Consider the following 57,671-nt stretch of genomic DNA (forward strand, 5'->3'; position numbering starts at 1 on the left):
TTTGAATATAATGGGTAATTATTCTAATTACATTCAGACTATTATCCCTATAAACGATTATCCCGCCTGACAAAACAAGCGGCATTTAGAACAAAAAGCCTATAAATAATTTATTTCTTATATTTTCCGCTAAAATTAATATGTGAGTGAGCAAAATGGCTAATAAAGAGTTTTTTTACCAAGAACCTTATCCGCTATCTGAGGATAAAACCGAATATTACCAAGTCTCTGATAAATATGTTTCTGTAGAACAATTTGCTGGGAAGCAAATGTTAAAAATTGAGCCAGAGGCTTTAACCCTTCTTGCTGAACATGCAATTTATGAATCCCAGTTCTTTTTAAGACCTGCCCACCAAAAACAAGTCGCCGCGATTTTGCACGATCCAGAAGCCAGTGAAAACGACAAGTATGTCGCCCTGCAATTACTGCGTAACGCCGAGATTTCTGCGAAAGGTGTTCTGCCAAACTGTCAGGATACGGGAACCGTTGCCGTCGTCGGGAAAAAAGGCCAACAAGTTTGGACTGGCTGTGATGACGAAGAATACCTCTCTCGAGGCATTTATAACGTTTTCCAACACGAAAACCTGCGTTTTTCGCAAAATGCCCCGCTGGATATGTTCAACGAAGTCAATACAGGCACCAACTTGCCCGCACAATTTGATATTTTTGCCACCACGGGTGATGAATACCATTTCTTGTTTGTTAACAAAGGTGGCGGCTCTGCAAATAAATCTGCCCTTTATCAAGAAACTAAAGCAACACTGACCCCGGCTAAGTTGAAAAACTTCTTAGTTGAGAAAATGAGAAACTTAGGGACAACTGCTTGCCCACCGTATCATATCGCATTCGTTATAGGCGGTACTTCCGCAGAAACTACGCTGAAAACAGCCAAACTGGCTTCGGCAAAATACTATGATAACCTGCCAACGACAGGTAATGAGTATGGTCGTGCATTCCGTGATGTTGAGCTAGAAAATGAGTTATTAGAAGCGTCACGCCATCTCGGCTTTGGTGCGCAATTTGGTGGTAAATACTTTGCCCACGATGTGCGTGTTATTCGCTTGCCTCGCCATGGTGCTTCTTGCCCGATCGGTTTAGCCATTTCTTGCTCTGCTGATCGCAATATCAAAGCAAAAATCACCAAAGACGGCCTATGGCTGGAGAAAATGGAGCATAACCCAGCGCAATATATCCCTGAATCGATGCGACATCAGGCAGAAGGAACCGTAGTTCATATCGACCTCAACCGCCCAATGAAAGATATTTTGGCCGAGTTGAGTAAACACCCTGTATCGACCCGTGTATCCCTCAGTGGTCCACTGATCATCGCTCGCGATATCGCCCATACCAAACTCAAAGAGCGCTTAGATAATGGTGAAGACTTACCACAGTACTTTAAAGATCATATGGTTTATTACGCAGGCCCTGCGAAAAAACCTGAAGATATGGTGTCGGGTTCATTAGGTCCAACAACGGGTAACCGTATGGATCCATACGTTGACCTATTCCAATCCCATGGCGGTAGTATGTTAATGCTGGCAAAAGGTAACCGTACCCAAGCAGTAACTGACGCCTGTAAAAAACACGGCGGTTTTTACCTTGGTAGCATTGGCGGCTCCGCAGCTATTTTGGCGCAAGAATTCGTGAAAAGCTTAAATTGCCTCGAATACCCAGAGTTAGGTATGGAAGCGGTCTGGAAAATGGAAGTGGAAGGGTTGCCTGCCTTTATTCTGGTGGATGATAAAGGCAATAACTTCTTTGATATTGTGCAGAATGACACCTGCAAGAAATGCGTTAAATAAATAAAAAGCAGGGTGAACCATTTTTATTTGGTCCACCCTGCTTTATTGACCTGCCGCTATTTTCAGTTTTCTATTTATCAACGACAACGTTCTTATTCACCACATCCTGCTCGCTATTGCCTACCATCAAAGCAAATTTGCTAATCGGGTCAGTGCTGTAGGCATACAGGCGTTTTAGCGCATAAGGGTTATCACCGAGCTTGACCTTACCTTGGATGGTAGACACCGCAATATGTAAGCCCGCTTCTTTTGCCGCATCAATCGCCGTTTGGTTATAGGCGCCGAACGGGTAAGCTAAATAACGCTGGTCTCTTTCGAATTTTGCCAACGCTTTCATTGAACGTTTAAAATCCAGCATGATCGTGTGCTCTTTACGGCTAAAAATAATCGGGTTATTACGGTTATCTAAGCGATGTAAAAAGTGCGTATGGGATTGAATGTTGAAAACATCTTGGCTCTCTTTAATTTCTTGCTTACTCATAAATTGCAGAGAATCCGGATCCCATTTTTGTGGCTGAGTTTTGATACGCGAAGAGATGACAAACAGCGTCGCCTGTTGCTGGTTATCTCTTAAAATAGGCAATGCATAGCGATAAACGGATTTAAGCCCGTCATCAAACGTGAGTACCACGGCACGCCCGGGTAAATTTGCATTCTTATTTAAATAACCTTCCACATCTTCGAGCGATAATGTTTGATACCCCATCTCTTTGAGGTAATTCATTTGCTCACGAAAAGCATCAACCGAGGTTGTCGTCGAAGTATGGCGAAAGTTTTTATTTTCACTGTCCTCGAGAATATGGTGATAAGTCAAAATAGGAATGCCTTTATCAATCGCCACATCATTTAAGCGAACATAACCCAGACGATCCCCGAGGCGAATGGTTAACCATGAGGTTTTGTCCCCATCTTCATCCGTTTTGATCATTCGAGCTAACACTGGATAGCGTAGATTTTCCCATAAAGAGGCAATTTGCCGCGAATCTTCATCGGTTGCGCTGTATACCGGCGTTTTTTGGCTCGTAATCAAATAGTCATAAACCGGGTTTTTAAGATCGTTTAAACGGTCATCTTCAGGGATATTTCGAGGCTTCTTTTTGGATATCTGAGTGCTTTTAACATAAGCGAAATCATTACCAAACTGTAGGGCATTATAGTCACCATTTGGACTATAGGCGTAAAAGCCATTGTCAGGATTAATTTCTCCAACAACACGCATTTGACCGCCTACAATAGCAAAGATGTTTTCTGGCACTTTTGTCTGAATCAATTTGGGAGGTACATCCACAAGCTCCCAATTATCAAGATTGATCGCTTTTGAACCACTGATAATTAAATTATTATTTTTTATATCCGCAGCATGTGAAACAGAAAAAAGATTAACGAAAAAGGTCAAAAATAGAAAAAGTACTCGATTAGACATGTCCTTTCCACTCAGTATCACCAATACACCGCGCCAGTTTAAACCGACTTACAATTTAACCCTATACCCTGATAAAAATATTTTTGCATGGCAAAGCCACGATAATATTTCCGTGGCTGTTGTTATAGATAATTTGTTATGGATAATTGTATATGGCATTCAATAGACACTAAGCGAGTTAAAACCTTTCAATTAAATGAAAAATAAATTTATCAACTTATTAACAATAAAATGAATAGTCTTAAAATAACGTACTTAAAAAGAAATAAACTCTACTTTTGTCCGTAATATGCATTTTTCCCATGTTTACGTAAATAATGCTTATCCAGTAATTCTTGCTGCATATCGTCAATTTTAGGTGTCAATTGACGCGTAAATAAATTCATATACGCAATCTCTTCTAACACCACTGCATTGTGTACCGCATTATGAGCATCTTTGCCCCAAGCGAATGGACCGTGGCTATGGACTAATACCGCGGGAATATCCTTTGCAGAAATTCCGAGCTGTTTAAATGTTTCAATAATCACATGCCCAGTTTCTCTCTCATATTCACCCGCTATCTCACTTTCTGTCATTTTACGGGTACAAGGTATTTCACCATAAAAATAATCGGCATGTGTGGTGCCTAATGCACTTAGTGGTAAGCCAGCTTGTGCCCAAATGGTTGCATGGCGCGAATGGGTATGAACGATACCACCAATCTCGGGAAAGGCTTGATATAACGCTAAGTGGGTGTCGGTATCTGAAGAAGGCTTATATTTTCCTTCGACGACTTCACCAGTGGTTAATGAAACGACCACCATGTCATCCGCTTTCATGGTTTCATAATCCACCCCGGAAGGCTTAATCACCATCAAACCGGCTTCACGGTCTACTCCACTTACGTTACCCCACGTAAACGTCACTAGCTTATGTTTGGGTAATTCAAGATTCGCCTCAAATACTTGCTGTTTTAATGTCTCCAGCATGATTACCTCCCTAGGTGTAAAAAGATGGCGTGAATACGATATGAAAATAGCGAGTCATATCAACGACAAGGCTCTCTTTTATTCTCTATTTACTGTCGATGAATAGACGTTGTTCTGATTATTAAGGTAAACAGATTTAGCTGAATAAAAAAGTCCAACACTTTACAAATCATTAACAAAACAACATAAATCGGTCATACTCGGTCATAGTCGGTCTAACTAAAACAAAAATACGCCTAATAAAAATGCCCGAACGTGTGAAAGTTGATTAATGCTTCGTCTAGTTTCTGTCTATATACCGCCATATTTAGTGATCTAACTAACGATAAAAATGAAAAAAGAAATATATGTTTCATATAAACGTGACGAATAACTCTATAAATAGCTTTGTTTGTTTCTATCCGTTATTACATGAGTCGAGTCACGACAAAAAAAATCCATCACTGGCAGACTATTTATCGTGGAAAGAATGTTTATCGCGGAAAGAATATTTGTCACAGAAATAATAAATGCCATGGGCTGAATAGGAGTTTTGAGATGCTACAAGCTGAACGCCACCGATTAATTTGCTCCCATGTTTCTCAACATGGCTCAGCGTTAGTGCGCGATTTAGCCCAACTTTGTCACGTTTCTCAAGAAACTATTCGCCGAGATTTAACGGTATTAGAACGTGAAAAACGTTTAATTCGTAGTTTTGGTGGTGCGGTTGCCACTGAACAAGATGAAAGCCCGGTACTGAATGTGATGCCATCTTCGGTCAAACTCAGTCAAATGGTGGATGGTGCAGAATCCTTTCGTAAAAGAACGGAAGAAAACCCAGATGCAAAAATGAAAATCGCCAAAGCGGCGTTGAAGTTTATTCAGCCGGGCGACTGCATCATGATGGATAACAGCAGCACATGCTGGTTTCTGGCGAGGCAAATACCCGATATCGATATTACAGTGGTCACCAACTCCGTCAAAATCATTCAAGCATTAGCATGCCGAGATCGCGTTCGCGTCATTGGCATTGGTGGAGAATATTCAGAACGCCATGATGATTTTCATGGTCCCATTTCTGAAAGTATTATCCGTAGCTTTCAAATTAAAACGTTATTTTTATCATGCCAAGGATTCAATATTGAAACTGGCGTTCGAGATGGCAGTGAAGTTAATGCCAAATTAAAAAATATTATGATTCAGGTTTCTGAGAATTGTGTGTTATTAGCGGATAATAATAAATTAGACCAATATGCTTTTAGCCAAGTTTGTACCTTAAATGATATTAACGTGTTAATTACCAATAAACTTAATGATAAAAACTTCAAACAAGTATTTCCGAAGTTAAACATTATTGAATGTGATAAATAGTATTCAGTGTGCTCAAGAGTATTTATATCGATGATAGTCTCAGCGTAACTAAGTGAGTAAATTAAGCAATTTGTTTTTATTTTAAATAACCGAATTACACCAGGCAGCAAAGAAACCTATTAATTAAATTAACGATTAATAGAAATTAATTATATCTATCCGATTAAACAAAACATTAACCCTATGTTGATGAGCATGACTATATCTGCACATCATCTCTGAGGAATATAACGATGAATATGAAAAAATTAGTTTTACCTTGCTTAATGGGCGCCGCACTGTTTTCCAACATGGCGATGGCTGAATCACAGAAAGCACAAAAGCCATTTACCATGGGTGTTGTGGTGAAAGTGGGGGGGATTCCTTGGTTTAACGTCATGGAGCAAGGGATCACCGAAGAAGGTAAAAAACTCGGCGTTAATGCATTTCAAGTGGGTCCAACCACCGCTGACCCTGCGGAACAAGTTCGTGCAATTGAAGATTTAATCGCGAAGAAAGTCGATGTTATCGGCGTCGTTCCTAACGATGCAAAAGTCCTTGAGCCGGTATTAAAGCGCGCCCAAGAAGCAGGCATCAAAGTGATTACTCACGAATCCCCAGATCAAAAAAATGCGGATTGGGATTTCGAATTGCTGGATACCCAAAGCATGGGGGCTAACCATATGAAAGATATGGCAGCATGTATGGGTGAAGAAGGTAAATACGCCATGTTCGTGGGCAGCCTGACGGTACCACTCGTCAACGAATGGGCTGATGCAGCTATCGCTTACCAAAAAGCACACTATCCAAAAATGCAAATGGTCGATGACCGCTTTGGTGTAGCAGAATCCGTTGATGATTCTATGCGTACTGCAAACGACCTGCTGTCTAAGCATAAAGATCTGAAAGGTATCATGTCATTTGGTTCTCAAGGACCTATCGGTGCGGGTCGCGCTATCGACAAACGCCGTAAAAACGCTGAAACCTGTGTCTTCGGTACTTTCACACCGGGTCAAGGTATCAAATTGTTAGAAAAAGGCGCAATTGACGGCGGTTATATCTCTAACCCGAAAGTGGCTGGTCAAGTTTTCGTTCAAGTCGCGACGGCAATGATGAATGGCGAAGAGATCAAAACTGGCGTCAGTATCGGTGATATGGGTGAGATCAAGGTGAGTGGCAACACCATCCTCAGCGACAACCCAGTTAACCTGAATATTGAAAATACCAAAAAACTGGTTGAAGTCGGTCTGTAAGTTCGCACTACATAATAAAAATACGACAACAGTATTATTTTGTTCCACATAGTTTAAGTGACAACAGCACCCTATTTAGATCTGATAGCGGTGTCTGTTGTCACTCTGAATCTGACGACACAGTCAACACCAGGACTCCACTATGACAGCCGAAAAAAACTCCCCACTGATTACGTTACGGGATCTTTCCAAAAGCTTTGGTGGTCATCGTGCATTACGCAATATCGACTTGACGCTAAACAAAGGTGAAGTTCACTGTTTAGCGGGCACCAATGGCTGCGGAAAAAGTACGTTAATTAAAACCATTAGCGGCGTTTATGCTCCCGATGAAGGTAGTGAAATTGAAATAGATGGCAAACGATACTCTCGCCTGACCCCAGACAAAGCGCGAGAGCTTGGCGTTCAAGTTATCTACCAAGACTTATCCTTATTTCCTAACTTAACCGTGGCGGAAAATATCGCCTTTGAACTGAATTTAAACGGTTATTTTGGTTGGTTTCAGAAAGGAAAAGTAAGGGAAAAAGCGTTACAAATTCTCAAAGAACTTGAGTTCACCATTGATCCTGATACCCCCGTGCAGTTTCTGCCCATTGCCCAGCGCCAGCAAGTAGCCATTTGCCGCGCACTGGTTGCGGATGCACGCTTAGTTATCATGGATGAGCCAACGGCCTCGTTAACTCGCACCGAAGTTAATCAACTACTTTCTACCGTGAACTACTTAAAAGACAAAGGTATCACCGTTGTTTTTGTCAGCCATCGGTTAGAGGAAGTGAAAGAGATTTCTGACCGCATTACCGTTATTCGTGATGGGCAGAAAATGGGCACATGGCCAGCAGAAGACCTGACCACACGCAAAATCACTGAGCTGATGACAGGGCTTGATATTGTTCATGAGCGCAAATTACCCAATAACGCAGAAGAAACTCACACGGTCTTAGAACTGAAAAACCTCTGCCGTGCTGGGCAATACCAGAATATTTCCCTGTCATTAAAGCGCGGTGAAGTACTGGGACTTTGCGGATTATTAGGCTCTGGTCGTACCGAGCTTGCCCTTTCTTTGTTTGGGATAACCCGCCCTGACAGCGGCGAAATGATCGTCGAAGACAAGCCGATTATCTTCAAAAACAATGCCCAAGCTATCAAACATGGTATTGGTTACGTATCTGAAGACCGCCTGACTCTAGGGGCAATTTTGCAGCAGTCTATCGCTGACAATATGGTGATTTCGATTTTAGATCGCCTGAAAACCTCGCTGCATCTGATTGATGAGCAAAAATGCCAGCAAATCGTCCAAGAGTGGATCGCAGATTTGGATATTAAAGTGACCGACCCAAATAATGCTCTCTCCACTTTATCTGGCGGGAATCAGCAGAAAGTGGTACTCGCCAAATGGATCCTGACGCGCCCTAAAGTGCTGATCCTTGATGCTCCTACCGTAGGGGTCGATATCGGTGCTAAAGACAGTATTTACAAGCTGATCCATCGACTTTCTGGTGTTGGGATAGCCATTTTATTGATCACCGATGAAGCCTCTGAAGCTTTCTACAACTGCGATCGCATTTTACATATGAAGCAAGGATCTATCGTCAAAGAAATTGTGACGGATTCCATGACTGAGCAACAATTGGAGGAAATCATCAATGGCTAATTGGCAAAAACTTCGTCCGCAGTCTGTTGAAGGCTGGCTAATCTGGGTGATCCTCATCATGGTGGTGTTTTTCACCTTAATGAGCCCACAATTTCTCACTATTCAAAACTTGCTCGACTTAAGCGAAAGCTATGCGGTCACCGGTATTTTTGCACTGGGATTATTTGTGGTACTCGTCACTGGTGGTATTGATATCTCTTTCGCCGCCGTTGCCTCGGTTGTCCAATATGTGATTGCCACTTTCTTACTGCAAGGATTACTCGAAAGCCCAACCCTCAGTATCGCCCTTGCGATTGTCATCGGGATCACCTTTGGGTTGATCAACGCAATTCTGATTTACTCCCTCAATGTGGTGTCGATCATTATCACCATTAGTATGCAATCTTTGCTGTTCGGCATGCTGATGTGGCTAACCAACGGACACAGTATCTACGACTTACCGGATTGGTGGGTGGATCCTGTCACTATCCTGCCTTTTGAAGTGGATGGTGAATATTATCAAATTGGTTTGCCATTGATCGTGATGTTAGGGATCGCGTTTTTAACGTGGATCTTAATGAACAAAACCCACATTGGTCGCCAACTGTATGCGGTAGGCGGCAGTCAAGAATCAGCTTCACGTATTGGTATTCGCGTCTGGGTGATTTATCTGTTTGCTTACGGTTATCTCGGTGCGATGGCCGCTATCGGCGGCATGCTGCAAACCTATCGCATGAGTGAAGTGGTGCCTAGCGCCTTAGTGGGTGGAGAGCTTGATGTTCTCGCAGCCGCGGTATTAGGTGGCGCGAGTTTATCCGGCGGTCGCGGTAGCGTTATCGGTACGCTTATGGGGGTTTTCCTCATCGGTATCTTGAAAAACGGTCTGAACTTGATCGGGGTGTCTAACTACTTCGTCAATATCGTCATCGGTATGGTCATTCTTATCGCCATTTGTATTACTCACTACAAAAAGCGTAAAGAAACGGATGTAGGCTTTGTTTAACAGGAATATCACCATGAAAAAACAAGATTTTTTTAAAATTGATGGCTCTGTTATCGGACTGCTTTCAATCTTTTTGGTCGCCATTGCGGCTTTCAGTATCGCCATGCCAGGGCACTTTTTTACCCAGAATACCTTTTTAAGTATTACCTTTCAGTTGCCAGAGCTGGGTCTTCTGACCTTCGCCATGTTTGTTCCGATGTTGAGTGGCGGGCTTAATCTCGCCATTATCAGCACCGCTAACTTGACTGGCTTGTTTATGGCTTGGGTGTTTATCAATTACCTGCCGGTTGATGCAGGAACGGGCACGCAGCTAATGTGGTTGGTCTTTGCGTTAATCGGTGCCACCGTTATCGCCGTTATTATTGGCTGCTTAACGGGGCTGATGATTTCCCATATTGGTGCTCACCCGATTCTAGTTACCCTTGGTTCCATGACCATTATCAGCGGTATTGGCGTTTACCTTACCAAAGGTGCCGCACTCAGTGGGATGCCGCCAGTGGTTCGTGCCATTGGCTCTGACACCGTTTTCGGTATGCCGATTGCCATGATTATTTTCATTGTGACCGCGATTGTTTTGGCTCTGTTTTTAGGTCGCACCCGCCTTGGTAAAAATATCTACATGAGTGGCAGCAACATCAATGCGACGTGGTTTAGCGGCGTGCGTACCGACCGCGTGATGATCGCAATTTACACCATTTCAAGCCTGCTGTGTGTGTTGGCAGGGCTGATTATGATGGCGCGCTTTAACTCAGCCCGCATGGGATATGGGGATTCTTACTTACTGCTGACCATTTTAGCCATCGTATTGGGAGGCACCAACCCATTTGGCGGCGTCGGTAAAGTCAGCCGTGTCTTCTGCGCCTTGCTCGTTCTGCAAGTCATCGCAACTGGTCTTAGCCTGTTAGGCGTCAGCCTGCACTTCAATCTCGCGGTTTGGGGCATTACGTTGATCCTCGCTCTCGCCTTCAAATTCTTTAAAGAAAAATGGAGCGCTAAGCGTGCAATGACACGCAATCAACGCCTCAATAAAGCATCCGTACAAAATTAACTTACAGGGAATAAAGATGACTATTTCACGAAAAAATCCGATTGGTATCTATGAAAAAGCCCTTCCAAAGCACAGTAGCTGGAGCGAAAAATTAGCTATCGCAAAAGCGGCAGGATTTGATTTTGTCGAGATGTCGGTTGATGAAACGGACGAGCGTTTAGCCCGTCTAGATTGGAGTTTGGAACAACGCTTGGAGTTAGTGGCTGCCATCCAAAAAACCCAGGTACGCATTCCAACAATGTGTCTATCGGGTCACCGTCGTTTTCCATTTGGTAGCCATGATGAAAATACGCGTCAAAAAGCCCGTGAATTAATGACAAAAGCCATTAAATTGGCTCAAGATCTGGGTATCCGTACCATTCAATTGGCGGGTTATGATGTGTATTACGAAGAACAAGATGAAGGCACTATTGCCCGCTTTGAAGAAGGCATGAAATGGGTGGCAGAAATTGCCGCGGCTTCTCAGGTGATGTGCGCCGTCGAAATCATGGATACACCATTTATGAATTCGATCACGAAATGGCAAGCGCTTGCCGATAAAATTCGCTCACCGTGGTTCCAAGTTTATCCTGATGTCGGTAACTTAACGGCTTGGGGCAGTGATGTGGCTGCCGAACTAACCAAAGGCATTGAAAATATTGTTGCTCTGCATCTGAAAGATACCTACGCCGTAACAGATAGTTGCAAAGGTCAATTCCGTGATGTGCCATTCGGCGAAGGGTGCGTGGATTTTGTGGCACTGTTCAAACAGCTTAAGCAGCTCAATTATCGTGGCACCTTCTTAATTGAAATGTGGACGGAAAAAGCCGATGAACCGCTGATTGAAATCATCAAAGCGCGCCATTGGATTGAAGATAAAATGCAGCAAGCGGGCTGGGAAAACTAAGGAGCCAACAATGAGCACATTTTTCATGGGTGTCGACCTTGGAGGCACCGTGATCAAAGCGGGGATCTACAGCCCTGAAGGCCAAGAGCTGGTAGTTGCTGAGCACCCTTTTCCCACTGAAAGTCCGCAAGCTGGGTTTAGTGAACGTAATATGGAAACCCTGTGGCAAGTCGCCTGCGGTGTGATCCGTGAAGCTATCGCTAAGAGCCAGTTATCATCATCACAAATCGCAGGGGTCAGCTTTTCCTCCCACGGCAAAGGGCTATATTTACTGGATAAACACGGAAAACCCGTCAGAAACGGCATTGTTTCTTCGGATTCCCGCGCACAAACAATTGTCGATCAATGGCACCAAAATGGTACCGCAGAGCAAGCATATCCCCTAAGCTTGCAGCAACTTTGGGCATCACACCCCGTTGCCCTGCTAAATTGGTTAAAACAATATGAGCCAGACAGCTATCGCGATGGTCGTTATGTTTTAATGGTTCACGACTATATTCGTTATCGATTAACTGACCAGCTCACATGCGAAGAGACCAATATTTCGGGCAGCCAACTCTATAACCCAACAACCTCCAGTTACGACCCTAAACTCTGTGAATTGTTTGGTATTGAAGAGGCTAACGACAAACTCGCCCCCGTGATTAACTCCGCACAGTCAGCGGGCTGCGTCACGACTCATGCCGCAAAAGAGTGTGGTCTTAAAGAAGGAACGCCAGTATTTGGTGGGTTCTTCGATGTGGTGGGAGCCGCGCTGTCATCAGGTGTCAGCCAAAAAGATAAACTCAGTGCCGTCGCTGGAACCTGGACTATCTCCACGCGGGTTTTCGACAAAATCATGCCTGCCGATTACCCTTATGTGTGGGGCAAATACTGTATTCCCGGCACCTATTTTGTTCATGAAGGCAGCCCAACCTCAGCCAGTAACCTCGCTTGGTTCACACGACACTTTTTCGACCAACGCTTGCAAGATTACAAAGTACTCAATACTTGCGTTGCAGAAGGAGCCACACGGCAAAACGATATTCTATTTTTCCCTTGGTTATATGGTTCTAACTACCACAGTAACTTGCATGGCGGGCTACTTGGATTAAGCTCCCATCATACTGAAGGGGATATTGCCTACGCCATTTATCAGGGAATTGTGTTCTCTCATTTGCTGCATCAAGACCGTATTGTTGGCATTGATGACTGCACTCAGGCTATCCGCTTTACTGGCGGTCCAACCAATTCGGCGTTATGGATGCAGATGTTCTGTGATGCCAGTAATTTGCCTCTTGAAGTGGTGGATGTTCAGCAGTCAGGCTGCCAAGCTGCCGCGCTGTGTGCCGCAGTCGGCTCTGGATATTATTCCGGGTTTGATACCGCGATTGCATCAAGCACACCGAAAATCACCGCGTATCAACCTAACCTTATAGCTCATCAGCAGCTACGGGATAAGTTCGCCCGCTTTAAAGCGGTGGCAGATGCGTTGAGTTTCTAACCATAATTGCCTCCCTTAACGTTCATCGAAAGGGAGGCATAACCTATACCCCTCACCAATTATCCCTCTCATTTTAGATATATTTATCTAATAACCAGACTTTAAATATTTATTTTTTAACATTTTATTAACTAGATTTTTTAGCTTAAAAACCAATCAAATGTTAAATTCTAAAATAAATGAAATTTTTCCCAATTAATTAATATGAGCAAATTATCAGCAAAATAAAAAAATACATTCGCTCTTAATATGAAAAATGAAAATGCAAAAAATCAGCATGAATAAAATCATTACACTTAGTAGTGTTAATAATCACATTTATACATGGATAATTAACAACCGAATACTCTCAAGAAGGATGTGGGATTTATTTAGATTAAGGATTGAAAGCAAAAAAATTATCAAATAAATAATTAACCCATTATGCCAAGAAAATCACAGTAAAAATAAAAAATCATATTTTTCATATTGATATAAAGAAAAATTCGTATAGAGCAAAAAAGAATCATCTATAACGCTATCAGTAAATATACGGTGCCACTAAACGTAAATTAATTGTATGCAAATCCATCAAGTGATTATAAAATAGCTAAAAAATTTAACTTAACTTTTATTTTTTACGATAAAAACGAAATCAAACTTAATCTAAATTCAGCATAATCAACTGATATTAATTATTTATCGCTTCCTTAATTTAGGCACTGAAATATTTAACTTATCTGAAATTTAGATATTTACACCTGTACACTTTTACTGACATTAACAATTAAAATTGTCTATTTCTGCTATTGATAAAATAATCCAAATTGCGACAAACCCCCAACAACACTGACCAGATCAAATAACCCACTCAAACTTTTCACTCAATTTTATTAACAAATACTTTCGATACTTAACAATTTCAAAATATATGATAAGATCATTATCTCAATTTGAAATTATTTACTATATAAAAAACAAGATTGTTATTGAGGTTATAGATGAAAATCTCGAGAAGAAAACTATTATTAGGGGTTGGTGCTGCTGGTGTTATTGCTGGGGGCGCTGCTGTTGTCCCTATGATCCGCAGAGAAGGTCGTTTTGAAGCTACGCCATCACGCGTACCAGCAGTCGCGGGTACCGAAGGTAAATTACCAGCATCTGCTGATGCGGTTGTTATCGGTGCTGGTCTGCAAGGTATCATGACTGCGATTAACCTGAAAGAGCGCGGCTTAAACGTTGTTATCTGTGAAAAAGGCGTTGTTGGCGGCGAGCAATCTGGTCGCGCATACAGCCAGATCATCAGCTATAAAACCTCCCCAGCTATTTTCCCATTACACCACTACGGAAAAATTCAATGGCTCGGCATGAACGAAAAAATCGGTGCTGATACCAGCTACCGTGTTCAAGGTCGTGTTGAAGTTCCTTCAAGCGAAGAAGATCTGGAAGTTGCAAGAGCGTGGATCAAATCTGCGTCTGAAAACCCAGGTTTCGATACCCCGCTGAGAACCCGTATGATCGAAGGTCAAGAACTGGCTAATCGTCTGGTTGGTGCTCAATCCCCATGGAAAATTGGTGGTTTTGAAGAAGATTCTGGTAGCCTTGATCCAGAAACTGTTACCCCAGCAATGGCTAACTACGCAAAATCAATTGGTATTCCAATTTATCTGAATTGCGCAGTTCGTGGCTTAGAAACCGCAGGCGGTAAAATTTCTGATGTTGTCACTGAAAAAGGTGCAATCAAAACCTCTCAAGTCGTTCTGACTGGTGGTATCTGGTCACGTCTGTTCATGGGTAACTTAGGTGTTGATGTCCCTACTCTGAACGTTTACCTGTCTCAGCAGCGTATTACTGGCGTTCCAGGCGCACCAAAAGGTAACGTCCACCTGCCAAACGGTATCCACTTCCGTGAACAAGCAGACGGTACTTACGCGGTTGCACCACGTATCTTCACCAGCTCTATCGTGAAAGACAGCTTCCTGTTAGGACCACGCTTCCTGCACGTATTAGGCGGCGGTGAATTACCATTAGAATTCTCTATCGGTAAAGACCTGTTCAACTCATTCACTATGGCAACTTCTTGGAACTTAGACGAGAAGACTCCATTCGAAGAGTTCCGTACAGCAACTAACACGCCAAACAACGACCACTTAGATGGCGTTCTTGAGCGTCTGAGAAAAGAATTCCCAGTATTTAAAGAATCTAAAGTTGTTGAACGTTGGGGCGGTACCGTTTCTCCAACTGATGACGAGATTCCAATCATTTCTAAAGTTGAACAATACCCAGGCCTGGTTATCAATACCGCGACTGGTTGGGGTATGACTGAAAGCCCGGCGGCGGGTCGATTAACTGCTGAATTGTTAATGGACGAGAAGACATTTATCGATCCAACGCCTTATAAACTGTCTCGTTTTAACTAATTAAAACGAAACACAATTAGATGGAACCTATCGAGCCCCTCACGGTCTTAATAGGTTCCTACTTTCATATATAAAGGAGTTATTATGCGCTACAAAACTTTACTGCTTTCCTTACCTTTAGTTTTAGGTGTAGCAACTGCAAACGCAGCAGACGATGTGAAACGTGTTCCAGTTAAAGGTTTCCCAATCGCTGAATCAGTAGAAATCAGCGCGAACAACAGCCTCATCTTCCTGAGCGGGAAAGTTCCTTCTAAAATCTCTAAAGATGCTCCAGAAGGCGTTTTAGAGTCTTACGGTAACACTGAAGTACAAACAATCAACGTTCTGAAACAAATTCAAGCGACTCTGGGTGAAATGGGTCTGACTATGAATGACGTTGTTAAAATGCAAGTTTTCTTAGTTGGTGGTGATGAAACTAAAGGAACTATGGACTTCGCTGGTTTCATGGCTGGCTACAACAAGTTCTATGAAACTGAAAAAGTGACCAATCTACCAGCTCGTTCTACCTTCCAAGTCGCTAAACTGGCTAACCCAGCTTGGAGAGTGGAAATTGAAGTAACCGCAGTTCGCCCAGCAGCTAAAAAATAATTTTTAACTGACAACGAACGCTTAAAACGGCCGACTATTTATTTCCGCTTTGGCTTGGAAGTAAACATTAGCGGCCGTTTTTGTTTTCCTTCTCTTTGTCTCCCTTCTCTTTTATTGCCATCCACATTACTATTGTTCTTCTTTGATAAATACTTGCATCGTATTCACCCCATATTTGAATACACTGAAACACCGGTAGGAAGGCCATGATTAAAGAATCTCTGAAAATCCACGGTAAAAAGCAGTTTGAAATCAAACAGCAAGTCTTTTTCCCTCGAAAATCAAAAGAGATCCGCTACCAAGTTGAAACCTTCTTTTTTCTTCCGGCATCGATGCAAGTTAACCCCGATCTCTACACCCCTTCAAATCTTCAGCGCAGCTTAAAAAACTATATCCGGCTGCGAGCCCCTACGGTGCAGCTCTCTTCTATTCCCGCGGAAAGTGGGCTAGTCGATGAGTTGAAAAGCTGGTTGGAACGGTTAGATCCTGAATTACCGCCAACATTAGATGAATATGAAAACCATCTAAAACGCTTTGCTCTCACCTTTAAGCGCAGCGTGCGGTTAACCCTGAAGATGGTTGCCCAGAACTCTCAACGGCAAACTGAAGAGTACATAACGGGGATGTTGGCAGACATTGAGCATGGGCTCAAACGCTATCGAGAACTCAGCGCCTATGCAGCACCAATTGAAAAGGTCATTCAATCCAACGCGTTCGCCTATTGCGATGAGTTTATGTCCCATTACACCTTGTTTTACTTACAAGATTTATTAAAAGACAAACAACTTCCTCTACGCGATGATATTCGCCATCTGTGGTATCAAGAAATGCGTTACTTGAAAAAGCTAGCACCAGATAGCTTTCCACACGATGAAAACGACGCGGAAATGGTCACCTACCGCCGCAATTTGCTGAAAAAATATATTAACCGCTACCTCTACTTAGAGATCCGCCACAAACGAGGTCTCCCGCTACTTTTACACTCTATTTATGGTATTGCAGCCGCAATTTCGATGGTTTTCGCTACATTTATTGCCTTTATGTGGCAAGGTAAATACGGTGCGCTCAGCGCTAATTTATTCTTAGCAATGGTGATTGGTTATATCTTTAAAGATCGCTTAAAAGAAATTGGGCGAGAACAGCTATATCGGTTATTTCAACGCTGGATCCCTGATCGCCAATTGCGTATTTATCGGGAAGGAGTAAAAGAACCAGTTGGGATTTGTAAGGAGTCATTCCGCTTTCTGAAAGAAAGTACCCTATCCCCTGATATTCATGAAATGCGCCAAAAATCCCACTGGGTGAATTTGGTCAATGTGCAACGTGTGGAAGATATTCTGTATTACCGCAAGGATGTCACCTTGCACAGCAATTCTGCGGCCTTTATGCAGACTCAATCGTCTATTGTGGATATTACGCGGGTTAATATTTCAGACTTTTTGAAATATCTCGATATTAGCTATGAAGAGTTGATGGTTAATGATGATGAACCCGTAATTATCGGCGAAAAGGTTTACCATATTTATCTATGCCGCCGCGTCATCATGAATAAGAAAGCCTACAATGAATTAGCGCGTTTAGTGGTGAATGCTGATGGTATCAAACGCCTTGAGATCCTTCAGCCACTGGATGAGCTCGATAGCGACGAAGATATTACGATCCCACCGCAATAACACACCGCTCCAATATCATCTATTGGAGCGGATAAAATCAGTAATACAGCGCGATCCGTTGTCCATCCAGTTCTTTGACTTCCAGCGGCGTATCGAAAATTTCCTCTAAAATCTCGGATTTCATGATCTCTTGAGGCTCGCCATGATAAGACAAACGCCCATTTCGCAGCGCCACAATATAGTCTGAATACACAGAAGCAAAGTTAATATCGTGGATAACCAGAATGATGGTTTTACCTAGCTCATCCGCCGCACGGCGCAGTAATTTCATCATAATCACCGCGTGCTTCATATCCAAGTTATTCAGTGGCTCATCCAGCAGTACATATTCGGTATCTTGGCATAGCACCATTGCCACATACGCACGCTGACGCTGACCGCCAGAAAGTTCATCAAGATAACGATGGCGAAACTCAGTTAAGTTCAAAAATGCCAAAGACTCGTCGATTTTCTGCTTGTCATCCAGTGTTAAGCGCCCTTTGGTATAAGGATAGCGCCCGAAACCAACCAGCTCTTCCACCGTTAAACGGCTAGCAAATTGGTTTTCTTGGCGAAGTACCGATAAGCAGGTTGCGAGCTGGTCGCTTGGTGTCGTCGATACATCCAAGTTATTCACTTTGACATAACCGTGATCCGCCGATAATAGCCGGCCAATAATCGACAACAGCGTTGATTTCCCTGCACCATTTGGACCGATGATTGAAGTGACACCGCTATTTTTAATATTGGCTGTAACGTTATCTAAGACCTTAGTATCTTGATAACTTTTCGATACCTGATGAATTTCAATCATACTAAAACCTTCTTAACACCATATAAATAAAGAATATTCCACCGACAAACTCGAGTACCACAGATAAGGTACCCGCTTTATTCAATCCATATTCAAGAACCAACTGTCCGCCCACTAATGCAATCACACCGAGTAGGAAAGAAACTGGCAATAAATAGCGATGCTGGCTGCTTCCTGCGATGTAATACGCCAAGTTAGCCACCATCAAGCCGAGGAACGTGAGCGGCCCTACCAGCGCCGTGGAAATAGCCACTAAGACAGAAATCAGTAATAAGATTACGGTGACTTGCTGACGGTAGTTAATCCCTAAGTTCACCGCATTGGCTTGTCCCAGTGCTAACACGTCGAAGCAGTAGCGCATGCGCCAAAGCAGAATGCCCACAATCACGGTGATCACCAACGTGAACAGAATCAGCTCCGGCGTCCCTTTAGTGAAAGTCGCGAACATCCGGCTTTGCAAAATGGAAAACTCATTCGGATCCATTAAGCGTTGCAGCAAAGTCGCCACACTGCGAAACAGTGTTCCGAGGATAATTCCCACCATCAGCACTAAGTTGATATTCATTTTGACGGAGATAAACAGCCAGCGGTACAACAATACAGAGAAAATCACCAGCAGGGAGGATTCCAGCAAAAACTTACCAATATTCAACAACCATGATGCGGGAAAACTATCGGTATAAAACACAAAGATAGTTTGCAGCAGGATGAACAATGCCTCTAACCCCATAATGGATGGCGTCAGAATTTTGTTATTGGCGATAGTTTGAAACAGAACCGTCGATACCCCAGACCCAAATGCCACAATGATCATCGTCAGCACGATATAACCACGATGAGGCAGAATGTACGCGAGATTACTGCCCAAATTAATGGTCATGTACAAAATGATCGACAGCACTGACAGCGCAGCCAACAAACCGATGCGCTGGATTGGCGTAAACGTTTTTTTCACTGGCAAACTTAATGAATTAACTTTTTCCATAACGCTGATGCTTTAACAAGAGATAAAGGAAAATAACCGCGCCTACGACACCTAAAATGACACTCGCAGGAATTTCAAACGGATAACGAATTAAGCGACCAATAATGTCACACAGCAGCACTAAGCCGCCGCCTGCTAAACAGATCCACGGGATAGTCTTACGAATATTGTCCCCCATCATCAAGCTAATCAGGTTCGGAACAATCAATCCTAAGAACGGCAGTGCGCCGACAACGACCACCACCACACCGCTGATTAAGGCGATGATAGATAACCCTATGGTCATCACTTTCTGGTAATTCAAGCCAACGTTAACGGAAAACTCACGCCCCATCCCTGCCACTGTAAAGCTATCAGCAATTAAACAGGCTGCCAGTGTTAAGCCGCCCACCAGCCAAAGTAGCTCATAGCGACCTTGTAAAATGCTGGAGAAATCGCCGCTCATCCAAGCACCAAGTGATTGAAGCAGGTCGAAGTAATAGGCGGTAAAAATGGTAAGCGCACTGATCACGGCCCCTAGCATGATACCGACTAACGGCACTATCAGGGCGGACTTCAAAATTATCCGGCGTAAAATCAGCATAAATAGCGCTGTACCTAGCAGTGCAAATCCGCTCGCCACCACCATTTTGGTCATGATAGAAGCCGTTGGATACAGGATCATCACGAACAGTAAGCCAAGGCTGGCAGATTGCGTGGTACCCGCAAGGGAAGGTTCGATAAAACGGTTTTGGGTGAGTAGCTGCATGATCAGCCCCGCGACACTCATGGCGCTTCCTGCAAGGATCAGGGCGGCAGTGCGAGGGATACGGCTCACGAAAAAGATATCTTGCATCTCGGGGTCGGTGAAAAGCGAAACGGGTGACACGTCACCCGCTCCAATAAACAAGCTTAATACCGCTAATACCAATAACGCGAGAATACCAAAAGAGAGATAAAGCGTTTTCATTGATTAATTCGTTTTTTTCTTCTCTAAAGCTTTGTTTACATCATCCATTAATTGGGAATAAGTTTGGATACCACCAGCGATATAAACCGCTGAAGAATCTAAATAAGCCACTTGGCCTTTTTCCCATGCAGAGGTTTTTCTAACTAAAGCATTGTCTAACACGTCTGCCGCAGGTTGTGCATCTTTCGCACCAATCGCGCCATCACGGTCGATAACAAATAACCAGTCTGGATTCAGTTTTAATAACAGCTCTGAGTTTACGATATTACCGTGACGACCAGTATCTTCCGTGAAGACATAAGCGGGTTCGAAACCTAATACATCAAAGATAAAGCCAAAACGAGAACCTGGACCGTAAGCAGAAATTTTACCGCCGCTCACTAAGATCACCATCGCTTTGCCCGCATCAGGGGTTTTGCCTTTAATATCATTAATTTTGTTTTTGAAGTCAGAAACGAGTTTATTCGCTTGTTCTTCTTTACCAAATAAAGAACCTAACAGCGCCGTACGCTCCATCAGGCTATCAATGAAACGTTTGTTATCAATGTCTAGAGAAATCGTTGGTGCGATACCGCTTAATTTGTCATAAGCATCGCGAGCACGGCTACCACCTAAAATCACATCCGGTTTTGCACTGCTAATAGTTTCATAAGCCGGCTCAAATAAGCTCCCGCCATTAACATATTCTGAGGTGCTATATTTCTCTAAAAACTGCGGAAAATGGGCGTTAGTTTGTGGAACACCAATCACCGGAATACCCAGCGCATCGATGATGTCTAAGGTTTCCATGTTCATCACAAACGCACGTTGTGGATGGCTAGGAATTTCAGTTTTGCCTTGAGCATGTTCAACGACAATCGTTTGTTTTTCAGCTGCTTTTTCTGTTGCTGGCTGCTCGGTCGTTGGCGCTGCTGTTTGTGTTTGCTTAGCGTCATCACAACCCGCTAACGCAACAACGGATAATAAGGCAAACCCTGAAACTAATGATTTTGCGAACATCTAAATTCCTCCACCTTTCAATGTGATTATCGTTAGTCACGTCATTCATGACCCGAAGATGGCGGTTATCTTACATGAAACATAGCGCTAATGATATTAGTTTGCATTTGCATTTCGCAAAATAATGATACATCGCACAAAAACACACATTGCCTATATTTAAAGCAACTTACTGATATCTGATTTTGATTAAGGAGAAAATAGATGGCTCAAGCCTGGTGGAAATCTGCGGTGGTATACCAAATCTACCCCAAAAGCTTCTATGACCATAATGGCGACGGTATTGGCGATCTCGCTGGTATTACCGCCAAGCTAGACTACATTCAATCTTTGGGTGTAAACGTGATTTGGCTATGTCCAATTTTTGAATCGCCGATGAAAGATAATGGCTATGACATCGCCAACTATGACAGGGTCGATCCAGTTTTTGGTAGCAACGACGATCTTGATATATTGATCAGCCAAGCTTCACAGCGTGGTATTAAAATCCTACTGGACTTAGTGCTTAACCACAGCTCAAACCAGCACCCTTGGTTCGAAGCTGCCCTTGCTGATCCCAATAGCCCTTATGCTGACTATTACCAATTTATTGAATGGGATAAACCCACTCCACCGAACAATTTACGTACCTACTTTGATTGCCCGGTGTGGACTCAGGTTCCAGATAGCACTCGCTGGTACTTCAGCTCTTTCGGACCCGAGCAACCGGATCTTAATTGGGAAAACCCACAATTACGCCAAGAAATTATCCAAATGATCAATCGTTGGATAGCCAAAGGCGTTGCAGGATTCCGCATTGATGCTATCGGCAATATTAAAAAATCCCCTGAAGCCCTCTCGCCTTACCAATTCCCTCCCGATCGGGAAGATGGCACCGCGTCTTTAGTTCCTTGGGTGGTTAACCAACCAGGCATCCATGAATTTTTAAAGGAGCTCGCCAGCCAAACCTTCCATCCTGCGAACTCAATGACGGTGGCTGAAATCGATGTTCCACCGCAAGATCTTGCTGACTATATCGGGGAAGATGGGACATTTTCCATGGTGTTTGATTTCAGTATTGCGGATCTCGACATTACCAAACAGCCCCCGTTCGCCATAGATCCAATCACAGGCGAACGTTTAAAACCTGTTTTTCTAAAAAGCCAGCTCACAACCCAGCAAGTAGGTTGGGGCGCACCTTATTTAGAAAATCATGACCAACCGCGCTCACTGAACAAATTCTTACCGAAAGGCACCATCTCATCTGTCGCCGAAAAAATGTTGGCAATGTTTTTACTGACTCAGCGCGGTACGCCGTTTATTTATCAAGGGCAAGAAATTGGCATGACGAACTGCCCAATGACGCTCGACGAACACCACGATCTGCATCTTTTTAAACTCTACCAATGGGGGCAAAATCACGGGTATTCTCACGCCACTATGATGAACTACTTTACCCAGCGTAGCCGCGACAATGCGCGAACGCCATTTCAATGGAATAACCAACGTCATGGCGGATTTACAACAGGAACACCATGGTTGAAAGTTAATCCTAACTACCGAGAAGTTAATGCCGCCACCCAACAGCAGCAACCCGATTCACTTTTCGCGTTTTACCAACAATTGATTACCCTGCGCCGCCATTCTCCAATTAGCGATCTCTTGGTTGAAGGCGAATTCTCAGAAATTAGCGCCCCTGAACCTGTTATTGCTTATCGGCGAACATTAGGTTCACGTGCCATCGATATTTACTGTAATTTCAGTGATAAACCGCAAACTATTAACCAACATTATCGCCAAATACATTTAAGCAATATCGCAAATACCCATAACGACAATATCCATAACGACAAGCAGCAAATTGCCCTACATCCTTATCAATCAATAATTTTTGAAGTAGAGAAAAGTGAATAACTCAATTAATCACTCTAAATAAGCGTAATTAAAGATAAATAATCACCCGATATTTCGATATCAATAATAATCGGGTGATATTGATTACATTACGCATTTAATTACGTTAAGTATTATTAATTGATAACTTAATAATACTATTCAAAAACAAACTAACACATTGTTAAATAACGAATTTAATAGATTTTAAAGCTAAATATGTGAAGCCTATCAAATACAAATTAAATAATTTAAGTAAAGTTTAAATTGCTCATTTCACTTTTCTTGAGGTTATTTATTTGCCAAATAAAAATCGCGAAGTTATTTCTCAAATAACTTCAGGGCGTCGTTCTGCTGAAATATCCTCCGCAGAAACCCAAGCAATTAAAAAGCGCACTGATGGCTTTGGCACTCTCATTCGAGATATAGATGGTTGGCTACTGGCAGAAGGCACCCATCTACGTCCCTATGAATGTCTTGGTGCCCACCCCGTCAACTTCGACGGTGTTGATGGGGTGATTTTTTCTTTATGGGCACCCAATGCCCAACAGGTTTCTGTCGTCGGTGAATTTAATCAGTGGGATGGGCGCATTCACCCAATGACATTACGCCATGAAGTCGGCATTTGGGAACGGTTTATTCCTGAGGCAAAAATCGGGCAGGCGTATAAATATGAATTACAAGATAGCCGGGGCTACATGCGCGTCAAAGCTGACCCTTACGCACTCAAAAGCGTGCTGTTTCCCCATGTAGAATCAGTGATAACAGCCTTGCCAGATAAACAAACACCGCCGCACTCCGCCAGCGCAAATTCGCCACTTTCCGCGCCAATCTCAATTTACGAAGTGCATTTAGGCTCTTGGCGCCGCCATCCACACAATAATGGCTGGCTAAGCTACCGACAACTGGCTGATCAGCTTATTCCTTATGTGGCTGACATGGGATTTACTCATCTGGAGCTGCTCCCTATTAGCGAACATCCGTTTGATGGTTCTTGGGGCTACCAACCCATAGGATTATATTCCCCAACCTACCGTTTTGGTGGCGTTGAGGATTTTCTTTACTTGATTCAAACCGCCCACCAGCATCACCTTAAAGTGATCCTCGATTGGGTTCCTGCCCATTTTCCCAATGATGAATATGGGCTAATCCAATTTGATGGTACCGCACTGTATGAATATGCGGATCCGCGCGAAGGCATCCATCAAAACTGGCATACCTTGATTTACAACTACAGCCGCTATGAAGTGGCAAACTTTTTGGCAGGTAATGCCCTATATTGGCTAGAACGCTTTGGTATCGATGGGTTACGTGTCGATGCGGTCAGCTCAATGATCTACCGCGATTACAGCCGCGAAGAAGGGGAATGGGTACCCAACAAATGGGGAGGCAAAGAGAACCTAGAAGCCCTCGATTTTCTGCGTTATACCAACCAAATTGTTCAACAGAACTGCCCCCATGCGTTAATGATAGCCGAAGAGTCAACTGCCTTTCCCAATGTCACAGACTCTGTTGAAAATCACGGTTTAGGTTTTGATTTCAAATGGGATTTAGGCTGGATGCACGACACTCTGCGCTATATGTCCCTTGACCCGATTTACCGCCAATATCATCACCAACAAATGACCTTCGGCATGTTTTACGCCCACAGCGAGCACTTCGTTTTACCCCTTTCTCATGATGAGGTGGTGCATGGCAAAGGGTCACTTCTGAGTAAAATGTCCGGTGACACATGGCAAAAATTCGCCAATTTACGAGCTTACTATGGATTCATGTGGGGACATCCCGGTAAAAAATTATTGTTTATGGGGGGAGAATTCGCCCAAGGGCGAGAATGGGATCACGACACAGAGCTAGATTGGCATTTACTGAATCCTGAATATGATGGCTGGCACACGGGTGTACAGCGCCTTGTACGCGATTTAAATCATTGTTATCAGCAGCAGCCCCCGCTGTACCAACTCGATTATTCCCCACAAGGTTTTGAATGGTTGGTGGTTGATGATCACCAAAACTCAGTATTCGCCTTTGTTCGTCGAGATACCCATAATCATGAAATTCTAGTGGTATCCAATTTCACCCCTGTTCCCCGCGAAAACTACCGCATTGGCGTTCACCAATCGGGTTGCTACCAAGAAATCATCAATACCGATTCTCACTATTATCGCGGCAGTAATGTAGGTAATCAGAGCGCAATATCCACCCAGCAAATAGCGGCTCACGGTAAAAATCACTCCCTAAATATTACGCTTCCCCCTTTGGCTACCCTGTATTTGAAACGGGAGCGACCGAATGACACATTTTAATTTTCGGCAAGGTCATGCTCACCCACTTGGTAGCCACATAGACGAACACGGCGTCAATTTTACTATTTACAGCGAGCGTGCCGAACACATTGACCTGTGCGTGTTGGACTCACTCGGTGCTGAAATTCGTTACCCGCTTTATCGGGGAGATAACCATATTTGGCATGGTTATTTAATGGGCGCAAAAGCGGGTCTACATTATGGTTATCGAGCTAGAGGGAAATGGGAACCACAAGCAGGATTATATTTTGATGAAACTCACTTACTGATTGACCCTTACAGCCGCGAACTCAATAGTAAACAGCATCCTTACTCCGTCGTCAGCCATGAACCTTATGACTGGCAAGGAGATACCCCTCTTCATACTCCATGGTCAAAAACCGTGATTTATGAAGCTCATGTTCGCGGGCTTACCAAGCAACACCCTGAAATTCCACCCGCTTTACGGGGGAGCTATGCTGCTATCGCACACCCTTGCATAACCCAGCATTTAACGCGACTTGGCGTGACGGCACTGGAGTTGCTCCCTGTGCAATTTCATCTGGATGAGCCGCGATTACAGGCTAAAAATCTCACTAATTACTGGGGCTATAACACACTGGCACCGTTTGCGATTGAGCCTCAATATTGGTCTGGGCAAGCAGGTTCTACGCCGTTGAGTGAATTTCGCGATATGGTCAAAGCCTTACATCGTGCCGGCATTGAGGTTATCCTCGATATTGTGTTTAACCACACTGCCGAATTAGACCGCTCAGGACCTTGCTTATCGTTTAGGGGATTAGATAACCCCACCTATTATTGGTTAAACGACAATGGCGAATATGCGGATTGGACAGGCTGCGGCAATACGCTGAAATTGTCTCACTCAGCAGTAAGCCAATGGGTGCTCGACTGCCTGCATTTTTGGGCGATTGAATGCCATGTTGATGGCTTTCGCTTTGATTTAGCCACAATATTAGGAAGAACGCCGGAATTTAATTCTCAGACTCCACTGCTTAAGGCTATCACCCAAGACTCGATTCTTGGGCAACGAAAGCTGATCGCTGAACCTTGGGATCTCGCCAACAACGGTTACCAATTAGGGCAATTTCCACCGCCTTTTGCCGAATGGAATGACCAATTTCGCAATGATTGCCGCCGTGCTGTTTTATATCGTGATATTCCTATCGGTATCTTGGCAAACCGCCTATCGGGTTCGCGGGATGACTTTTCACAAACCCACTTTTCACCGAGTCATTCCCCTTGTTTTGTTTCAATTAACCACATCACCGCACACGATGGCTTTACGCTGAGAGATTTGGTCAGTTTTAATCACAAACATAACCATGCCAACGGTGAAAATAACCAAGATGGTAGCGATGGTAACAACAGCCATAATCATGGTTTCGAAGGGTTAAACGCCCCTGAAAAAATAATATCGGAACGCCAACAGAGTCAGCGCCATTTACTAAGCTTACTTTTACTCTCATTAGGCACACCGATGCTGCGCGCAGGGGATGAGCTAGGGCATAGCCAACAAGGAAATAATAACGCTTATTGCCAAGATAACCCGATAAGCTGGCTTAACTGGCTGGAAGCGGATAGTGCTCTTATGGAATTTACGGCACAACTTACCGCTTTGCGCCAACAAATCCCTGCACTGACGTCGGGGCAATGGTGGCATTCACTGCCCCCCCATAAAACCGTTGAGTGGCTAAATGCCCAAGGCTCTCCCATAACCCTTGAACAGTGGCATCAATCATGCCCCATCCAAGTGTTACTTTCTGGTCAATGGCTATTACTGATTAATTTCACTGAGCAATCCCATTCGCTCACGCTTCCCGAAGGGGATTGGCGCCCTGTCCCACCTTTTTCTTGCCACTTAATTGGTTCTATTCCTCCAAAAACCTTCGTGGTCATGCAGCGCCACGATTTTTCGCCAAATGCTCATTAAGGAATTGATATGTCAGAAAAAATGCCTTTTTACACCTACCCAAATCCCATTTCGAGGCAGCTATTATCCAAAGAACTTCCGAGCAATACAGTTGCGCTTATTTTGGCGGGTGGTAAAGGTTCTCGTCTCAAAGCCCTGACTCAGAAGCAGCCAAAACCTTCACTCCACTTTGGCGGAAAATTTCGAATTATCGATTTCACCTTATCTAACTGTATTAATTCAGGTATTTATCGCGTCGGGATACTGACTCAATACTATTCCCATCACTTAATCCAACATATTCAGCACAGTTGGTCATTTCTAAACGGGAAAACCAATGAATTTATTGAAATTTTCCCTGCTCAACAGAAACAGGATGCCGAAGATTGGTACCAGGGTACTGCCGATGCCATCTTTCAAAATCTCGATGTTATTAGCCAATATCAAGCCAAATACATCATTGTGTTAGCAGGGGATCATATCTACAAAATGGATTATTCCCGCATGTTGCTAGACCATGTAGAAAAAGGGAGCCAATGTACAGTGGCCTGTATTGAAGTACCCTGTAGCCAAGCATCTGAATTTGGCATTATGGACATTAACGATGACGAACAAATCATTAATTTTATTGAAAAACCTCAATTTCCCCCATCGATGCCCGGGAAACCTTATTCCGCATTAGCCAGCATGGGCGTTTACGTTTTTGATGCCCAATACCTCTATCAATTACTCGCAGAAGAGCAGCAACAACAGAATACACAACATGATTTTGGCAAGAATTTAATCCCTAAGGCAGTACAGCAAGGCAAGGCTTGGGCGCACCCGTTTAGCCGCTCCTGCGTCTATTCTGATTTTAATATGGGCGCATCCCCCTACTGGCGAGATGTGGGCACCATTGATGCTTACTGGAACGCCAATATTGATTTAGTCTCAGCGAAACCCGCACTGGATATGTATGATCCCCATTGGTCGATTCGGACGGGTCACTCCCCATTGGCACCAGCTCGGTTTATTCAAGGCGAGTCGCTGCAATCTCCTCAAATTACTAACACATTAATTAATGCTGGTTCTATCGTTGAAGACGCCAAAATTGCTAACTCCGTGATTTTCCAAAATGTCCGCGTGAATGCTCACAGCCAACTCGATGCCTGCGTGATCCTCCCCGATGTCTCTATTGGATACGCCTGCCGCTTACAACGCTGCATTGTCGATAGTGGCTGTGTGTTATCCAACAAATTGGTGATTGGTGAAGATCCACAATGGGATGCCCAGCATTTCTACCGTTCTGAAGGTGGCGTCGTCCTTGTCACTCAAAAAATGCTCGATAACCTTGCCGCATAAAGGAGACTCAGATGCGCATACTTCATGCTGGCTCAGAACTATTCCCCCTTCTCAAAACAGGCGGCTTAGCGGATGTGCTCGGTGCATTACCCCAAGCTCAAATCGCTGAAGGGGCGGATGTCCGCATCGTATTACCCGGTTTCCCCGCGCTACTGGATGCGGTTCATCACACCTTAGTTGGCAGCCATATCAATACATTTGCAGGTCCCATCACTCTACGTTTTGGTCATTATGATGGTGTCGGTCTCTATTTAATCGATGCCCCGCATCTTTATCAGCGCACAGGCAGCCCCTATCACGACAATCGTCAACAAGAGTACAGAGACAACTATCTGCGCTTTGCTTTATTAGGCTGGATAAGCAGCGAACTTGCCTGTGGCTTTGATGCCGATTGGCGACCAGACATCATTCATGCCCACGACTGGCATGCAGGACTCTGCGCCGCCTATCTTGCCGCCAAAAATTACCCTGTTCCTTGCGTGTTTACCGTCCATAATCTGGCTTACCAAGGGCTGTTTTCAGCAACCCATTTTCCTGAATTACAATTACCTAATGGCTTTTATTCCCCCGAAGGCTTAGAGTTTTATGGGCAAGTTTCCTACCTAAAAGCGGGGCTGTTCTACGCCAATAAAATCACTTTTGTCAGCCCCACTTATGCCAAAGAAGTGACCATTCCTGAATACGGTTATGGGCTCGCCAATTTATTGAAACAGCGCCAAGCTCAAGAGGATATTTTAGGGATCTTAAACGGCGTGGATTACCAAGTCTGGGATCCGCAACTTGACCCGTTGATCCCCCATAATTACGGTCGACAAAACATGCTCGGCAAAGCCATCTGTAAAATGACTCACCAGCGAGAAAACAAACTTAATGTCACCGATAAAGTGCCATTGTTCGGCGTTGTCAGCCGCCTCAGTACACAAAAGGGATTAGACCTTTTACTCGAAGTGATCCCCGAATTACTGCACCAAGGCGGCCAGCTGTCAGTTTTAGGTAATGGCGACGCTGATTTACAACACGCCTTTGAGCAGCTAGCTCACCAATTCCCAAAACAGGTTTCTGTCGTTATTGGTTATGACGAACTCCACGCCCATAAACTGATTGCTGCCGCTGACGTCATTGTGGTGCCAAGCCGCTACGAACCCTGTGGCTTGACCCAACTTTATGGTTTGAAATATGGCGCTCTCCCTTTAGTTCGCCATACGGGCGGGCTAGCCGATACCGTCACCGATTGCTCCCTCGAAAATTTAGCAGATCGCACGGCAACGGGTTTTGTATTTCATGACTATCACGGCTATCGCTCCCACCATGGAAAAACTACCGAACTCAATGATGCTGTGCGTCGCGTTTTCGCGCTTTGGAATGAACCGACTCGCTGGAAACGCGTACGCCGCCAAGGTATGCAGATGAATTTTAGCTGGCAAGCTTCCGCCAAAAAATACCTTGCGCTTTACCGGAACTTAATTGAGCCAATGACGGAAGGTGCTGACTATGAATGATCCATTTACCATCCAAAATCGCGAACAGCGAATCAACACTCTAATCGACTCCATCCAAACCAAATTGAAATTTATGATTGGCAAAGACCCCATTATTGCCACCCAACATGATTGGCTAAATGCCATCTCCTATGCTATCCGCGACTTAACCGTTGACCGTTGGTTACGCGCCATTCGTCGTTCTCTGTCTCAATCGGATCGCGCTGTCGCTTACTTATCCATGGAATTTCTGATTGGGCGTACCCTTTCCAATACTTTATTAAATTTGGGCATGTATGAGGATGTGTCTGATGCTTTGAAAAAGATGGGCTTTGAACTGAGTTCGATTTTAGAAGAAGAGGATGATCCTGGTTTAGGCAATGGAGGTCTAGGGCGCCTTGCTGCCTGCTTTTTAGATTCTCTCGCCACCTTAAAAATCCCTTCTGTTGGGTTTGGTATCCGCTACGAATATGGCATGTTTCAGCAAAATATTATTGATGGCCAACAAGTTGAGTCCACCGACCGCTGGCTACAATATGGCAATGCATGGGAGTTTCCACGCTATAACCTTAGCTACAAAGTGCGCTTTGCGGGCCGCCTTCAGCAAGAAGGCAAAATCGTTCGCTGGGTCGAAACTGAAGAAGTGCTTGCTCGCGCCTATGACCAAATCGTCATGGGCTATGGATGCGATTCCACCAACACTTTGCGCTTGTGGTCTGCCCATGCCACGAATGAGATGAACATCAACAAATTCAATCAAGGGGAATACTCAGCAGCCGTTGAAGAGAAAAATTTCTCTGAGAATGTCTCCCGCGTACTCTACCCTAATGATTCTACGGAATCGGGGAAAATTTTGCGTCTTGGACAAGAGTATTTTCTTGTATCAGCAACCTTGCAGAATATCCTCGATGTCCATTACCGAATCCACGGCACATTAAGTAACCTTGCCGATAAAGTGGCAATCCATTTGAATGATACCCACCCCGTTTTAGCGATTCCTGAACTGATGCGCTTGCTTATCGATGAGCACGAATATGAGTGGGAAGCCGCATGGCAAATGAGTGAAAAAACCTTTTCTTACACCAATCACACTCTGATGGGAGAAGCATTAGAACGTTGGTCTGTCGACCTTCTTGGGCGATTACTCCCCCGCCACCTACAAATTATCTTTGAAATAAATGACCACTTTCTCACTAAGATCAAACAGCGTTACCCCAACAACCCAGAACTTTTAACTCGCTTATCTCTGATTGATGAATCCCATGGGCGCTATGTTCGCATGGCATGGCTTGCCGTCGTGGGCAGCTACCAAGTCAATGGCGTGTCCAAGCTGCATTCGGAGCTTATGACTCAAGAAATTTTCTCTGATTTTTCCAAAGTATTTCCTGAGCGTTTTAGCAATATCACCAATGGCATTACCCCACGCCGCTGGCTGGCGTTGTGCAATAAACCCCTTGCGAGCTTAATTGATGAAACCATCGGTGAAAGTTGGCGGGAAGATCTCACAGAGCTTTCTCGCCTACAGCAGTACACAGATTTTCCTCTATTTATCGAGCGGTTAAAAACCTGTAAGTTAGAGAACAAAGTTGCCCTCGCCGACTATATCGCTAAAAACGTCAATATCATCGTCGATCCTCACGCCATGTTCGATGTACAAATCAAACGTATTCATGAATATAAACGCCAATTACTCAATATCTTGCAAGTCATTGGGCGCTACCAGCGAATCTTGCAACTTCCCGAAAAGAATTGGGTTCCGCGCGTGGTGATTTTCTCGGGAAAAGCCGCCTCATCCTACGTTAACGCCAAAATGATCATCCGGCTTATCAATGATGTCGCTAACGTGATTAACCACGACGCCCGAATCAAAAATCGTTTAAAAGTGATTTTTATCCCTAATTACAGCGTCAGCTTAGCGGAGTTAATTATTCCCGCCACCGACTTATCCGAACAGATATCCCTTGCAGGAACCGAAGCGTCAGGAACAGGTAATATGAAATTTGCCCTCAATGGTGCATTGACTATCGGTACATTAGACGGCGCCAATATTGAAATTCGCGAACATGTTGGCGAAGAAAATATGTTTATCTTTGGGCATACCGCCGAGCAAGTTGACGCGATTCGTGCACAAGGCTATGACCCAAGAAAGATTTACCAAGAACATGAAGACCTGCACAATGTCCTCAATTCCCTTGTTTCGGGTATTTTCAGTCCCGATGACCCTAACCGCTATTACCCGCTTTATGATTCTCTGATTAATTTTGGAGACCATTATCAATTATTTGCCGATTACCACTCTTACGTTCAAGCCCAAGATGCCGTCGATAAGCTATACCAAGACCCAACGTTATGGGCGCAAAAAACACTCAATAATATCGCTAACATGGGCTATTTCTCTTCCGATAGAACTATTAATGAATATGTAGAAAAGATATGGCGAATGAAACCCACTCAGTAAAATAAATCGAAAACATAAAAACCATGATTAAATAGCCTAGAGATTTAACTTAAATACTCGCGTAAGGTTTAAAACTTTGAAGATCAAAAAAATGCATTAATACGCTGTATATGCGTATTCTTGCAGTTTTATCATTCGTTATTTTTATTTTTATATTTTTTTATATTGAAAATATACTTAATTATATTTCCCATTTAATTAAATTTAAAAAAACTTAATTAATTACAGCTTAATTACATCAAAAAAAAACAAATCAAAACCCCCATTCATTATTTTATTAATGACATTCACTTACCATTGTGATTACTATAATTAAAACCTAACAACAATAATTCAATATCTATGTAAACCTTACGTAGATTAATTAACCCTACATGCAGCAATGCCCTATTTAATAGGAAATCATTATGAATAAAATTTATAAAACCATTTGGAACGACGCGATAAAGTCGTGGGTTGCCGTACCTGAAATAACGCAATCCGGATCTAAATTAAAAAACTTAACGGACAATAAGATTAATCCAAAAAACAAAGATAATAGTAAAAAAGAGAATATTTTAAGAATATTCAATATAAATAACATTGTAATTATTTTATCTGGTTTATTTCCGTTAATCGCTAATGCGGTGGTTAGTGATAAATTAACAGTAAGAGTCGATGACGACGAAAACATGGTCGCCGTTTATAACATCGATATCTATAAAAAATATTTTCCTAATGCTAAATGGAATCCAAATAACTTATCTAACCTTTATTTGTCTGAAACCATTGTTGTGGGCAAAGATTCATCTATCGCGAATTCATCAACGGACTCAAGAACCTCAGCCACAGGCGGAACCGTGGTTTTCGGTCCAAATTCAGTCGCTTATGGTTTTGGTAACACTGCATTTGGTGCCGGAACTTATGTCAGCTCCGGGGGTACTGCGGTAGGGGTTGCTACCATCGCAAATAACTTAAGTACCAGCGTTGGGCGCAGTGCAGTTGCTGAAAATAATGGTGTCGCGATTGGTCGAGCTGCATTAGCATCCGATACCGCAGACGGAGGGGTCGCTATCGGTGTTTCCAGTAAAGCTACCGCCAGTAATGCCGTCGCGATTGGTCGTTCTTCCGTAGCTTCAAATGTTAATGAAGTCTCCTTTGGTAACGATACAATAAAGCGTAAGCTCACCAATATTGATGCGGGTAGCGCGGATAATGACGCCGTTAACTTTAAACAGCTATCCACCACCAATACTAATGTCGCTAAAAACACTCAAGACTTAATTGATACGAATAATGCATTAAATACTGCAAAAACAGATTTAACTAAGCAGATCAGTGATAATAAAACTGATACTAACAACCAAATAACCACCGTAAATAATAAAATAACCCAGATTAATAATGGGGAAATAGGTATTGTTAAATTTAACGATGCTAATAAACTTATTAATGTTGCGAGTGATAAACTTGGAAAAATAGTCAGCTTTACCGGTTTAGATGGTGACCGTAAATTAACGGGTATTGATAAAGGTACGGCAAATAATGATGCAGTTAATGTCAGCCAATTAAATGAAACTAATGCATTAGTCGCCAAGAACACCACTGACATTGCCGACAATAAAACTGCGATTGACAAAAATACTACCGATATCGCCGACAACAAAACGGCTATCGACAAAAACACCACCGATATTGCCGACAATAAAACTGCGATTGACAAAAATACTACCGATATTGCGGACAACAAAACGGCTATCGACAAAAACACCAGCGATATCGCCGACAACAAAACGGCTATCGACAAGAACACTACCGATATTGCGGACAACAAAACGGCTATCGACAAAAACACCACCGATATTGCCGACAATAAAACTGCGATTGACAAAAATACTACCGATATCACGGATAACAAAACCGCTATCGATAAAAACACTACCGATATCGCCGACAACAAAACGGCTATCGATAAAAACACCACCGATATCGCCGATAACAAAACCGCTATCGACAAAAATACTGCCGATATCACCAGCAATACCGCGGCGATTGATAAAAATACCCAAGACATCACCAAGCAGGGTGAAACGCTGAAAGATATCTCCACTAACTTAGAATCCGGTACCTTAGGACTCGTCCAGCTGTCGGCCAACGGTGAAGAAGTGATCCTCAGTGACAAAGCCAAAGATGCCAAAGCGTTTAATATTGGCAATAAAACCCTCACGGGCGTAACGGCAGGTAAATTAAGCGCAGATTCCACTGAAGCGGTGAACGGCAGCCAACTCCATGCCACCAATCAAACCGTGATAGCGAATACCACTGCGATCGCCGCTAACAAAACAGCCATTGATAAAAATACCCAAGACATCACCAAGCAAGGTGAAACGCTGAAAGATATCTCCACTAACTTAGAATCCGGTACCTTAGGACTTGTTCAGCTATCGGCAAACGGTGAAGAAGTGATATTGAGCGAAAAAGCCAAAGACGCCAAAGCGTTTAATCTCGGCAACAAAACCCTGAACGGTGTGAAAGCGGGTAAATTAAGCGCAGACTCTACCGAAGCAGTGAACGGCAGTCAGCTCCATGCCACCAATCAAATGGTGAAAACCAATACGGATAATATTGCCAAGAATACGGCTGATATTGCTGATAACAAAACGGCTATCAGCAAAAATACCCAAGATATTACAGAAAATAAAAATGCGATTACCACGATCACCAAAAACATTGATTCTGGCTCGTTAGGATTGGTGCAGCTAAGTGCGGACAACCAAAAAATCGTGTTGAATAGCAAAGCTGATAGCGCTCGTGTATTTGAATTTAACAACCGGACATTAAGCGGCGTATCTGCGGGTCGAATTGCGGCTGACTCTACCGAGGCTGTCAATGGTAGCCAATTGCACACGACCAACCAAAGCGTAGCTAAAAATACACAAAAAATTCAAGAAAATAGCGACAAAATAGCGCAACACGATACAGCGATTGCGCAAAATACCAAAGATATCCAAGCCAATACCGATAAACTGACGCAGCATGACAAAATGCTTAACCAGAATAGCCAAGACATTAAGGAAAACACCAACCGCCTAAACGATCACGATAAGGAAATTGCTCAGAGTAAACAAGATATTAAGGCGAATACGGAAAAACTGGCTGAGCATGATAGCGCCATTAGTAAAAACACCAGCGATATTCAGAAAAATACGGCGGCATTAGATAAACAAGGTAGCGAAATTGCACGTTTATCCTCAGAAATGGGAGATGCCGGTGCGCTGAAAATGAGCCGTGACGGTGAAAGTATCAACCTTAGTGATAAGGCAAAAGGCGTCAAGTCTATCAATTTTGGCGATAAACAACTTTCCGGTATTGCCGATGCGAAAAATGACAGTGATGCCGTCAATTTAGCGCAAATGAAACGCGGTAATGCCGAAACCTTAAAATCTGCGAACACTTACACCGATGAACGAGTCAATCAGTTGGGTGAATTTACAGAAAACGGGTTAAATCGCCTGAATACCAAAATTGATGATTTAGACAAAAAAGTCGACAAAGGTTTTGCTGCGAATGCCGCACTATCCGGTTTGTTCCAACCGTATGGCGTAGGGAAAATGAACTTAACGGCGGGTGTCGGGGGTTATAAAGATGAATCCGCAGTCGCTGTCGGTATGGGATATCGCATTAATGAAAATGTTGCTATCAAAGGGGGCGTCGCCGCATCAACGGGCACAGGTTCTTCCACTATGTACAACGCGTCAGTTAACTTTGAATGGTAGAGTGAATTGATATATGAAGGGGAATACCTATTGTATTCCCCTTTTTACTATTAATATTCGCTGTAATCCACTTCTTCGTCATTCAGCTCAACCATGACGTCAAAATGTTCCATGATGTCCATAAATGGTTCGAAAATACCGGAAGGAATTAAGATCTCATGGTAAGCATCATTACCGGAAGTCAGACCCAATAAATAGTAACCAAGAGCTTGTAGCTGCTGATTAGCACGCACAAAAATTTGGTCTGGTCTTAAATCGTTTTTAGGGTCTTTAACGGCAAAATCTAGCTGAATATCCAATCCTTCGAACTCAACCACATTTTCCAAGAAACCCACCGCAGATTCACTGTCTTTCCAGTCTATCCAAAAGCTGTTTCCCATATTCGACCTGACAATAAGATCCGCCATTAAATAGCCAATTTCACCGTCTTCGATACGTTCGACGAACCCCTCTTCGTCTTCACTGATCCACTCTTTTAACTCTTCCTCAAATGAAGAGATATCCGTTTCCATATTCTCGATTGAATCTGGATTTAACAGCTTCGCCAGCTTGTTAACCACCTGCATAATATCATTGAAATGGTCGAGCGCTTCTGGGTTCATGCCCTGCATCGTTGTTCCTTATTTTTAGCGTAATTGTCTGTATTCTCACTAAAATAGGTGATTCGGTATATCGACTAATTCCGATATTTACAGTGAATTAACCCTGTACTGGCGTGCAAATCTCGATCAAAAAGCCATTTAGGTCATGAACATAACCGATGGTTTGCCCCCAAGGCATCTCCTGCGCACCTTGTACCAACTCAGCACCCGCTTTAACCGCTTGAGCCAAAGCGTTTTGCACATTATCAGTCTCAAAAGCAAGTTCAAAAACAGGGGCATGCGGATTGGGAGCAACCGCACCTTTACCTAGTTGGTTCATTAGCACCAATGAAGAAAATGAAATCGTTGTGCTGCCAGTATCCAGCTCGCCATAATCACCACTTTCATGGAGAAAGGATTTTTTAAAACCAAAAGCTTGTTGGTAAAAATCGAGGGTTTTCTCTACATTCTCGACATACAAAATAGCGTATTTGAATTTCATTATTTTCTCTCACGTCATAGGAAGTATTAGATAGGGAGTATTAGGCTTTGTCGGTATCAAATTGCTTGGCGACATTCACCAGCCATTTTCGGATCACTTTTTCATCAGACTCACTCACTCCACTTAATAATCTATTTTCAGTGGATTTAACAGCACCTTTGCATTGAAGTAATAATGCTTTCCCTAATTGGGTTATTTCAATAATTTGGATCCGCCCATGCTCAGGGTGCGGCAACTTAGAGATCATTCCCGCCTTTTCGAGGTTTTTCACAATCACACTCATGGTCTGCGGCGTTAATAATGATAGCCTCGCTAAATCAGCCCCTGAGGCTTTAGGATATTCTGCAACCATTAACAACACAGAAAATTGAGGAAGCGTTACACCCACATCCTGCAAAACTTGTTCCATGCGAATACGATGAGCCGCGTGAGCCTGTCGCAGTAAATAACCAATATGACCTGATTCCCCACGTTTGCCTTCCCCTATTTCAGAGATCATCGATGTATTAACTTTTGACTTGCGCATAATGTAAGAATTCGAATATTATTATCAGAGTTCTTATATTATCCGTTTGGAGCACAGAATGAAACCTGAAATTATTGGAAGAAGTGATTGGAATCAGTTTGAAAAAATCGCCCCTGAAGTCGTTGCGGCGATGGGAGAACTGGGAAAAGCCGTTAGCAATTCAGGGCTTGAAAAACCGCTCACTGAGTTACTGAAAATACGCGTTTCCCAAATGAACGGCTGTGCGTTTTGCTTGCAGTATCACTTAAACTTAGCCCGTAAATTAGGGATTGAAGCCGCTAAATTGGATCTTTTACCAACTTGGCGTGATGCCGGTATTTATACTCCTCGCGAACAAGCTGCGCTCGCTTGGGCAGAATCACTAACGCTAATGGCTGCTCAGCATGTTTCTGATGATGTTTACCAAGCACTACAGAATGAATTTACTGAATCCGAAATTGCGTTTCTAACCTCAGCGATTGGGGCGATTAACGCTTGGAACCGCATCGCGGGCGCTCTGCAATTTGCGCCACCAATTCCTAAATCGAGTTTGTAAAATCGTGCATCCCAAGGTGAATATCGCCCTTGGGATGGTTGATTAACGGCTATACCGCTGCTGAATAAATTGCGCGCACAGCATCAAGGTTAAGCTTATCAATACTGCCAGACAGGCCATCGCCATACCGCTGCCGATGGAACCTTGCTCAAACTGGCGCCAAACAAAAATCGACACGGTTTGCATGCCCGCAGGAGCCAGTAACAGCGAGGAAACCAGCTCTCGTGATGCCACCGCAAACACCAACATCATCGCCGCCACTAAACTCGGTAAAACCAACGGAAATAAAATCAGTCTCAGTGACGTCATTACCCCTGCGCCATGAACCCGTGCCGCATCGGATAAGCTGCCGCCAATTTGCGTGAATGCCGCACTGCAATAACGCACGGGATAAGGCAGTAATAAGCAACTATAAGCGAGCAATAAAATTCCCCAAGTATGATAAGGCGTGATGGGCCAAAACGGTTGATTCCACGCCAAAATAAGCCCCACTGCGACCACAATGCCGGGAATGGCAATTGGCAGCAATGAAAGCCCATCCAGTAAGGCTGCTCCACGGATCCGCTGCGCGACGACCAGCCATGCACATAAAAAACCCAATATCCCCGTCAATATCGCTGTTGCCGTTGCGAGAGAAACGCTCGTCAATAAGGCATCGAGGGCTTCCGTATGGCTATTTAATAGCCCAGAAAAATGCCGGAGCGTTAGGTTATCCAGCGTCAATCCGCCAGAAACCGTATTGGAAAATGCCGTGCCAAACATAGCCAGTAACGGCATGCCAACCGCGCAAAGCGCCACGAAAGAAAACAAACACACCACGGGAATACGCCAAATACCCAATGAGCGTGTCACCAATGCCGCGGCTTTGCCCGTATTCGTCGCCACATTGCGCCCAGATACTAACGAACGCTGTAAGGTGTAAGCAAGTAGCGCCAAACTGGCTAATACCAATGACAGCGATGCCGCTCCCGGTAAATCTATCGGCCAATCGGCAAGACGCTGCTCGATATCCGTTGTCAGAACCCGAATACCATTCGGCGAGCCAATCGCCGAAGGAATGCCGAATTCTTCAATCGCCAAAGTGAAGACCAGCAATAAGCCAGCGGCAATGGAAGGTAAAGAGAGGGGTAACGTCACTCGCATAAATGCCTGCCATGCGGATGCCCCATGAACTTGTGCCACATCCGCCAGACGGTTGCCATTCGCCGCCATACTGCGGGAAACGGCAAAGTAAAGAACGGGAAATAAATTCAATGACATAATCACCACCATTCCCCCAAGGGAAAATAGCGCGCTGCCGGGGCTAATACCAAATAATTGCTGAGAATAACCATTCGGTTGCAAGGTTAACATCCATGAAAGCCCTGCAATATAAGGCGGAATTAAAAATGGGATCAAAAACAGTAAGTCCCAAATACGGGCAAAAGGCAGGTTAAATAACCCCCGTAAAGCCCCTAATGGGATCGCTATCACAGCACTCACCAACGCCACACCTAAACCCAGTAAAAGCGTATTTTGCAGTAAGTTTGCCAGTTCCGGTTCATTAAATAGATGGATAATCGGTTGGAAAGTTTGGCTGAAGTCCCCTTGTCCAAAATGCGGAAATAGCGCTTGTAACACAATAAAACTCAAGGGAATAATCACTAAAATCGCCAAGGCGATTAAGATTGAGAATGGCAATAAACGACGTGTCATCATCAGAAAATCAGCTCCTGCTGGGTCGCTAATGCCACCCAGCGGCGAGGAAGAGAAAACCGTTAGCGGAAAATCCCACTAAAACGAGATAACACGCTGCTGCGCTCTGCACTATCAGTGGTCGGTTCTGGCAACAGTGTTAACGTCGAAAAATCAGGGCGCTTACCGGCAACATCCGTTCTGGCTGGCATCAACCAGGCATCTGCCACGATTTTCTGACCTTCAGGAGAGAGCACGTAATCAATAAAGGCTTTGGCCTCATTTTGTTGTTTGCTGCTATTTAAAATCATCATTGGGCGTGGTGCGATGGCCGTTCCGCTGCTTGGGAAAATCACCTCGATGGATTCACCTTCCGCGATGCTGCCATAAGCCACATAGTCGACTGCACCAAATACAGCGGCTTTTGCTCCTTGCAACACAGGTGTTAACGCTTGCGCATTCGGACCAGAAATCACCATGCCGTTGGCTTTTAATTCAGAGAATAGTGTCCATGCTGCTTCTTGCTTCGCATTCTGTAATCCCAACAATAAGTCTAACGATGCCCCTGACAATGCAGGATCTGGCATGGTGACTTTATCTTTAAAAACGGGCTGCGCTAAATCTGTCCAATCTGTTGGCTTCGGCGTGCCACTTTTACTGTTCCAAACGATCCCCAATGCGGAGATCCCTTGCGCCACATAGTAGGGTGTTTTGAATTGCGCAGGCACTTTTTCGGCATTCGGGCTTTCATACGCCAGTAACCAGCCTTTTTGTTGAAGGTCTACCGCGGTATCCCATGAAGCAGAAATTAAGACATCCGCACGCGGGTTGGCTTGTTCCGCCTCTAAGCGCGCCATCACTTTGCCTGTCGTAGCCTGAAAAACATCCACTTTCACGCCCGTTTGCTTTTCATACCCTGCGGCTAGCTGTTTTGCCATCGCCCCCGGACCTGCGGTATAGACGGTCAATGCCTGGGAAGAAGCGGAAAATAGTGCACAGGATAATCCTAAACTCATTGCGATACCTTTCATGGAAAAATGGTTTGATAACATCAACTTTTGCATAACAGAGTCTCTCTTCATAAGGTGGTCAAACTGTCTATTTTGCCGTTTTGCATATGGGCAATTTGATGCGCCAATGCATGGGCTTCAGCCGGATCGTGAGTGACATAAACGGCGGTAATTTCTAGTGCACGAAGTAGCTGCGCCATCTCATCACACAGAGCACAGCGCAAGGCAACATCGAGGTTAGAAAGGGGTTCATCAAACAGTAAAATTTCAGGTTCCGCGATAATGGCACGGGCTAATGCCACCCGCTGCTGCTGACCGCCAGAAAGGTCGGCAGGTTTACGCTTGGCAAACCCCGATAGTCCAACCCGCTCTAAGGCTTGGTTCACCCTATCCTCTATCGCTTGACTCGCCACTTTGCGCATACGTAAAGGAAATGCCACATTCTGAAATACGGTCATGTGCGGCCAAAGTGCATAATCTTGAAACACCATACCGAGATTGCGCTGTTCCGGCGGGACAAGTCTCTGGGAACTTGCGACCAGCTTTTCATTCAAGAAAATCTCACCTGAGCTTGGTTGTAATAACCCCGCTAACAGCTTCAATAAGGTACTTTTACCGCAGCCAGATGGGCCTAATAGCGCTAAGATAGAGCCTTTTGCGACAGTCAGATCAATCCCATCCAGCACCGTTTGATGAGCAAAAATTTGAGAGAGTTTGTGAATAGAAATCATCGGATGCTGCGAAGCGAATTGCGCATTCGCTGCGTTAGCTTTTTGAAAAGCATCCTGACTCCCATTCAATGAAGAGAGTGCGTTTAACATACACTGTTATCCTCTTTGGGACTTAATCGTTATCGAGGATGCTACGAAAGGAATGGGTCAGTGAGATGACAAATTTATGATGGAATAATGACAGGGTAAATAATACAGGCTGGATTATTAATATTATAAATAAAATAGGAAAGGATGAGTTTTCTCACCCTTTCCGTCATTTTATTCAGTCGTCGATTGCGCTTGATGGACTGCAATATAACGCTGATAACGCTGTGGTTTTAAGCGGCTTAAATCCACCAAAACCAAACCGTCGATGCAGTCGTTGAACGCAGGGTCGGTACCAAAATCAATAAACTGCACCCCACCTGGCTCACACAGCTCGGTGTACTGTTTATACAGCGTCGGAATAGAGCAGCCAATATTGCTCAGTAAGCTTTTTAGCTTCACCAAATCTTCTTGGTAATTATTACCATCAAACTGAGCTAAAACCTGTGGTAGTGACGCGGGGTAAGGCTTACGGGATTGCGCCATTGCCAACTCAGAGGAAAAATAGAGGCGATAAAATGCAATCAGTAAATCACGTGCAGCAACGGGCATGCTTCCAGAGATAGACACTGGACCAAATAGATAACGATATTGCGGATACTTCGCTAAATATGCGCCAATACCTAACCAAAGATAATCTAAGCCACGTTTGCCCCAATAGGCGGGCTGAATAAAACTGCGCCCTAACTCAATCCCTTGAGCCAAAATAGGCATCATATCTTGGTTATAGTGGAATAGGCTATTACTGTAGATCCCTTCTAATCCTTTTTTCTCTAGCTGCTGCTCCGTCGGCACAAATCGGTATGCGCCCACCACTTCTAAATCCTCTTCATCCCATAAAATAAGATGGTAATAATCGTCATCGAAGCTATCGAGATCACGGCGTCGACCAGATCCTTCTCCCACCGCACGAAATGCGATTTCCCGCAATCGTCCTAGCTCGCGTAAAATCGGCGTTCGCTCTTCTTGCTGACGCTGATAGAGGTAAATAATTTTACCATCAGGAGTCACGCCTAGTTGCTCGCAAGCCGCTAAAGCCTTTTTCAGTTCAATACGATCTTCGGGTAACGCGATTGGGGCTTCACAGGTAAACAACCCCGCTTTTCCTTTGCCTAGCAGATACACATGGCGACGAAACCGCTCTGCCAGCTCATTATCATTCGTTCGTCCGTCATACCATTGAGAAAATGGGATGCGCCCACCGATACGTAATTTGATGCGATTATTGCGCTGCTTGAACATTTCGTTCACCAGCATCAAAGCCGATAGTGGCTTATACACCAAGGATGTTGTGTAGAACAGCAGGCTGTTACGAGCTTGCACATGCACAGGAACAATCGGTGCGCGAGATTTGGCGGCTAAACGTAAAAAACCCGTGCGCCAATGGCAATCACGAATGCCTTTCGTGCTCCAGCGAGAAACTTCCCCCGCAGGGAAAACAACCAAGGCTCCTTGGTTATCAAGATGAGATTGCATACCGACGACTTGCTGGCGGTTAGTGCGGTTGCCAACATTATCGACAGGAATAAATAAACTTTGAAGTGGCTCAAGGTAACTGAGCATTTGATTGGCAACGATTTTGACATCTGGTCGAACCGTTGCGACTGCGCGTAAAATGGCAAGCCCATCAAGAGAGCCAATCGGATGATTTGCAACAAATAAAACCGGACCTTGGCTTGGGATGTTTTCTAAATCCCCGTCGCCTAATTCGCAACGGACATTCAAATCATTCATAAATTGCTCGACAAGATCGAGCCCTTTTAGATGTGGGTAATCTTCAGCAAGCTGCTGGAAATCTCTTTCATGTAGTAAACGCTTTAATAATTTCCGTTTCCAAGCGGGCAGTGTTTGCTGCGGAAAAGCACTTTCCAGTAAAGCATCAACACTAAACATAATGAAGTCCTCTCACATGCGCGTTATTGGCAAATTTAAGTCATAATAATGACGAATAAATAACCACTTTGTGACAAGATTATGAAATAAATTATGCAAGAACTATACGTCATTGTCCGAGAAACCCTCGACACTTTTGACGATTTCCTCTCCATTTAGCTTTTGTTTACTTTTCACCTAAAAATATTTTCTTTTTATTCAGTCAATTACAAATTCAATCTTCGCTAAAAAAACTGGCACAAACCCTGCATTAGCTCTCTTGAAAGAGTGGGAAACCGCTACACAAAAATAGAGGAGCAATGTTGATGGAAAAAGTCATCACCGTCTGCCCGTATTGCGCCTCAGGCTGTAAAATCAACCTGAAGGTGGAGAACGGGAAGATCATTGGCGCAGAAGGCGCAAATGGTCACACAAATGAAGGGGAGCTTTGCCTGAAAGGTTACTATGGCTGGGACTTCATTCATGACACGAAAATTTTAACGCCGCGTTTAAAAAATCCGATGATCCGCCGTCAGCGTGGTGGCAAATTAGAGGTCGTTTCTTGGGAGGAAGCCATTGAATTTGCAAGCTCCCGTTTATTAGCCATCAAAGAAAAATATGGTCCAAAAGCCATCATGACGACAGGTTCTTCCCGTGGTCCGGGTAACGAAGCTAACTTCGTGATGCAAAAATTTGTTCGTGCAGCGGTCGGTAGTAACAATATCGACTGCTGTGCTCGTGTCTGACACGGCCCTTCGGTTGCAGGTCTGCAGCGTTCGGTCGGTAATGGCGCAATGAGCAACTCAATTGTTGAAATTGAGGATACCAAATGTATTTTTGTCTTCGGTTATAACGCCGCGGACTCACACCCTATTGTCGCTCGCCGGATTTTAAAAGCGAAAGAAAAAGGGGCACAAATTATTGTCTGCGACCCGCGTTATATTGAAACCGCGCGTATTGCAGATATTCACTTGCCACTGAAAAACGGTTCAAATATCGCATTATTGAATGCGTTAGCCTACGTTATCATCGAGGAAAATCTGTATGACCATGCCTTTATCGAGGCACATACCGACAAATTCGACGAATATCGTGCATTAGTGGCGCCGTATACCCCTGAGTCGGTTGAAGAGATCACTGGCATCAAAGCTGAAGATATTCGCAGAACCGCACGGATGTACGCTAAAGCTGAAAATGCCACCATTTTATGGGGCATGGGTGTCACTCAGTTCTATCAAGGGGTGGAAACTGTTCAGTCTCTCACCAGCTTGGCATTACTCACTGGTAACCTTGGTAAGCCGCATGTGGGTGTGGGTCCTGTACGTGGTCAAAATAACGTACAAGGTGCCTGCGATATGGGGGCTTTACCGAACACGCTACCGGGCTATCAGTATGTTTCGGATAAAACGGCTCTCGATAAATTCGCCAAATTCTGGGGCATTGACGCGATGCCGGATGAAAATGGTATTCCACTGAGTGAAGTCCCTCATTTTATCGATGAAGGCATTCTGAAAGCGCACTATGTGATGGGTGAAGATCCACTACAAACGGAGCCGGATTTAGCAACGATTCGCCGCACGTTCGACAAACTTGAGCTGTTAATCGTGCAAGATATCTTTATGACCAAAACCGCGTCGATTGCAGACGTGATTTTCCCAGCAACGTCTTGGGGGGAACATGAAGGTGTCTATACGGCAGCTGACCGTGGTTTCCAACGCTTCTATAAAGCAGTTGAACCTGTGGGGGATGTGAAAACTGACTGGGAAATCATCAGTTTAATGTCAACTGCAATGGGCTACCCAATGCACTACAACAACACCAAAGAAATTTGGGATGAGCTACGTGAGCTTTGCCCGATTTATTTTGGTGCAACTTACGAGAAAATGGCGGGCTTGGCATACATTCAATGGCCATGCCGTACATTAGAAAGTGAAGGTACCGAGTACCTGTATGAAGGTGGTAATTTCGATACACCAAATGGTCGAGGTCAATTCTTTACTTGCGAATGGCGCCCACCAATCGACCAAGTCAGTACTGAGTACCCAATGGTTCTTGCCACCGTGCGTGAAGTGGGTCACTACTCTTGCCGCTCTATGACTGGTAACTGTAAAGCCCTCGCATCTCTTGCTGACGAACCCGGTTTTGTGCAAATCAATACGGCCGATGCGAAAGCCTTAGGCATTAAAGATCAGGAACTGGTTTGGGTCTGTTCACGACAAGGCAAAGTCATCACTCGCGCAAATATCAGCGACCGTCCAAATAAAGGTGCTGTATATATGACGTATCAGTGGTGGATTGGTGCTTGTAATGAACTGGTCGCTGAGAACTTAAGCCCGATAACCAAAACACCGGAATACAAATATTGTGCGGTGCGTGTTGAGCCAATTGCGGATCAACATAAAGCCGAGCATTATGTTGTTCAAGAGTATACGGGGATCAAACGTCGCTTACGTGAGGCAGCCGAAGGTTTATAGTTTATTTTGACGCTTTGCGCTGTAGGAATGCGTATATAAAGCAAACCTACAGTGCAAATTATATTAAAAGCTACCGATATTAAAAATCACCTAGCGATAATAAACGTCGCCCTTCAATAGGCGATTAAAATAAAATAATAATCGCCATTAAAAATTATTTAATAAAAAAATAACCTTCCAACAAAATAATCAACATTCTTTATTTTTACTTATTAACTTTCCTTTTTCCCTTTCCCTTTTCTTTTTTTCTGTTTTTTAACACTTATCAATCTCTAAATAATTCGCGTTGTGGCTAGGCGGCAGACGCAGCTAAGCCCTAGGAGCATACACAAGTATGTGACTAGGGTTAGTAAGGATAGCCAACAACGCCACGGCGTGAAGTATGACGAGATTACTGGAATAGGTCTTGAACATTAATGCCAAGTCTCTGCATCCTCGACAACAGCGTTGTTCTCTTTAATCCCAATCTCATAGCCGCCCCTCTCGCCCCCGCAACCACCCCATTGGTGGCTTTCAGCGCTTCAATAATGCGGTTTCGCTCTTCATCATCGCTCTCTGGCGCATCCGTCTGCATTTTCCGCTCTAATGCGCTGGGCCTATTGATAGCTTCTTTAATACGAGATGGCTTTGGGATATTTAGCTCATGCAATTGAATATTCAGCGTATTTCCACGGGTTAAAATCACGGCACGTTCAATCACATTTTCCAGTTCTCGCACATTGCCCGGCCATGGATACAAGGATAACTGCGCCAATGCATCACGAGGAATACAATCAATTTTACGGTTCATACGCTGTGCCATTTTCTTGGTGAAATAGGTCGCGAGCAGTGGAATATCTTCAGGTCGGTCACGTAATGGAGGGATCACAATCGGGAATACATTCAAACGATAATAGAGATCTTCACGGAACTCTCGGTCTTCCGTCATCGCTTTTAGGTTTCGATTGGTCGCCGCCACAAGGCGCACATCCACAGGGATAACTTTATTGCCACCAATACGTTCAATCTCACGCTCTTGTAAAACACGCAATAATTTTGGCTGTAAATCCAATGGCATATCACCAATTTCATCTAAAAACAGCGTGCTTTTATCCGCCATTTCAAAGCGACCAATATGAGTGCTCGTCGCGCCTGTAAATGCGCCTTTATCATGCCCAAACAGATCGCTTTCTAATAAACCTGTCGGAATTGCGGCACAGTTCATTTTAATCAGTGAACGTTGATGGCGATGGCTAAGCTGGTGAACGGCTCGGGCAATTAACTCCTTACCAGTGCCCGTTTCACCCAAGATGAGCACAGTGCTATCACTACGAGCCACTAAATCCACTTGTTCCAGCACTTCACGCATCGCCTGACTTTGAAAGACAATTTCACTAAAGCTATTGGTATTTTGGATCTGTTCATTGAGCCATAAATTTTCATTTTTCAGGCTATCTTTGAGGCGAGTAATTTCGCCATACGCTGCGGCATTGTCTACGGCTATCGCAAAGCGTGCCGCCACTTGTTTCAACAAAGTGCAGTTATCTTCGGTGAAAATACGGTCATCTTCATGGGATAATACCAAAACGCCCAATGGCTTATGATTGAATGCCAACGGTAACAGCAAAGTTTCCGTCATCCCTTCCGCACACAAATTTTGATACAGAGGATCTTGAGTTTGACTATCAAGCGTTAAGCGCAGCGGTTTGTTGCTCTCCAAGACTTGAGCGAGATCTGCATGCAGTTCATTTAGATGATACTGGCTTTTTTTAACGGGTTTTGAGCGTTGATAATGGCTTGAATAACAAAGATAAACCGCTGAACTGACATTATCACAAAGAGCAACGCTAATTTGGCTAATACCAAAAAATCGGTAAATTTCTCGCGAAACTTCAGCCACTAACCCATCCATTTCAAGATGAGAAAGCACTGAGTTAGTGATGTCCACAAGGATCCTGAATTGGTCACGTTCATGACGAATTTGTTCGGTGGTTTCGGATATGCTCACAAAATCTCCAATCTCGTCCTAATCCGCTGCATTGCTAAGTCATTTATTTATTTTGCTGACTAACAATAATGAGAATTAGTTAGAGTTTTAAATTTTCATTTATAAACGACTTATTTATCAATAATAAAAATAAAAAAGTTTAATACTGTGATTAATGCGATTGCTGTTTTTGATTTAATACTAATATTGTAGTCATTATTTGAAAAAATAATATCAGAGTCTGATTTAAGTTTGATCCATTCACCTATTTTAGATATTGGCTGATTTAACCCAATATCCGCTTAATATCGATTTCATGCCTCTCGTCAATAATGTCGAAAACCGTGTCGAATATGAAATTTCTATTTTTTCGTGATTATCCGATAATATCTAACCGAATGATTTTATTAAATTAATTTATTTAACGAATTTGGCACGATCCATGCTTATCTCTAGGTATTGTCAGGATAAGACGAGGCAACCGAAATAGACCGGATCCCATGCCCGTTTACGATCATTCAGGAGAATATGATGAACCGTTTCATCATTGCAGACCCAAAGAAGTGCATTGGCTGTCACACCTGTGAAGTGGCTTGTGTGGTCTCCCACCAAGAGCAAGAAACAGGGGTTGCCACCGTTGTAAAAGATGAGTTTTTTCCACGAATTCATGTGCTAAAAGGCTATACCGTCAGCACAGCAGTGGTGTGTCGCCAGTGTGAAGACGCCCCGTGTGCCAATGTTTGCCCTAATGGCGCCATCAGCCGTAAAGATGATTTCGTGTATGTAGACCAATCTAAATGCATTGGTTGCAAAACCTGTGTTATCGCTTGCCCTTACGGCACCATGGAAGTGATCAGCCGCCCAGTTGCGCAGCACACCACCGCACTCAATACCATTCCACAGTATCGTGCTGAGGCGCATAAATGCGACTTATGCCATACCCGTGAAGGTGGACCAGCTTGCGTAGAAGTCTGTCCTACAGAAGCCTTAATGATCGTCGACAGAAATAAAATGGATGAAATTATCAAGGAACGCCGTCGTCGCGCAGCCTTTGAAAATCCAGCGGATATTTTGTCTTAAGGAATGACAAATGCATGAAGTTGCCTTATGCCAAAGCGCATTTGAGATTATTGAACAGCACGCTAAACGCAACCATGCTCGGCGGGTGACGGGTGTGTGGTTAGAACTCAGCGCCGTCTCTTGCGTAGAGGAATCCGCCGTGCATTTTTGTTTCGATATTATCTGCCGTAATACCCTCGCCCAAGGTGCCGAATTACATATCATGATTTCCCCAGCACAAGCACAATGTCGAGATTGTCAGCATCAGGTACAAATAACCCAATTTGGTGAAGGATGCCCCCATTGCGGCAGCCAAAATTTAATTGTCGACAGTGCTAGCGCCATGCAAGTGAAGCAGATTGAAGTTGAATAACCCGTTTAGGAGCCAGTTATGTGTTTAGGTATTCCCGGTCAAGTGGTTGCCGTTGGTCAAACCCCCATGGATAGCGCCCAAGTGGATGTTTGTGGTGTCCAGCGTGAAGTGAATATTGCCCTCGTATGCGAAGGGGATACCGAGAGCATGGTCGGTAAATGGGTATTAGTTCACGTCGGTTTCGCCATGAGTATTCTTGATGAAAAAGAGGCTAGAGATACCTTAGAAGCGTTAATGGCAATGGAAGAAGTTGAGGAAGATGTAGGATATTTTTTGCGAGGAAACGCGTGATAGCACGTGTTTATTCCCCCCACTGCTTTTTGTATTTCGCCCCTTTTTACGCATCAAAAAAACCTGACACACTTTTGTGTCAGGTTTCATTAATTACCGTTTTACTCAATCAAACTATCAATCACACTCTGTAATTAGATAGCCTCAACTGGCACATAAACCGGCCACCAAGATTGTGTTCTCACCATTTCAACTTCAGAATCACTGGCATTAACCCCTGCTACACCTTGGCTTTTCGCCATACGTAAAACAGCAAGAGCAACGATACTTGAAGTGATACGTAAATCTTCATTCGATGGTAATAACGATGCACCTTCTGAGCCTAATGTTGCTTGGCTTGCCACGGCTTGAACTGCGGCAAAAATCATTTCATCGGTAATTTTAGTGGCTTTAGACACGATAGCACCGAAGCCTAGTCCCGGATAAAGCGCAGCGTTATTTGCCTGACCGATTTTGTAGCAAACACCGTTATACATCACATCATCAAATGGCGCGCCCGTTGCCACAAACACTTTACCTTCAGTCCATTCAATTAAATGCTGTGGTGTTGCTTCATGCAGTAATGTTGGGTTTGATAATGGGAAAATAATTGGGCGTTCAACGTGGCTTGCCATGCTGCGAACGATATCTTGAGTGAAAGCACCCGGAGTGGTTGATGTACCAATTAAAATTGTTGGTTTTACATTCTCGACAACCGTTGCTAAATCAATAATACCTTTAGCTTTATTCTGTTTCGCAAGGATATCCGCCATATCCGGCCAGCGGGTTTGTGCTTCAACAGAAACATCAACAATCTTTCTTGGATAATTGGCAACATCTTGGCTGTTTTTCGCATAATCTTTTTGGAAATACAGTAAGCTGTCGGCCATATCGGTTGTCAGTAGTCCCGGCAAGTCAATTAACCAAATGCGAGAAATGGCTTCTTCACGAGACAGGCCACTGCGGATCATTTGGTCACGAATTTGGTCTGCAATACCACAACCCGCCGTTCCTGCACCAAAGATAACCACTTTTTGCTCAGTCCAAGGCGTTTTACTTAATTTCACCGCATTCAATAAGCCTGACAATACAATGGCACCCGTCCCTTGCACATCATCGTTAAATGTCGCGAAATTCGCTCTGTATTTATCCAAAATGCGACGCGCATTTGTTGAACCAAAATCTTCCCAGTGCATCACTGCATTTGGAAATAGCTTTCTTGCCGCTTTGACATAAGCATCAACAAAATCGTCATAGACTTTGCCTTGAATACGCTCATGACGATTACCCACATAAGATGGATCATTTAACAGTTTTTCATTGTTAGTCCCGACATCGAGAACAACAGGAATAACACTGTGAGGATCTACGCCCGCAGCGGCAGTATAAACAGCCAGCTTACCGACTGAAATATCGATACCATTAGAACCCCAGTCTCCGATACCTAAGATTTCTTCTGCGTCAGTGGTCACGATCAATCGAATATCACCACCTTCAGCACCGAATGCACGCAGCTTTTCTTCGATTAATTCAGGTTCATTAATACTGAGGAAGATCCCGCGAGGACGAGTAATAATCTCGCTATAGTTTTCAATAGCATCGCCGACAACTGGGTCATAAACAACTGGCAGCATTTCCAGCATATGACGTTGTAATAATGCATAGAACAATGTCACGTTATTATCGTGCAAACGCCACATGTAAATATGTTTATCTAAATCAGAATGGCATCCACGGTAAGCGTGATAAGCACGGTTTAATTGTGTTTCCATATCCTCAGTTACAACAGGAGGAAGAATACCATTTAAGTCCAGCGCTTTTCGTTCTTCTTCAGTAAAAGCCGTTCCTTTATTTAATGATGGATCGCGTAATACTTCATATCCTCTTGCGGTGGTTTTAATTTTACGGATGTTATTTTCCACAACAACTTTAGCTTGTCGATTATACATAATTAATACCTTTTAATTTAAATATTATAATTCAGAGAAAACTACGCGCCAGATAGACCATTTCCTGTCATATCAATCGGATTGACATATTTATTAAAATCTTCTTCACTTATTTTTCCAGAAGCGATTGCAGATTCTTTCAATGTGATATTTTTCGCTATTGCATTTTCAGCAATATGCGCTGCATTTTGATAACCAATAATTGGGGATAATGCCGTCACTAGCATGACACTATTGTCCACATACTCGGTTATTTTCGTATTATTTAATTCAGTGCCTTCGACTGAATATTCCATAAATTTACGACAGCCGTCAGAAATAATGCGAATGGAATGCAGGAGATTATTAATAATTACCGGTCTCATCGCATTTAATTCAAAATTACCTTGGCTACCTGATATCGCAATCGCCGCATCATTCCCCATAACCTGAATACCAATCATGACCATCGCTTCACATTGGGTTGGGTTGACCTTGCCGGGCATGATAGATGAACCAGGTTCATTAGATGGCAATATTAATTCGCTGAAACCACAACGGGGGCCCGAAGCTAACCAGCGCATATCATTCGCAATTTTGATCAGTGCCACTGCCAGTCCGCGAATAGCCGCATGTGTGCGAACTAATGCATCAAGAGAGCCTTGAGCGGTAAATTTGTTGGGTGCTGTAATAAACGGTTTTTGAGTTAATTCCGCTATCTTATCTGCGACATCTTTTGAAAAGCCTTTTGGCGCGTTTAATCCTGTACCAACAGCCGTGCCGCCAACAGCAAGTTTATAAAGATCTTGCTGACTACGTTTAATGTCATCTAGCGCATCGCGTAATTGACCCGCCCAACCGTGCCACTCTTGTCCCACGGTTAAAGGCACTGCATCTTCGAGGTGGGTACGACCGATCTTAACGACAGTCATCCACGAATCAGCTTTCTTTTCAATAAGTTGAATTAAATCTTCAATGCTCGGAATTAATTGTTCATCAAGCGCAAAAATAGCGGCGATGTGCATTGCAGTAGGGAATGTATCATTAGAAGACTGACCCATGTTGACATCATCATTGGGCCCAACGGGTAATTGTGTTCCTAATGAGCCACCGAGTAATTGAATAGCTCGGTTAGAAATAACTTCATTCACATTCATATTAGATTGTGTGCCAGAGCCTGTCTGCCATACATAAAGCGGATAATGCTCATCCAATTGACCATGAATAGTTTCATCAGCAGCGATAACGATCGCCTCTTTTTTCCATTCAGCTAATCGACCTGCTTCGCAGTTAACCAACGCACAAGCTTTTTTTACATAGCCATACGCGTGGTAAACCGATTTTGGCATTAAATCATCGCCAATATTAAAGTGCTGTAATGAACGTTGAGTTTGTGCCCCCCAATAACGATTTGCAGGAACATTTACTTTTCCCATGCTATCGAATTCTTCACGGGTGCCTGTTTCATTAATACCAATAGGGATGCTCTTATTTAGAATATAATCTGTCATTACAATAACTCCATTTTAAATATAAAACATATGAGCAATTCCTATACTAAGTTAAAAGAATTAATTAAACATCAAATACCAAACATACGCTTAAATAAGACATTAAAGATATCAAGATAACAAAAAGGCAGTTTAAAATATAAAAAATAAATTACCTGCCAATTTTTTATAAAAAATAATTATCGCAAACAGACTGTCTATTTCATCCAAAAATCATATAAAGACTAAAGTTTCAAAATAGCATTAAAAACAATATAATGTATTATCAATCTTATCTTTTAATGATAATTAAAATAAATCGAATAATTTAATTATATTAAGAATATCGTTAAATCACTGACATAAAAATAAATAACTCATGTATTGAGTTAAATATTGAAATTAAATAAAATTGAATTACAAAATAAACCAACAGAACAAAAATAACCACTGAAATATAAATGAAATAATATTATTTAATATAAATTAAATTATAGAAAAAAGCTAAAAACATGTTATTCATTTAAAATACAAGGTGATATACCCACTGGGTTTCTCTTTAGCTTAATACGTATTAATTCAAAAAAAATCATCCTTAATTATGCTTATGCAAAAATAAAGATCATCACAACTCAACAATACTGAAGAGAAGCACTTTATAATAGTGATAATACCCGCCTTAGTTAGTCATTGAATCGAGATTCACGCACAAAACGAGTGACGAGTTTAATATTCATATCGATGCCATATTAAACACTGGATTTACGCAATTTTGGAGGAATAACCAAGTTTGCAGGGTGGGAAGTAGTGCTTTTCAGTAAAAACCGCACTGCATCCCTGTAGCGCGGTCTATTTATTCCCTTAACATTCTATCCTTCAATCAAAGGCTTCCAGTTTATCGTTACTCACCCTCAAATAACCGGAATCCCCCTAATCCTTCCCATGTTGGTAAGGCTTGATAAACTTGCTCGACGGCGGCAACCACTTTGTCATTCATCGGCATATAAAAACCTACTAAATCGGGCTGAATGCCTAAGAAAATAATTTCTCCAACATCCTCTTTTAACTGGTCGATAAGAAAATTCAGCGGCAGGTTATGGGTGCTCATAATAAACATTTCAGCGATATCATCGGGGTCGATAACCCGGATCTCACCGGGTGCTAAACCAATATCCGCAGCATCCACAATTAATAAACGCTGAGGTTTTAACGCTCGCACTTGGTGAGAAACACTTTCAGGACTGCTGCCACCGTTAATTGCCACCCAGCCATCAATCGGGGTTTGCTGCATCAGGTCGAACAGCATTGGGCCTGCGCCATCATCCCCCATCATGCTATTGCCCACCGCCAGCATTAAATTTCGCACGGGTGATGGATTTTCTGAAGGCAATAAATTTTCAGCTGAAGATTCGGTTGCCATAGAAAAGGAAGGCTGAGTTTGTCGGGCAACATCGCTCATTGGCTGCCTTTTCGCTATCTGCCTTTTCACTATCAAATAAATGGCTGGCTCCCTCTCAATTTCGCCGAGCAATCGAATCAGTGTGGCGCTCCATGCCTGATAGGGCGAGTTACTGTCTTTAGCGAAACCATCTAATGCTAACGCCAGCATATTGGTATGAGTGGAATCGATATTAATCTCGCCAAAGGTGATCAAGCCCTGCAATTTGCGACGCGCCTCCCCTTCAGGAAGCGCATTCACCCATGCTTGGAAGCCATCTAACGGACACTCTAACTCGGTTTTAAGGCAGTCAATCATCCCAACATGGTGACCAATTGCCAATGAGTAATACATGACTTGCTGCGCGTCTTCAGGCACGTCATCGTCACTGTCGACAAACTTCTGGCGCAGTGACCAGAAAATCACTTTCCCCGTTTCAGTCGCTGACTCACTCATTGATGCCCCCTTGTTGCAACACGGTCACGAGGCGGTTCACAATCTCACGCAGGCGTGGGTCTTGCTCCTCGTCCATCCATGTTTGCATCGTGGCTTTCACTTGGCTTGGTGTCGCCCCATCGAGCAGGGTCAGGAAGCGATCACTGATTTCTCGACCTTGGTAATACCCTGCTTGGCGGCGCGCTTCACGCTCGATCATCACGCGAGTGGCTAGAGGAATTGATGGCAGTAAAAGCTCCACTTTTTCCCCGTCGGCTTCACGGTGATCTTGCCCAACCAATTTTTGATTCAATAACCCTAATGCCACTGCGAAACCGTAAATCGTGGCAGCTGGCGTTGGCGGGCAACCTGGGATCCACACATCAATCGGCACGATGTGTTCGCTGCCGCCCCAGACACAATACAGGTCGTGGAAGATCCCTCCACCACAACCACAAGCCCCATAAGAGATACAGATTTTTGGATCCGGCGCAGATTCATACGCACGCAGTGCAGGCATGCGCATCGCACGGGTAACCGCCCCTGTGAACAATAAAATATCTGCATGGCGCGGAGACGCTACCACTTTGATCCCGAAACGTTCCGCATCGAAAACGGGGGTGATTGCCGAGAAAATTTCGATTTCACATCCGTTACAACCGCCACAGTCCACGCGATACACATAGGCTGAACGCTTAATATCTTTCAGCAGCGTGCTTTTCAGTTTTGCGACCTGCTCATCGAGCACAATCGGCTGGCTAACGTGATGGTTTACGGGGATATTTGGCAGACTCATGATTTATCTCCCTGAATATGCAAACGAAAGTTCTGACGATCATTATTCAATAAATTGTTTTTTTGTTTACAGGATGGGCAAGTTTCATACATTGGGCGAAGGGCTTCAATACCGCCTTCCTCAATCCCCGATGCCACCATCAGCGCCATGGCATACTCCACCGATTTTTTCGGGGCGAATGCTTCGCCACACTGGCGACAATGTTGCAGGCGGAACGTCCCTTTCATGTACAAATCCGCTTTGTTCATTACCGCGGTTTCAAACTCTTCCGTTAAGTGAATGGCGCGAGTCGGACAAACTTCTTCACAGCGCGCACAATAAATACAGCGACCTAAAAACAGCTGCCAGCGGCGTTCACCACTTTCTAAGTCTGTTTCCATGGTTAATGCATTGGCTGGGCAAGCGGAAATACAAGCGCCACACGCAATACATTGCTGCGGGTCGTATTCCGGTTTTCCTCTAAATCCGTGAGCCACTTCCAGCGGTTTGAACGGGTATTTCACCGTTGCGGTACCCGCATTACGAAGGGTTTTGAAAAGTTTAAACATGGTGTCCCTCCGTTATTTCATAATCGAATGTTTGCGCTCGATACTGTGCTGTTCGAGCTCTTTGTATTCCACGGTTTTCGCTTTGCGTTTTTTCACATCCACCAGCGTCACGCGGTCAGTACAGGAGTAGCAAGGATCGAGGCTACCGATAATCAATGGCGCATCAGAAACGGTATTGCCTTGCAGCATATAACGCAGCACTGGCCAGTTCGCGTAAGTGGCGGCACGACAGCGCCAGCGATACAGTTTTTGGTTATCACCGAGCATGCTCCAGTGAACATCTTCACCTCGCGGCGCTTCGGTATAACCCAGCGCAAATTTATGAGGCTGATAGGTAAAGCCTTCAGTCAGAATTGGGCCTTCCGGCATATTGTCGAGGGCATATTCAATCATCGACAGGGAGTCCAATGTCTCTTTAATGCGTACCATCACGCGGGAATAAACATCGCAACCATCTAAGGTGAATAACGTTTTTGGTAAATTGCCATAATCCGCAAATGGGTGGTCAAAACGCACATCGCGCTTGAAGCCGCTGGCACGGATCATCGGTCCTACTGGGCTGTAATCACGGGCAACTTGTGGATCAAGACGACCGACACCAACGGTACGCTGCTCCATATTTGGTGTGCTCAGCAGCATATCCACCAGCTGAGTCACATCTTGGCGCATCTCTTTGACCAACTGAATGGTTTTCACGCGCTGCTCTTTTAAGAAGTCACGACGAACCCCACCAATTAAGTTGGTACCGTAAGTTTTACGGGCGCCTGTCAGTAATTCCGCCATGGTCATGGATTTTTCACGGACACGGAAAAACTGCATGAAACCAGTATCAAAACCGGTGAAATGGCTCGCTAAACCGATATTCAGCAAGTGGCTGTGTAAACGTTCCACTTCCAGTAACACACTACGAATAGTATGAGCGCGCTGAGGGACATAAATACCTAATGCGTTCTCAACTGAGGTGGTGTACGCCACGCTGTGGGTGAAGCCGCAAATACCACATACGCGGTCAGATAAGAAAGTGACTTCGTTGTAGCCCATGC

Annotated in this window: 42 protein-coding genes and 2 pseudogenes (1 of these 44 running past the window's edge); 23 read left to right on the forward strand and 21 right to left on the reverse strand. The window is 43.8% G+C overall.

Features of this window, described 5'->3' with window-relative positions; all coding sequences use genetic code 11:
* Window positions 1-155 precede the first annotated feature (155 nt).
* Complete coding sequence (locus HFU86_RS17140; protein WP_132496450.1) at window positions 156-1,802, forward strand: fumarate hydratase; 1,647 nt, start codon at window positions 156-158, stop codon at window positions 1,800-1,802.
* Between the two features lie 70 nt (window positions 1,803-1,872).
* On the opposite strand, the gene HFU86_RS17145 is transcribed toward HFU86_RS17140, so the two are convergent.
* Entirely contained in the window at window positions 1,873-3,225 is a 1,353-nt protein-coding gene (locus HFU86_RS17145) for a polysaccharide deacetylase family protein (protein WP_187129717.1), read from the reverse strand.
* 272 nt (window positions 3,226-3,497) lie between these two features.
* The gene (araD, locus tag HFU86_RS17150) at window positions 3,498-4,196 is read right to left on the reverse strand and encodes an L-ribulose-5-phosphate 4-epimerase (protein WP_108479519.1); all 699 of its coding nucleotides are present in this window, start codon (window positions 4,194-4,196) and stop codon (window positions 3,498-3,500) included.
* Window positions 4,197-4,733: 537 nt separating this feature from the next.
* Here araD and HFU86_RS17155 point away from each other — a divergent pair.
* The 10 genes from HFU86_RS17155 to HFU86_RS17200 all read left to right on the forward strand — a co-directional run bounded on the left by HFU86_RS17155 (window position 4,734) and on the right by HFU86_RS17200 (window position 17,485).
* Window positions 4,734-5,546, forward strand: coding sequence for a DeoR/GlpR family DNA-binding transcription regulator (locus HFU86_RS17155; RefSeq protein WP_165906944.1), 813 nt, complete (start codon window positions 4,734-4,736; stop codon window positions 5,544-5,546).
* A 239-nt stretch (window positions 5,547-5,785) separates the two neighbouring features.
* Entirely contained in the window at window positions 5,786-6,778 is a 993-nt protein-coding gene (locus tag HFU86_RS17160; protein WP_036949290.1) for a substrate-binding domain-containing protein, read from the forward strand.
* 142 nt (window positions 6,779-6,920) lie between these two features.
* Window positions 6,921-8,426, forward strand: a complete 1,506-nt coding sequence (locus HFU86_RS17165; RefSeq protein ID WP_187129718.1) for a sugar ABC transporter ATP-binding protein — start codon at window positions 6,921-6,923, stop codon at window positions 8,424-8,426.
* Window positions 8,419-9,408 carry an ABC transporter permease gene (locus HFU86_RS17170; protein ID WP_036949223.1) on the forward strand — a complete coding sequence of 330 codons (990 nt, stop codon included), beginning with the start codon at window positions 8,419-8,421 and terminating at the stop codon, window positions 9,406-9,408. The genes HFU86_RS17165 and HFU86_RS17170 overlap by 8 nt, the downstream gene beginning before the upstream one ends.
* Before the next feature lie 13 nt (window positions 9,409-9,421).
* Window positions 9,422-10,456, forward strand: coding sequence for an ABC transporter permease (locus HFU86_RS17175; RefSeq protein ID WP_132496445.1), 1,035 nt, complete (start codon window positions 9,422-9,424; stop codon window positions 10,454-10,456).
* Window positions 10,457-10,472: 16 nt separating this feature from the next.
* A complete protein-coding gene (locus HFU86_RS17180; RefSeq protein WP_132496444.1) occupies window positions 10,473-11,342 on the forward strand; it encodes an L-ribulose-5-phosphate 3-epimerase in 870 nt (289 codons plus the stop codon).
* Between the two features lie 10 nt (window positions 11,343-11,352).
* Window positions 11,353-12,825 carry an FGGY-family carbohydrate kinase gene (locus HFU86_RS17185; RefSeq protein ID WP_187129719.1) on the forward strand — a complete coding sequence of 491 codons (1,473 nt, stop codon included), beginning with the start codon at window positions 11,353-11,355 and terminating at the stop codon, window positions 12,823-12,825.
* A 980-nt stretch (window positions 12,826-13,805) separates the two neighbouring features.
* Entirely contained in the window at window positions 13,806-15,224 is a 1,419-nt protein-coding gene (locus HFU86_RS17190) for an NAD(P)/FAD-dependent oxidoreductase (RefSeq protein WP_154603182.1), read from the forward strand.
* Between the two features lie 84 nt (window positions 15,225-15,308).
* On the forward strand, window positions 15,309-15,812 hold the full coding sequence (locus tag HFU86_RS17195) for a RidA family protein (protein WP_036949217.1): 504 nt from the start codon (window positions 15,309-15,311) through the stop codon (window positions 15,810-15,812).
* Between the two features lie 206 nt (window positions 15,813-16,018).
* Window positions 16,019-17,485, forward strand: coding sequence for a hypothetical protein (locus HFU86_RS17200; RefSeq protein WP_187129720.1), 1,467 nt, complete (start codon window positions 16,019-16,021; stop codon window positions 17,483-17,485).
* 37 nt (window positions 17,486-17,522) lie between these two features.
* Here HFU86_RS17200 and HFU86_RS17205 read toward each other — a convergent pair whose 3' ends face one another.
* The 4 genes from HFU86_RS17205 to HFU86_RS17220 are packed head-to-tail and all read right to left on the reverse strand — an operon-like array spanning window position 17,523 to window position 21,211.
* Entirely contained in the window at window positions 17,523-18,278 is a 756-nt protein-coding gene (locus HFU86_RS17205; protein WP_036949215.1) for an iron ABC transporter ATP-binding protein, read from the reverse strand.
* A gap of 1 nt (window position 18,279) precedes the next feature.
* Complete coding sequence (locus HFU86_RS17210; RefSeq protein WP_108479523.1) at window positions 18,280-19,263, reverse strand: iron chelate uptake ABC transporter family permease subunit; 984 nt, start codon at window positions 19,261-19,263, stop codon at window positions 18,280-18,282.
* The gene (locus HFU86_RS17215) at window positions 19,250-20,212 is read right to left on the reverse strand and encodes an ABC transporter permease (RefSeq protein ID WP_036949213.1); all 963 of its coding nucleotides are present in this window, start codon (window positions 20,210-20,212) and stop codon (window positions 19,250-19,252) included. Before HFU86_RS17215 ends, HFU86_RS17210 begins: the two co-directional genes overlap by 14 nt.
* Window positions 20,213-20,215: 3 nt before the next feature.
* The gene (locus HFU86_RS17220) at window positions 20,216-21,211 is read right to left on the reverse strand and encodes a siderophore ABC transporter substrate-binding protein (RefSeq protein WP_036949212.1); all 996 of its coding nucleotides are present in this window, start codon (window positions 21,209-21,211) and stop codon (window positions 20,216-20,218) included.
* 204 nt (window positions 21,212-21,415) lie between these two features.
* Between HFU86_RS17220 and HFU86_RS17225 the strand changes: the two genes are divergently transcribed.
* From HFU86_RS17225 to HFU86_RS17255, 7 genes and pseudogenes are all read left to right on the forward strand, one after another.
* Window positions 21,416-23,104, forward strand: coding sequence for an alpha-glucosidase (locus HFU86_RS17225; RefSeq protein ID WP_187129721.1), 1,689 nt, complete (start codon window positions 21,416-21,418; stop codon window positions 23,102-23,104).
* 380 nt (window positions 23,105-23,484) lie between these two features.
* Window positions 23,485-25,389: pseudogene (glgB, locus tag HFU86_RS17230) on the forward strand (1,4-alpha-glucan branching protein GlgB); the annotation flags it as partial.
* Complete coding sequence (glgX, locus tag HFU86_RS17235; protein ID WP_187129722.1) at window positions 25,376-27,322, forward strand: glycogen debranching protein GlgX; 1,947 nt, start codon at window positions 25,376-25,378, stop codon at window positions 27,320-27,322. The pseudogene glgB and the gene glgX, both read left to right, overlap by 14 nt.
* A gap of 9 nt (window positions 27,323-27,331) precedes the next feature.
* Complete coding sequence (glgC, locus tag HFU86_RS17240) at window positions 27,332-28,642, forward strand: glucose-1-phosphate adenylyltransferase (protein ID WP_187129723.1); 1,311 nt, start codon at window positions 27,332-27,334, stop codon at window positions 28,640-28,642.
* Between the two features lie 11 nt (window positions 28,643-28,653).
* The gene (gene glgA, locus HFU86_RS17245; RefSeq protein ID WP_187129724.1) at window positions 28,654-30,141 is read left to right on the forward strand and encodes a glycogen synthase GlgA; all 1,488 of its coding nucleotides are present in this window, start codon (window positions 28,654-28,656) and stop codon (window positions 30,139-30,141) included.
* Window positions 30,134-32,578: a glycogen/starch/alpha-glucan family phosphorylase gene (gene glgP, locus HFU86_RS17250; protein ID WP_187129725.1), complete on the forward strand. Its 2,445-nt coding sequence runs from the start codon at window positions 30,134-30,136 to the stop codon at window positions 32,576-32,578. Before glgA ends, glgP begins: the two co-directional genes overlap by 8 nt.
* A 407-nt stretch (window positions 32,579-32,985) precedes the next feature.
* Entirely contained in the window at window positions 32,986-36,333 is a 3,348-nt protein-coding gene (locus HFU86_RS17255; protein ID WP_187129726.1) for a YadA-like family protein, read from the forward strand.
* 50 nt (window positions 36,334-36,383) lie between these two features.
* Here the strand turns inward: HFU86_RS17255 and HFU86_RS17260 are convergent, their stop codons facing one another.
* From HFU86_RS17260 to HFU86_RS17270, 3 genes are all read right to left on the reverse strand, one after another.
* The gene (locus HFU86_RS17260) at window positions 36,384-36,944 is read right to left on the reverse strand and encodes a DUF6630 family protein (protein WP_187129727.1); all 561 of its coding nucleotides are present in this window, start codon (window positions 36,942-36,944) and stop codon (window positions 36,384-36,386) included.
* Window positions 36,945-37,032: 88 nt separating this feature from the next.
* The gene (locus HFU86_RS17265) at window positions 37,033-37,416 is read right to left on the reverse strand and encodes a VOC family protein (RefSeq protein WP_187129728.1); all 384 of its coding nucleotides are present in this window, start codon (window positions 37,414-37,416) and stop codon (window positions 37,033-37,035) included.
* A 40-nt stretch (window positions 37,417-37,456) separates the two neighbouring features.
* Entirely contained in the window at window positions 37,457-37,942 is a 486-nt protein-coding gene (locus tag HFU86_RS17270) for a MarR family winged helix-turn-helix transcriptional regulator (protein ID WP_187129729.1), read from the reverse strand.
* 58 nt (window positions 37,943-38,000) lie between these two features.
* On the opposite strand from HFU86_RS17270, the gene HFU86_RS17275 reads away from it, so the two are divergent.
* Window positions 38,001-38,477, forward strand: coding sequence for a carboxymuconolactone decarboxylase family protein (locus tag HFU86_RS17275; protein WP_132496430.1), 477 nt, complete (start codon window positions 38,001-38,003; stop codon window positions 38,475-38,477).
* Between the two features lie 42 nt (window positions 38,478-38,519).
* Here HFU86_RS17275 and HFU86_RS17280 read toward each other — a convergent pair whose 3' ends face one another.
* The 4 genes from HFU86_RS17280 to HFU86_RS17295 form a co-directional block, all read right to left on the reverse strand.
* Entirely contained in the window at window positions 38,520-40,172 is a 1,653-nt protein-coding gene (locus tag HFU86_RS17280; protein WP_187129881.1) for an ABC transporter permease, read from the reverse strand.
* 62 nt (window positions 40,173-40,234) lie between these two features.
* Window positions 40,235-41,215: an ABC transporter substrate-binding protein gene (locus HFU86_RS17285; RefSeq protein ID WP_432206742.1), complete on the reverse strand. Its 981-nt coding sequence runs from the start codon at window positions 41,213-41,215 to the stop codon at window positions 40,235-40,237.
* A 14-nt stretch (window positions 41,216-41,229) separates the two neighbouring features.
* Entirely contained in the window at window positions 41,230-41,982 is a 753-nt protein-coding gene (locus HFU86_RS17290; protein WP_187129730.1) for an ABC transporter ATP-binding protein, read from the reverse strand.
* Between the two features lie 171 nt (window positions 41,983-42,153).
* Window positions 42,154-43,872: a lysophospholipid acyltransferase family protein gene (locus tag HFU86_RS17295; RefSeq protein WP_132496427.1), complete on the reverse strand. Its 1,719-nt coding sequence runs from the start codon at window positions 43,870-43,872 to the stop codon at window positions 42,154-42,156.
* Window positions 43,873-44,177: 305 nt separating this feature from the next.
* Between HFU86_RS17295 and fdhF the strand changes: the two genes are divergently transcribed.
* Window positions 44,178-46,325, forward strand: a complete 2,148-nt coding sequence (fdhF, locus tag HFU86_RS17300) for a formate dehydrogenase subunit alpha (protein WP_132496426.1) — start codon at window positions 44,178-44,180, stop codon at window positions 46,323-46,325.
* Between the two features lie 391 nt (window positions 46,326-46,716).
* Here the strand turns inward: fdhF and HFU86_RS17305 are convergent, their stop codons facing one another.
* Window positions 46,717-48,312 (reverse strand): sigma 54-interacting transcriptional regulator, encoded by a 1,596-nt coding sequence (locus HFU86_RS17305; RefSeq protein ID WP_132496425.1) that lies wholly within the window; start codon window positions 48,310-48,312, stop codon window positions 46,717-46,719.
* Window positions 48,313-48,822: 510 nt separating this feature from the next.
* Between HFU86_RS17305 and hydN the strand changes: the two genes are divergently transcribed.
* From hydN to hybG, 3 genes are read left to right on the forward strand one after another with little or no spacing between them, the layout of a single operon-like run.
* Window positions 48,823-49,371, forward strand: coding sequence for an electron transport protein HydN (gene hydN, locus HFU86_RS17310; RefSeq protein WP_187129882.1), 549 nt, complete (start codon window positions 48,823-48,825; stop codon window positions 49,369-49,371).
* Window positions 49,372-49,381: 10 nt separating this feature from the next.
* Window positions 49,382-49,723 carry a hydrogenase maturation nickel metallochaperone HypA gene (hypA, locus tag HFU86_RS17315; protein ID WP_132496424.1) on the forward strand — a complete coding sequence of 114 codons (342 nt, stop codon included), beginning with the start codon at window positions 49,382-49,384 and terminating at the stop codon, window positions 49,721-49,723.
* 18 nt (window positions 49,724-49,741) lie between these two features.
* A complete protein-coding gene (gene hybG / locus HFU86_RS17320) occupies window positions 49,742-50,014 on the forward strand; it encodes a hydrogenase maturation factor HybG (protein ID WP_036949187.1) in 273 nt (90 codons plus the stop codon).
* Window positions 50,015-50,148: 134 nt separating this feature from the next.
* Here hybG and HFU86_RS17325 read toward each other — a convergent pair whose 3' ends face one another.
* The 7 genes and pseudogenes from HFU86_RS17325 to HFU86_RS17350 form a co-directional block, all read right to left on the reverse strand.
* The gene (locus tag HFU86_RS17325) at window positions 50,149-51,942 is read right to left on the reverse strand and encodes an NAD-dependent malic enzyme (protein WP_187129731.1); all 1,794 of its coding nucleotides are present in this window, start codon (window positions 51,940-51,942) and stop codon (window positions 50,149-50,151) included.
* Between the two features lie 41 nt (window positions 51,943-51,983).
* Window positions 51,984-53,432 (reverse strand): class II fumarate hydratase, encoded by a 1,449-nt coding sequence (gene fumC, locus HFU86_RS17330; protein ID WP_036949184.1) that lies wholly within the window; start codon window positions 53,430-53,432, stop codon window positions 51,984-51,986.
* An 880-nt stretch (window positions 53,433-54,312) separates the two neighbouring features.
* Window positions 54,313-54,765 (reverse strand): hydrogenase maturation peptidase HycI, encoded by a 453-nt coding sequence (gene hycI, locus HFU86_RS19820; protein WP_231138161.1) that lies wholly within the window; start codon window positions 54,763-54,765, stop codon window positions 54,313-54,315.
* Between the two features lie 135 nt (window positions 54,766-54,900).
* Window positions 54,901-55,305: pseudogene (locus HFU86_RS19825) on the reverse strand (formate hydrogenlyase maturation HycH family protein); the annotation flags it as partial.
* The gene (locus tag HFU86_RS17340; RefSeq protein WP_036949181.1) at window positions 55,298-56,080 is read right to left on the reverse strand and encodes an NADH-quinone oxidoreductase subunit B family protein; all 783 of its coding nucleotides are present in this window, start codon (window positions 56,078-56,080) and stop codon (window positions 55,298-55,300) included. The pseudogene HFU86_RS19825 and the gene HFU86_RS17340, both read right to left, overlap by 8 nt.
* Window positions 56,077-56,628 carry a hydrogenase 4 subunit H gene (hyfH, locus tag HFU86_RS17345; protein ID WP_036949180.1) on the reverse strand — a complete coding sequence of 184 codons (552 nt, stop codon included), beginning with the start codon at window positions 56,626-56,628 and terminating at the stop codon, window positions 56,077-56,079. The genes HFU86_RS17340 and hyfH overlap by 4 nt, the downstream gene beginning before the upstream one ends.
* A 12-nt stretch (window positions 56,629-56,640) precedes the next feature.
* Window positions 56,641-57,671, reverse strand: the 3' portion of a protein-coding gene (locus HFU86_RS17350) for an NADH-quinone oxidoreductase subunit C (RefSeq protein WP_187129733.1). It continues 703 nt past the right edge of the window; 1,031 of the gene's 1,734 nt are visible here — the last part of the coding sequence; its start codon lies off the right edge, out of view; it ends in the stop codon at window positions 56,641-56,643.

The sequence above is a fragment of the Providencia sp. JUb39 genome (assembly GCF_012272845.1).
In the GTDB taxonomy this organism is placed as follows: Bacteria; Pseudomonadota; Gammaproteobacteria; order Enterobacterales; family Enterobacteriaceae; genus Providencia; species Providencia lanzhouensis.

Coding starts and splice junctions, on each gene's coding strand:
- HFU86_RS17260 (WP_187129727.1), bottom strand. CDS start 36,944: ATGCAGGGCATGAACCCAGAAGCGCTCGACCATTTCAATGATATTATG.
- hycI (WP_231138161.1), bottom strand. CDS start 54,765: ATGCTGGCGGTGGGCAATAGCATGATGGGGGATGATGGCGCAGGCCCA.
- glgC (WP_187129723.1), top strand. CDS start 27,332: ATGTCAGAAAAAATGCCTTTTTACACCTACCCAAATCCCATTTCGAGG.
- HFU86_RS17185 (WP_187129719.1), top strand. CDS start 11,353: ATGAGCACATTTTTCATGGGTGTCGACCTTGGAGGCACCGTGATCAAA.
- HFU86_RS17285 (WP_432206742.1), bottom strand. CDS start 41,215: ATGCAAAAGTTGATGTTATCAAACCATTTTTCCATGAAAGGTATCGCA.
- HFU86_RS17195 (WP_036949217.1), top strand. CDS start 15,309: ATGCGCTACAAAACTTTACTGCTTTCCTTACCTTTAGTTTTAGGTGTA.
- HFU86_RS17295 (WP_132496427.1), bottom strand. CDS start 43,872: ATGTTTAGTGTTGATGCTTTACTGGAAAGTGCTTTTCCGCAGCAAACA.
- HFU86_RS17145 (WP_187129717.1), bottom strand. CDS start 3,225: ATGTCTAATCGAGTACTTTTTCTATTTTTGACCTTTTTCGTTAATCTT.
- HFU86_RS17255 (WP_187129726.1), top strand. CDS start 32,986: ATGAATAAAATTTATAAAACCATTTGGAACGACGCGATAAAGTCGTGG.
- HFU86_RS17325 (WP_187129731.1), bottom strand. CDS start 51,942: ATGTATAATCGACAAGCTAAAGTTGTTGTGGAAAATAACATCCGTAAA.
- glgP (WP_187129725.1), top strand. CDS start 30,134: ATGAATGATCCATTTACCATCCAAAATCGCGAACAGCGAATCAACACT.
- HFU86_RS17265 (WP_187129728.1), bottom strand. CDS start 37,416: ATGAAATTCAAATACGCTATTTTGTATGTCGAGAATGTAGAGAAAACC.
- HFU86_RS17140 (WP_132496450.1), top strand. CDS start 156: ATGGCTAATAAAGAGTTTTTTTACCAAGAACCTTATCCGCTATCTGAG.
- HFU86_RS17220 (WP_036949212.1), bottom strand. CDS start 21,211: ATGTTCGCAAAATCATTAGTTTCAGGGTTTGCCTTATTATCCGTTGTT.
- HFU86_RS17205 (WP_036949215.1), bottom strand. CDS start 18,278: ATGATTGAAATTCATCAGGTATCGAAAAGTTATCAAGATACTAAGGTC.
- HFU86_RS17215 (WP_036949213.1), bottom strand. CDS start 20,212: ATGAAAACGCTTTATCTCTCTTTTGGTATTCTCGCGTTATTGGTATTA.
- HFU86_RS17165 (WP_187129718.1), top strand. CDS start 6,921: ATGACAGCCGAAAAAAACTCCCCACTGATTACGTTACGGGATCTTTCC.
- HFU86_RS17275 (WP_132496430.1), top strand. CDS start 38,001: ATGAAACCTGAAATTATTGGAAGAAGTGATTGGAATCAGTTTGAAAAA.
- HFU86_RS17200 (WP_187129720.1), top strand. CDS start 16,019: ATGATTAAAGAATCTCTGAAAATCCACGGTAAAAAGCAGTTTGAAATC.
- HFU86_RS17180 (WP_132496444.1), top strand. CDS start 10,473: ATGACTATTTCACGAAAAAATCCGATTGGTATCTATGAAAAAGCCCTT.
- hydN (WP_187129882.1), top strand. CDS start 48,823: ATGAACCGTTTCATCATTGCAGACCCAAAGAAGTGCATTGGCTGTCAC.
- araD (WP_108479519.1), bottom strand. CDS start 4,196: ATGCTGGAGACATTAAAACAGCAAGTATTTGAGGCGAATCTTGAATTA.
- fumC (WP_036949184.1), bottom strand. CDS start 53,432: ATGACAGATTATATTCTAAATAAGAGCATCCCTATTGGTATTAATGAA.
- HFU86_RS17225 (WP_187129721.1), top strand. CDS start 21,416: ATGGCTCAAGCCTGGTGGAAATCTGCGGTGGTATACCAAATCTACCCC.
- HFU86_RS17175 (WP_132496445.1), top strand. CDS start 9,422: ATGAAAAAACAAGATTTTTTTAAAATTGATGGCTCTGTTATCGGACTG.
- HFU86_RS17210 (WP_108479523.1), bottom strand. CDS start 19,263: ATGGAAAAAGTTAATTCATTAAGTTTGCCAGTGAAAAAAACGTTTACG.
- HFU86_RS17270 (WP_187129729.1), bottom strand. CDS start 37,942: ATGCGCAAGTCAAAAGTTAATACATCGATGATCTCTGAAATAGGGGAA.
- HFU86_RS17190 (WP_154603182.1), top strand. CDS start 13,806: ATGAAAATCTCGAGAAGAAAACTATTATTAGGGGTTGGTGCTGCTGGT.
- HFU86_RS17340 (WP_036949181.1), bottom strand. CDS start 56,080: ATGAGTCTGCCAAATATCCCCGTAAACCATCACGTTAGCCAGCCGATT.
- hybG (WP_036949187.1), top strand. CDS start 49,742: ATGTGTTTAGGTATTCCCGGTCAAGTGGTTGCCGTTGGTCAAACCCCC.
- HFU86_RS17155 (WP_165906944.1), top strand. CDS start 4,734: ATGCTACAAGCTGAACGCCACCGATTAATTTGCTCCCATGTTTCTCAA.
- hyfH (WP_036949180.1), bottom strand. CDS start 56,628: ATGTTTAAACTTTTCAAAACCCTTCGTAATGCGGGTACCGCAACGGTG.
- hypA (WP_132496424.1), top strand. CDS start 49,382: ATGCATGAAGTTGCCTTATGCCAAAGCGCATTTGAGATTATTGAACAG.
- glgX (WP_187129722.1), top strand. CDS start 25,376: ATGACACATTTTAATTTTCGGCAAGGTCATGCTCACCCACTTGGTAGC.
- glgA (WP_187129724.1), top strand. CDS start 28,654: ATGCGCATACTTCATGCTGGCTCAGAACTATTCCCCCTTCTCAAAACA.
- HFU86_RS17280 (WP_187129881.1), bottom strand. CDS start 40,172: ATGACACGTCGTTTATTGCCATTCTCAATCTTAATCGCCTTGGCGATT.
- HFU86_RS17160 (WP_036949290.1), top strand. CDS start 5,786: ATGAAAAAATTAGTTTTACCTTGCTTAATGGGCGCCGCACTGTTTTCC.
- HFU86_RS17290 (WP_187129730.1), bottom strand. CDS start 41,982: ATGTTAAACGCACTCTCTTCATTGAATGGGAGTCAGGATGCTTTTCAA.
- HFU86_RS17170 (WP_036949223.1), top strand. CDS start 8,419: ATGGCTAATTGGCAAAAACTTCGTCCGCAGTCTGTTGAAGGCTGGCTA.